We start from the raw sequence: 55,646 nt of genomic DNA on the forward strand, positions 1-55,646 counted from the left end.
CCTGGTCCCCGAGCACGGGCCAGTCGGTGAAGGCGGCGTGGCCCGCCCCCGCGACGGTCAGCCAGCGCTTCCAGCCGTCCAGCCGGGGCCAGTTGTCCTCCCAGGAGGTGTCGGGGAAGTCGGGCGGCAGCAGGGCCGGGTCGCCGGCCAGCATCAGGAAGGGCCGCCCGCCGAGGCCCCCTTCGGGTACCGGCGTGAAGAAGGTGCCGTCCATGTTGACCCCGGCGTCCACGCGCGGGTCCGCGGCCATGGCGGCGGAGGCCGCCGCACCGCCGATGGAATGGCCGGCCATGCCGATGTGCCGGGCGTCGATCAGCCAGGAGTAGCGCCACGCGGGACGCGGGCCGGTGAGCCGGTCCAGTACGAACGGGACGTCCCGGGCCCGGGCGTCGGACACCCGGTGCAGCGATTCGTCGGGGAACACCTGCTCGCAGGCCTTGCAGGTGAGCAGCCGGCCGCCCGGGAAGAGCGTGCCGTCCGACTCGTACGCGTGGTCCACCGCGGCCACCACGTAGCCGCGGCTGGCGAGTTCCTCGGCGAGGGTGGTCAGCGAGGCGCGCGGCTGGGTGAATCCGGGGGAGAGCACGATCAGCGGGTAGCGGTGGGCCGAGGGCCGGGGCAGCGCGCCCGACCGGGAATGCGTACGGGTGGCCGCCACGCGCTCGGGGGTCGCGTACTGGCCGAGCTGCCCCCGGTCGGTGAGCAGCGCAGTGGCCTCCGGTACGGCCATGTAGGGGGCGGGAGTTCCGGTCCGGGCGAGTGCCGGGTAGTACAGCGACAGCAGCAACTCCCGGTCGGCGGTGGGCACCCAGGGGTCCTTGCGCTCCCGGTCCACCAGGTGGAGGGTGTCGCGCCCCACCGGGAAGGCGCCGGTGGGGCGGGGGAGTTCCAGCCCGGCGGGGTCACCGGCCGGGGCGGGCGAGGCCGCGGCGGGGGACGCGAGGGTGCCGGGTAAGGCGAGGGCCAGTCCGACGGCCGCGGCCGTCAGCACGCGCATGATCTTCTTCATGCCCACACCCTAAAGGATCTTAGGCAAGGCTTACCTAAGATAACGGCGGCTGCCTACCGCTTGGGCGCGCCGGGCTTCTCGGTGTCGAAGGTGTAGAACTTGCGGTGGTCGAGCAGGTCGGCCGGGGTGATGTTGTTCCAGGGCCGCATGACGCCGTGCAGGTCCACCACGTCCGGGGTCCGGCCGGCGGGCAGGTAGGTGGACTTCGGGTTCCGCATCTGCCACTCCGCCCAGAGCATGTCGACGAACGCGTGGTGCATCCAGAACACCGGGTCGTTGGGAGAGGCCGCGCTGGCCATCTGGCCGCCGATCCACACGTGGACCCGGTTGTGCAGACTGGAGCCGCGCCAGCCCTCCAGGTGGTTGCGGAAGCCGTCGGAGGTGCTGTTCCAGGGAGCCGCGTCGTACACCGGCATGGCGAGGACGGCGTTCACCTCGGCCTTGGTCGGCAGCTGGACCCCGCCGGCGCCCAGGGTGCGGCGCAGGTACGGCCGCGAGTCCACCCCCACGGTCACCGCCCACCTGCCCGCCGCGTGCGCGAAGGGCCCGTCGAGCACCTGCCCGTCACGGGCCCGGGAGATGCCGCCGAGGAAGTCGGCGGCCCACAGGGAGGAGGTGGGAGTGCGGTCGGCGGTCCAGTCCCAGTACGGGAGCGACACCTTCTGGTCGACCTTCTGCAACTCCGCCTCGAACTCGAGCAGATAGCGCCGGTGCCAGGGCAGGAAGGAGGGTCCGCGGTGCCCGACCCGCGGCCCGAAGTCGCTGTCGCTCGTCAGGAAGGAGTTGTGCGTGGCGACGAACCGGTCGTAGACGCCGGTGCGCTTGAGTTCGAGCACCGCGTTGGTGAAGGCCCGCTTCTCGTCGGGCGTGAGCGTGGCCTGGTTCTTGCGGACGATCACGACGTGCCTCCCGAGGGGCCGAAGGGGATGAGGGCGGCGCCCTGGAGGTCGCGGACCGCGGCGCGGGCGGCCGAGATGGGGTCCGGGAAGGTCTCGTAGTGGTTGACGACGGTGAGCCAGCTGCCGTCGGCATTGCGCATCAGGTGCAGCTCCTTGCCGTCGATCTTGATCGTCGGCAGGCCGGGGGAGTGGTGACCCCCCTCACCCAGGGAGATCTGGATGCGGCGGCCCTCGTAGACCTCGTCGATGGCGGCCACGGGCAGGGAGCCGGCCGGGGTCGACGCCTTGGCCTCGGGCTTGGCGTCGGACGGGGCACCGGGCGACTTGTCGGAGCTCCGCACGACGACGACGGCCGCGGCGGCCCCGATGGCGGTGACTGCGCCGGCCGTTATGCCCAGGGCGCGGCGGCGGGTGATCATGTTCATGACCTGAAGAGGTACCAGAAAGGCGTGAACGCGAGATCATTGGCCTGCGCAACCATCGGTGAAGTGCGAGGTGCCCGGGTCCTGCGCTATAGTCGATCTTGTTCCTGCGGCCGTGTTCCACGGTGGTGGGGCCCGCGTTGGTGGTCCAAGGAAAGACACCCCACTTCCCGTGGGGGAATGCAGGTGCAAGGCCTGCCCAGCGCTCGACCGAAGGCCCCGCCCTCCTCCTGGAGGGCGGGGCCTTCGCGTGTTCGGCATGCGGTGTTCGGCGTGCCGTGATCAGCGCGCCGCGCCGAAGTCCTGCGTCCAGTACTGGCCCGGCTGCGCGAGACCGATGCCGATCTCCTTGTAGGAGCAGTCGAGGATGTTCCGCTTGTGGCCGGGGCTGTTCATCCAGCCCTCCATGACCTTCTCGGGCGAGCTGTAGCCGTAGGCCACGTTCTCGCCGTACGTGCGCCACTCGTATCCCGCGCGGGTGATGCGCTGGCCCGGGTCGGAGCCGTCGGAGCCGGTGTGCGACATGTTCGCGTGGGCGGCCATGTCCGCGCTGTGGTCCTGCGCGGCCTTCGTGAGCTTCGCGTTGACCGTGAGCGCCGGGCACCCGGCGGCGGCGCGCTCCTGGTTGACGAGCGCGAGGACCGCGGCCGCGGCATCGGAGGGCGCCGCGGAGGCCTCCGGGGCGGCGGGCGTGGCGGGTGCGGCGGGCGCGGCCGCCTCGGCGGGCGGTTCCACCGGCTGCGGCCGCTGCGGCCGCTGCTGCCGCACGGGCGGCGCGGGCTGCACGGGCGCCTCGGCGGACTCCTTGGGAGCGTCGGCCACCGGCTGTGCGGCGGGCTGCGCGGGCTCGGCCGGGGCGGCTTCGGGGGTCGCGGGGACCGCGTCCTGGACCGGGGGCTGTACGGGCTGCTGCGCGCCCGGGCCGCCGTCCCACGGGCGGCTCGCCCGGTAGGCGGCCGGCGCGGAGTCGGAGTCCTGCGTGTCCAGGCACGCCATGGCGGCGGTGGGGACGGCCACGACGGCCAGCGCCCCGACCGCGACGACTATTTTCCTGTGGTGGGTTTTCTTGCGGTGCTTCTTCATGCGTGACCTCACTCGGTGATCGCGAAGATCCCGGTGCCGGACCACGGGGCGCCGGGGGTGCCGCCATTCTTAAAACCCCGGCAACGGCCTGGCAAGCCGCCGCTACTAAGGCGCGTAGGAGAGCGGGGGCACGGCTTGAAACGGCCGGAAGATCGTGCATGCCCCGCCCGCGGCCCCGCCGGCGGGTACCTGATGCGGTGCCAGAACCCCTCCCCGCCAGCCATGTCGGCGCGGGTGAACCGAGAAGCGCTGATTCCGTTTCCGGCGGAGAGGGGCATGTCAACGCCAAACAGGTACATAGAGCGATATGTCGCCGCGCAGACGATCGCCGTGGAGCTGCCGGACCGGCGCGTACGCCGTGACGCATGTCACGGTTTGCGGGACGAACCGAAACGCCGCCGCCCGCGTCCCGGAGCGGTCTTCGTATCGGGTGTGTATCGGCGGGCGCTTGGTTTCCCATCGAGCCGGCGCACCCCGCCACGGCGCAGGGCGCCGCGCCCGGCCCCTGCCATATCGTTGCTTCCGGGTCACCCCCGACGCCCGCGCGCACGGGGCCCGCACCTCGAAACCCTCCGGTCAGGAGCCGTCCGCCCATGTCCTCGCCCGCCCCGGCTCCGGCCACCACGCGCCCCGTCCGGGTGCTGCTGGTGGAGGACGACGACCTGATGCGCCGGTCCTTCACCCTCGCCCTCGAACGCTACGGCTACCGGATGACGGCAGCGGCCGACGGGCTGACGGGCCTGGAACTCTTCCGCGACCACGACTTCGACCTGCTGATCCTCGACGTGATGCTGCCGGGCCTGGACGGGATCGGCCTGTGCCGCAGGGTCCGGGAGAGCAGCCTGGTGCCCGTCCTGATGATGTCCGCGCGCGGCGACGGGCTCGACGTCGTCGCCGGCCTGGAGGCCGGGGCCGACGACTACGTGGTCAAACCCGTCGACACCTACGTCCTCGTGGCCCGCATCCGTTCCCTGCTGCGGCGGGCGACCTACGTGCCCGCCTCCGCACCGGCCGCGGGCGGGGAGCCTTCGCCGTCCGCCGGTTCCGCCGGTTCCGGGGGAGAGGTGCTCGTCTTCGGGGACCTGGCCATCGACACCGGCGGCCTGGAGGTGTCCGTCTCCGGCAGCCCGGTGGCACTGACCCCGACCGAACTCAAGCTGCTGCTGGTGTTCGCCGCCAGCCCGGGCATCGTGCTGGAACGGCACACCCTCCTGCGCGACGTCTGGGACTACGGCTGGGACGGCGACAGCAGGGTCGTCGACCTGTGCGTGCAGCGGCTGCGCAGGAAGCTGGGCCGGGACCGGATCGAAACCGTCCGCGGCTTCGGCTACAAGCTCAGGCGCTGAGGCCGGTGCGCCCCTTCCCCCTGCCCCGGCCGGCCCGCGTACCGCTGCGCTGGAAGATCGCCGCGCTGGCCGCGGCCACGGCATGCCTGGTCGTGACGGCCGTCGGCGTCCTCGTACACGTATGGACCGCGCGGGACATCCGCTCCCGGGCCGAGGCGCAGGCCTTCAACGGCGTGTACTCGGCCATGGACGTCTACCGCCGGACCGGAGCGCTGGCCGACGGCGCCGAACTCGATCCGGCCGCGCTGCCCCCCGTACTGCGCCACCCGGCCGACGGCGACCGGCACACCGCCGACGACGGGCACGTCGACGGGAACGTCGGGCCGAGCGTCTGGGCGGCCCAGCGCACCGGCGGCCCGGGCAGCCCGGTGCTGGCCGTCCGCGTCAACCTGAGCTCGGAGCTCCACGAGCTGCGCCGGCTGGACCTGACCATGGCGGTCGCCTCGGCGGCCGCACTCGCGGCGGCCGCGCCCCTGGCGGTCTACGGCGCCGGACTCCTCGCCCGCCGGCTGCGCCGGGTCTCCGAGACCGCGGCCCGGATCTCGGCCGGTGACCTCGACGCCAGGTCCGGGCCCACCGACGGCGGCGACGAGGTCGCCGACATCGCCGCCACCGTCGACCTCATGGCCGACAGCCTCAGCCGTCGCCTGCGCACCGAACGCCAGTTCACCGCCGACGTCGCCCACGAGCTGCGCACCCCCGTCGGCGGCCTGCTCGCCGCCGCCGACCTGCTGCCGCCCGGCGAGACCGAGGACCTGCTCCGGGCCCGCGTACGCGACCTGCGCGCACTCGTCGAGGACCTGCTGGAGATCTCCCGGCTGGACGCCGGCGCGGAACAGCCGGTGCGCGCCCCCGTCCCGCTCGGCGCGGTTGTCTCCGAGGCCGTGGCACGCACCGGCTTCGGCGCACGGCTCACCGCCACCGACACCCGGCACGCCGAGACCGTGGAGACCGACCCGCGCCGCCTCGAACGGATCGTCGCCAACCTCGTCGTCAACGCCCACCGGCACGGGGACACCCCGGTCCGGGTCACCGTCGAGGGCCGCACCGTCGTCGTACGCGACCACGGCCCCGGTTTCCCCGCCGACCTGCTGCGGAGCGGCCCCCGCCGCTTCCACACGGGCGCCGCCGAACGCGGCTCCGGCCACGGCCTGGGCCTGACCATCGCCCTGGGCCAGGCCCGGCTGCTCGGCGCCGAACTGCGCCTGGACAACGCCCCGGACGGCGGCGCCGTCGCCACGCTGCGCCTCCCGGCCTGAGCGCGGCCCCGCTCCGCGGAACCGATACACAGCGGCGCGTACGCCGATACACGGCGGACCGGGCCCCGATACCTTCCCCGGACACCCTTCGAGTGCACCGCCCCGCACCCGAAGAGGAGCCCCCTGTGACAGCCCACCCGATCGCCCCGTACGCACCGCACCCGACGGCGGGGACCGCGGCCGCCGCCACCACCGACCTGTCGAAGGTCTACGGCAGCGGCGACACCCGCGTCGTCGCCCTCGACCGGGTCAGCATCTCCTTCCGCGAGGGCGAGTTCACCGCGATCATGGGCCCCTCCGGCTGCGGCAAGTCCACCTTGATGCACTGCGCCGCCGGACTCGACTCGTTCACCTCCGGCTCCGTCCGCATCGGCACCACCGAACTGGGCACGCTCGACGACCGGGGGCTCACCGAGCTGCGCCGCGACCGGATCGGCTTCGTCTTCCAGGCGTTCAACCTGCTGCCGACCCTGACCGCGCTGGAGAACATCACGCTGCCCCTGACCGTCGCCGGCCGCCGGCCCGACCCGGGGTGGCTGGACCACGTGGTCGCCATGGTCGGCCTCTCCCAGCGCCTCGGCCACCGGCCCGGGCAGCTGTCGGGCGGGCAGCAGCAGCGCGTCGCGGTGGCCCGCGCCCTGGTCTCCCGCCCCGCGATCGTCTTCGGCGACGAGCCCACCGGGAACCTCGACTCCCGCGCGGGTGCCGAGGTCCTCGGCTTCCTGCGCGACTCGGTGCGCGAGCTGGGCCAGACCGTCGTCATGGTCACGCACGACCCCGTCGCCGCCGGCTACGCCGACCGCGTGGTCTTCCTTTCCGACGGCCGTCTGGTCGACGAGATGACCCGGCCCACCCCGGAACGGGTCCTGGACCGGATGAAGGCCTTCGACACGGGCCCCCGTACCCGCTGACCGGCCCCCGCCCCTGCGGCCCCCGCCCCCACCCCGGCCCGCCGTACCGGCAGCCGGCCGCCCGCTCGCAGCAGCCGAGCCCGCCTCCTCCCAGGACCCGCATCCCCATGTTCCGTACCGCCCTGCGCAACGTGCTCGCGCACAAGGCCCGCCTGCTGATGACCGCGTTCGCGGTCATGCTCGGCGTCACCTTCATCTCCGGCAGCCTCGTCTACGGCGACAGCCTGCACCGGGCCGCCGCCGCCCGGGCGACCGACGGCTACGAGCGCATCGCCGTCAGCGTCTTCCCCGACGACTCCCGCACCCCCGCGGGCGCCGGCGGCGGACCGGCCGGCCTCGACGCCGCCACCGTCACCGCCCTCGCCAGGATCCCCGGCGTCGCCGTTGCCGCGGGCCGGGTCGACGGCTTCGCCGCCGTAGCCGACCGCGACGGCCGGCTCCTCGGCGACGGCCCCTCCCACCAGGGCGCCAACTTCGCCCCGGGAGCCGACGGCACGGACCCCGCCTACCGCTTCACCCGAGGCTCCGGCCCCACCGGTGACCACACGGTCGCCCTCGACGAGCGCACCGCCGCGAAGGGCGGCCACCGGGTCGGGGACACCGTCCGCGTGGGCACCGCCCAGGGCGCCGCCTCCTACACCGTCAGCGGGATCTTCCGTACCGACGGGACGAAGCTCCCCGCCGGGGGCACCTTGACCCTGTTCGCCGACGCCACCGCCCAGCGCCTCTTCCTCCAGCCCGGCCGCTACAAGAACGCCGAGCTCACGGCCGCACCCGGCACGAACGCCCCGCAGCTCCTCGGCCGCGTCGAAGCGGCGCTGCCCCCCGGCACCGGCGCGGCCACCGGGGACCAGCTCGCCCGGATCCAGGCGAACCTCGCCACCACCGACAGTGACACCATGAGCCAGATCCTGGTGGGCTTCGCCGCCGTCGCCCTCTTCGTGGCCACCTTCCTCATCTCCAACACCTTCACCATGCTCGTCGCCCGACGCACCAGGGAACTGGCCCTGATGCGGGCCGTCGGCGCCTCCCGCAAGCAGGTGCGCCGCATCCTGCTGACCGAGTCCCTCCTCGTCGGCGTGCTCGCCTCCGTCGCCGGCCTCGCCGCCGGAACCGGGACCGCCGCCCTGCTGGGGACGCTCTTCGCCCCGGCCGACGCCGCGCCCGCCCCGCTCGTCCTCACCCCGGGCACCGTGCTCACGTCCCTGCTGGCCGGCATCGCCCTGCCCGTGGCCGCCGCCTGGCTTCCGGTCCGCCGCGCCATGGCCATCCCGCCCGTCGCCGCCCTCAGCGCCGCCGAGCCCCCGGCGCCCGCCCGCACCGCCTCCGCCCGCACCGGCCTCGGCGCCGCGCTGCTGCTCACCGGCACCACCGCCACCGTGTACGGGGCCCTCACCACGGGGAAGGACGCCCGGACCGTCATCGGCCTGGGCGCGGCCCTCACCCTGACCGGGACGATCGTCCTCGTCCCGCTGCTGGCCAGGCCCTTCGTCGCCCTGCTCCGGCCGCTGCTGACCCGCCTCCACCCGGTGCACGGCCACCTCGCCGCCCTCAACACCGTGCGCGACCCCCGCCGTACCGGCGCCACCGCCGCCGCGCTCGCCATCGCCCTCACCCTCGCCTCGGGTCTGTCCGTCCTCGGGGCCTCGGCCGCGCAGTACCTCGACCGGGCGACCACCCACGACTTCACCGCCGACTACCTGGTCAAGCCCGCAGAGGGCGGCATGCGGATGACCCCCGCCACCGCGCGGGCCCTCAAGGAACTGCCCGGCGCCTCCTCCAGCCCGCTCGACCAGTCGACCGGGTACCACCTGGCCGGCGTCCCCTCCGTACTGACCGGCGTCGACCCCGCCACCATCGGCCGGCTGCTGCGGTACGAGGTGGTCGAGGGCTCCCTCGACCGGCTCGCCCAGGGGCAGATCGCCGTGGCCGACTTCAAGGCGGAGCAGGCCGGCTGGCACGTGGGCCAGACCCTGGCGCTGCAACGCCCGGACGGTCAGCGCGGCAGCGTGACCATCGGCGCCGTCTACCGCGCGGACGAGCAGAGCAACCTGCTGCCCAGCATCACCGCCCCCGCCTCCCTCGTCGCCCGCTACGACCCCGCCCCGCACACCGCCGGGATCCTCGTCGCCACGCACGACGGCCCCGGCCGGGCCGCGCTCGCCGCCGTCACCCACGCCCTCGGCGACAACCCGGCCCTGGCCGTCCTCGACGAGGAGACCATCCGGGCCCGGGACAGCGGGGACATCGGCGAACAGCTCGACGTCTTCCACGCCCTGCTCAGCATGGCCCTGGCCATCGCCGCACTGGGCATCGCCAACACCCTCGCGATGTCCGTCCTCGAACGCCGCAAGGAGATCGGCACCCTGCGCGCCCTCGGCGTGGACCGCGCCGGCGTGGCCCGGATGATCCGGCTGGAGGCCCTGCTCCTCGGCGCGCTCGGCGCGACCCTCGGGACGGGCCTGGGCATCTTCCTGGGCTGGGCGCTGGGGCGCACCCTCCAGCAGAACGTCGCCGGCTACACGCTGGTCCTGCCGTGGGGACGCCTGGCCCTCGGCGTGCTCATCGCCCTGGCCGGCGCGGTGCTCGCCTCGCTCTGGCCGGCCCGCAGGGCCGCCCGCGTCGACATCGCCGCGGCGACGACGGCGCGGTGACGGCCCGTCCCGGCCCGCGCCTCACACCGGCCCCGCCCCGCCCTCCCCGCACGGCAGGAGCCCGGAGATGATCTCGGTACCGAGCGCGTAGGCGGGCACCCCCGAGGTGATCAGCGCGGTCTCGGCGACCCCGATGAGGTCCGTGACGCGGGCGCCGGCGTGGAGCGCGCCCCGCGCGTGCAGGCGCGCGGGTTCCGCCCGGCCGAGGGACAGCAGCTGCCCGAAGTGGACGAGCTGCTGCACCCGGGCTCCCAGCGGGCTGTCGGCCAGCACGATGTGGCGCAGCGCCGCGAGGGCCTCCTCGGTGGGGAGCCGGCCGAATTCCCCGGCCAGGCGCAGCCGTTCCTCCACACCGCCCGGGACGGCCCCGAGCGTGGAGCGGTAGCGCTCCCGTACGGCCTCGGCGCGGGGGGCGAGGGTGTCGTCCGTCATGACGCGACCCGCGCGGCCGAGGCGCGTACGGCCTCCAGGGCGCCCTCCGGGAAGTCCACGGCCCCGCCGACGGCCGCCGCGGCGAGCTCCGCCTCGGCGCTCTCCTCGATCGCCACCACCAGCTGGGCGGTGGCCGCCGGGTCCGGGCCGAAGACCAGCAGCCCGTGGTTGGCCAGCAGGGCGGCGGCCGTCGTGGGGCGCCGTTCCAGGACCTCGGCGATGCCGCGCACCGACACGTCCGACCCGCGCGGCCCCCAGGGCACTACGGGGACGTCCTCGGCCTGTCCGAAGCGCAGCATCGGTTCGGTGCGGCACGGCAGCGGCCGGTGGGCCACGGCGAAGGCCGTCGCCGCGGGCGAGTGGGTGTGGATGACCGTGCCCACCCGCGGGCGGGCCCGGTAGACGGCGCTGTGCATGGAGATGATCTCGGCGCTGACGGAGGACAGTTCACCGTCCACGACCCGCCCGTCCAGGCTGACGGTGGCCAGCTGGCCGGGACGCAGTCCGCGGACGAACCCCGGGGTGAGCAGGAAGTGCCCGTCGTCGATCCGGGCGCTCAGGTTGGCGTGCCCGGAACGGGACATCACCCCCGCCGTGAAGAGTGCCTCGCAGGCTGCGACGAGCTGCGCCGCCCGCTCGCTCGCCGTTGTCGTGTCTGTCATCGGTGTCTCCGAACTCTTCCGCCGACGGCCGCTGTTCGGCCGCCGTCCAGGTGCCCCCACTCTTCAACTTGAACTAAGGTTCAAGTCAAATGCCGCTGCGCGGCGACGAGGAGGAGGTGCGGGGCATGCTCATGACGATCGGCAGGCTCTCCGAGATGACCGGTGTGCCCGCGTCCGCCATCCGGTTCTGGGAGCGCCACGGCCTGCTGCCGGAGCCCGAGCGCCGCAGCGGGCAGCGGCGCTATCCACCGGAGGCCGCCCGGCGGATCGTGCTGCTGCGCAAGTGCCAGCAGGCCGGACTGACCCTGGGGGAGATCCGCGAGTTCCAGCGGGAGCGGTCCCTGCGGCAGGAGATGATCCGCGGCAAGGTCGCCGAGATCGAGCGGCGGATGGTCGACCTCGACCACGCCCACCAGCTGTTGACCCATGCCCTCCAGTGCGGCGAGGAGGACATCGTCGAGTGCCCCAAGTTCCGTGAACAGATGGCGCGTTGGCGGACACCGGACGCCTGACGCACACCCTTGACGGATGGTCTGGACCAAATCTACGTTGTGGCGCATCACCTCGGCCCGCCCTCCCGCCCCGGCGCGAGCGGCACGAACGGCACGAAGGGAGCACCCATGATCCGTCGGACCATCCGCCTGCTCGGCCTCGGCCTCGGACTTGCGGCAGCGCTGCTCACCCCGTTACCCGCCACGGCGGTGGCCGCACCGCCCGGGCCCCACGCGCCCGACACCTGCGCGGTGAAGCCCAAGCCCACCGGCAAGGTCCTCCAGGGCTACTGGGAGAACTGGGACGGCGCCGCCAACGGAGTCCACCCGCCGCTCGGCTGGATCCCCCTCACCGACAGCCGCATCCGCGGCCACGGCTACAACGTGATCAACGCGGCCTTCCCCGTGATCCGTTCGGACGGCACCGTCCTGTGGGAGGACGGGATGGACAGCACCGTGAAGGTGCCGACCCCCGCCGAGATGTGCCAGGCCAAACAGGACGGCCTGACCCTGCTGATGTCCGTCGGCGGCGCGGCCGCCGGCATCGACCTCAGCTCCAGCGCCGTGGCGGACCGGTTCGTGGCGACGATCGTGCCCCTGCTGAAGAAGTACAACTTCGACGGGATCGACATCGACATCGAGACCGGCCTCGTCGGCTCCGGCAGCATCACCCGGCTCTCCGCGTCACAGTCCAACCTGATCCGCATCATCGACGGAGTGCTCGCCCGGATGCCGGACGGCTTCGGCCTGACGATGGCCCCCGAGACGGCCTACGTCACCGGCGGCAGCGTGGCGTACGGATCGATCTGGGGCGCGTACCTGCCCGTCGTCAAGAAGTACGCGGACAACGGCCGGCTGTGGTGGCTGAACATGCAGTACTACAACGGCAGCATGTACGGCTGCTCGGGAGACTCCTACTCCGCCGGGACCGTCGCCGGCTTCAAGGCGCAGACCGACTGCCTCGACCGGGGCCTGGTCGTCCAGAACACCACGATCAAGGTGCCCTACGACAAGCAGGTCCCCGGACTCCCGGCCCAGCAGGGCGCGGGCGGCGGCTACATGACACCGGCGCAGGTCGCCCAGGCGTGGAACTCCTACGGGGGCCGCCTCAAGGGGCTGATGACCTGGTCGCTGAACTGGGACGGATCCCGGAACTGGACCTTCGGCGACAACGTCATGACCCTCCAGGGCCGTTGAGGTTCAGCTGCCAGGACACACCGAAGCGGTCGTTCACCCAGCCGAAGCGGGCGCTGAACCCGTACGAACCGACCGGCATCAGCTCCGCGCCGCCTTCGGCGAGCGCCCCGTAGAGCCGGTCGAGCTCGGCGGCGGTGTCGCACTCCACGAAGAGCGACACCGCCGGGGTGAAGGTGAAGGCGTGCTTGACGTAGCTGTCGATGCACATGAACCGCTGCCCCGCGAGCGAGAACGTGGCCTTCTGCACCGTGCCCGCCTCCCCGGGTCCGTCGGCGTCGTAGCGGGAGATGTCGACGACCTCCGCGTCCTCGAACAGGGAGGTGTAGAAGCTCATCGCCTCCTCCGCCCTGCCCTCGAACATCAGGAACGTGGTGATCTTCTGCGGCATCGAAGCCATGGCGCTCGCCCTCCGGGTGATGGTGCGGGTCCCCCTGCGGGACCGAGGCTAGGACACCGGTCCGGCAACGGCGCGACACGCGGCCGCGACAACCCTGCGCGGCGGCCCGTCCCGCTGCGCCACCTCGGCGAGGCCGCGGCCGGCCTCGCGGCCGCCTGCCGGCCCCGCACCGCCCGACCGGCCCGTTGATCCGCCGACGCGTGGTCAGGGGGTGGGGGCGCCGAACCAGGTGGGGAGGTGGCGGAGCAGGTCCTGCTGGTCTTCTCCGGCCCAGGCGACGTGGCCGTCCGGGCGGAGCAGGACCGCGGGTGCGTCGAGTTCTTCGCTGATGTCGACGACGTGGTCGACCCGGTCGGCCCAGCCCTCGACGGAGAGCCGGCCGCTCTGGTCGAGGAGCAGGCCGCGGCCGCCGTGCATCAGCTCGTAGAGCCGGCCGCCCTGCTTGAGCCGTACGTCCCGCAGCCGTCGGCCGAGCAGTTCGTGGCCCTCGCCGAGGTCGTAGCGGACCCCGACGGCGGTGATCTCCCCGGTCACGTAGCGGTTCACCTCCTCGAAGTCGAGCAGCTTCGTGAACAGCTCGCGCAACGCCTTGGCGCCCGCGGTGTCCTCCAGCAGTACGCCCTGCGCGAGCGCGCTGGCCATCACCCGGGCGCCCTCCGGGTGCCGTTCGGCGTGGTAGCTGTCCAGCAGCCCGGCCGGGGCCCAGCCGTCGACGGCGGCGGCCAGCTTCCAGCCGAGGTTGTGCGCGTCCTGCACACCGAGGTTGAGGCCCTGCCCGGCGGTCGGCGGGTGGATGTGCGCGGCGTCCCCGGCCAGCAGGACCCGGCCGACCCGGTAGCGCTCGGCCTGCCGGGTCGCGTCGGTGACCCGGGAGATCCAACGCGGCGAGTGCGCGCCGAAGTCGGTGCCCGCGACCGCCCGCAGCCGCTCCTTGAGCTCCTCCAGCGTCGGCGCGGTCGTACGGTCCTCGGCGACCCCCTCGGCGGGAACGATCAGGCGGTAGCTCCCGTCGGCGTTGGGGATGGTGCCGAACCGCACCTGTGTCGTGCGGATCTCGGCGGTCACGGCGGCGACCGTCGCCGGATCCTCGGTCACCTCCACCTCCCCGAGCAGGGTCTCGGTCTTCGCGGGTTCGCCGGGGAAGGCGACGCCGAGGAGCTTGCGCACCGTGCTGCGGCCGCCGTCGCAGCCCACGAGGTAGCGCGAGCGCAGCCGCGTACCGTCCGCCAGCTCGACGTCCACCCCGTCCTCGTCCTGGCTCAGCCCGACCACCTCGTGCCCGCGCCGGATGTCGGTACCGAGCTCGACGGCGCGCTCGGTGAGCAGCCGCTCGGTGACCGTCTGCTGGATGGCAAGGCCGTACGGGTGCGCCGTGTCCAGCTGCTCCGGCCACGGCTTGACGATCGCGGCGAAGAACCCGCCGACGCTGAACTTCTCGCCGGCCTCGAGGAACCGCTCCAGCAGGCCGCGCTGGTCCATCACCTCGACCGTGCGGACGTGCAGACCGCGCGCCCGGGACTGCCCGGTCGGCTCGGCCAGCTTCTCCAGCACGACCACGTCCACACCGTGCAGCCGCAGTTCGGCGGCGAGCATCAGTCCGGTCGGTCCGCCGCCGGCCACGATCACGTCGATCACTAAAAATCCCCCATTGGTGCAGGTCCTGGCTTTGATCGCTGATTCTGCAGCATGCCCGGGGCCTTGCCGCAAGCCCCCCGGCGCGCTATAACTTGACAGTGGCAAGGAGCAGTTGACCTCCTTGCCCTTTCCTTTTCCCCCTCCTCCCGCTCGGTTGTCGAGCAGCCGCCACGCGGCGCAGACTGCGGTACTAGACGCGCGGGACGTCCTTGACGAACACGACCCCGTCGCTGTCCGCGAGATGGGCCGGGTCCAGCGGGGCGTAGCCGAACCAGGGGGACACGCGGGGCGCGGGCAGCGCGTCCCCCAGGGCGGCGGCCAGTCGCCGGGCGTCGACGAGGCAGCGGTCTTCCGGGAGCGCGTACAGGAGCCCTTCCACGCTGTCCGGCGGCGGCGCGTCCACTCCCTGGTGCCGGATCGTGCCGAGGGCCGTCGCCACGAAGGCGTACTCCCCGCCGAGCCGGGCGCCGACCAGCGCCCCGGCGCTCCACCACTCCAGCGGCGCCCCGCCCATCCGCATCGAGCTCTTCTCCCGCTGGAGGTGCGCGTTGTGGGCGTGGACGAGTGCCGGGCCCCGCGCGGCGACCGCGAGGAGGTTCTCGGCCATGATCAGGTCCCGCAGGCCCACCAGCCGGGCGAGCCGGGCCGGGGACGCGGAGGCCATCCAGGAGTGGTAGCGCAGCAGGCCGGTCGCGGTGCGCCCGTACAGGTGCGCCAGGTACCGGTCGTCCGGCGAGGCCGTCGCGCTCAGGTACGGGGCCTGCGCGTCGAGCAGCGCCACCAGGTCGTCGGCGATCAGCCGCAGCTCCCCGGCCTCGGCCGACCGCCCCACGGACCGGGCCGGGTCCCTCATCGCGGCGGGTTCGGTCCACCGGTCGTCGGGGCCGAGCAGCCCCTCGAGCGTGTCCGCGGTGCAGGGGAGCAGGTCCGCGTCCAGGCGGGCCGCGAGGAAGCCGTGGAGCCCGGTGAGGGCCTGCCGGGGGCTCGCGGCGCCGGTGATCTCCAGCGGGCCGTCGAAACCGGCGAAGCGGAGCCGGTCGCGGGCGGGCCGGCCCTCGTTGAAGGCGCGCATCCAGCGGACGAGTGCGCGGTTGGCCGCGGAGGCGCCCCAGCCGTGGCTGAACCCGTGCTCCATGACCTCGTCGAGGGTGCCCGTGCCCGAGGTGACGTACGCGTCCACGGTCAGCCCCGCCAGGCAGTCGGTCTCGATCGCGATCGTCCGGTAGCCCTCCTCCTCGACCAGCCGGCGGAAGAGCGCGTTGCGCAGGTCGAGGAGGGTGTCCTCGCCGTGCGTGGGCTCGCCCAGGGCGAGCAGCCGGGGCCGGGCCGCGAGCAGCCCCATGACGGCCGCGGCCTCGACGGGACGGGTGGTGTCCTTGATCTCGGTAGTCATGGCTTCAACGGTATCGTTGAAGCCTCGGTTGAAACTTTTCCGCGATATCGTCGCGATCGTGGTACGAAACCTTCAAAGCGGTGGTCAGCTCCGGCCGGTCGACCTGGCACGCGGGCACGGTCTGTCCACCCAGGCCGTCAGGAACTACGAGGAGGCCGGCATCCTCCCGGCCGCCGGCCGCAGCGACCACGGCTACCGCGCCTACACCCCGCTGCACGCCCGGGCCCTGGACGCCTTCCTCGCCCTGGTGCCCGGCCACGGCCACCGCACGGCGGCGTCGATCATGCGGGCCGTGAACCGGGGCGCCATCGAGGAGGCGCTGCGCCTCGTCGACGAGAGCCACGCGCAGCTGCTCGACGACCGGCGGACGCTCCGGGCCGTGGAGAGCGCCCTGAGCGACCTCACCCGCCTCGCGGACCAGGCGTCCCCCACACCGCCCGGCCCCGGCGGCACCTTCATCGGACCGCTCGCGGCCGAGCTGGGGATCCGGCCCGCGACGCTGCGCGCGTGGGAGCGCGCCGGGCTGGTGCGTCCGCGCCGCGACCGGGTCACCGGGTACCGGGTCTACGACGGGGCCGACGTACGGGACGCCCGGCTGGCCCACCAGCTCAGGCGCGGCGGCTACCCGCTGGAACGGATCGCGCCGCTCCTCGACCGGGTGCGGACGGCCGGCGGGCTGGAGCCACTGGCGGCAACCCTGGACGACTGGCACGGCCGGCTCTCCGCCCGCGGCCGGGCGATGCTGACCGGCGCCGCCGAGCTGGACGCGTACCTCCGCGCGCGCGGTTGAACACCGCCCCGCGGCCGGTCACCGCGGCGCGGGTCGCCGTCCCCGGACCGCCCAGGCGCGGGCGGTGAGCGCGATCGACCCGTCCCGCCGCACCGGTACCGCCCGGCCGAGCGCGTCCCGCAACCGGTCCCGCGCGGCGGGCGCGAGGGTGGCGACGTAGCCGGGGGCGGGGCCCTGCCCGGTCAGGAACGGCTCCCACAGGTCAGCGAAGGCGGCGAAGACGGTGGGCACCTCGATCGGGGCGACCGCCACGTCGGCCAGCCCCGCCCGCGTCCACAGGGCGCGCAGCGGATCGGGGCGGCACCCCGGGAACCGGCGGCCCTCGTCCAGCTCCGCGGCCGCCGGATCCAGCGCCACCGCGGCGGCCCAGAAGTGCCGGAGCAACTCCATCCCCCCGGCGTAGTCCCACACGTACGCGGCGACCAGCCCGCCCGGCCGCACCACCCGGGCCCACTCGGCCACCGCCGCGTCCGGGTCGGCGAGGAAGTTGAGCGCCAGCCCGCTGACGGCCGCGTCGCACGCCCCGTCGCGCACGGGCAGCGACAGCGCGTCGGCCACCACGAAGCAGGCCGGCGCGGGAGCGGCGCCCCGGGCCGCGTCCACGAACCCGGCGGACCGGTCCAGTCCGACCACGGCACGCGGCCGGCACCGCGCGGCCACCGCCGCGGCCAGCGCTCCCGTCCCGCACCCCACGTCCAGCCACCGGGCGCCGTCCCCGCAGCCGGTCCACGTCGCGAACGCGTCGGCGACCGGACGGCTCCACCGGCCCATGTACCGCTCGTAGGCGCCCCCGGCCGCCCACGTCTCCCGCCGCTCCTCCATACCCCCACGATCCCCGACCACGACCACCCCGGCGACCGGCACGCGGACGGGCACGGCGCTGCGCCGGCTCCTGGCGGCGGCGGCCGACACGCCGTGATCCGGCCCCGATCCGGCCCCATCACGGACACGGGCACCGCAGGCCGGAAGACGACGGGTCGGCCGGGAACACCCGCACCCCGCAGGGCCCGGAAGGGCAGACCCGCCCCGCCCCTTACGTCACGTGCGCGCCAAAGGGCCGCAGCGTCCTCCACCGGCCGGGCACCACGGCCCGGCCCCGTGGACACGGCCCGTGCAGGCCCGTGTACTGCCCGTACACAGTGTGCGATCTTCCTTCACGGGCTCCCCGCAGACCGTTCACAGGAGGAACACTTCCGGCCGATCCGCGGGGGCGCCGCTCCCCACGGGGCAGACGGCGCACAGGTGTTCTGCCTAGCCTCCCGGGCCATGAGATCACCTCTGACGGGCCGCCTGGGCCTCGCCGCCGTCCTCGCCATCGTCCTCGCCGTCTTCGGCCTCGCCCCCGCGGCGAGCGCCGACCCGGCGCCGGCCGCGCTGACGTTCAGCACCAGCAGTGCCACCACCACGCCCGGTGGCACGGTGCAACTGTCGATGACGCTCACCAACAACAAGAGCTACGACATCTGGTTCGTCTACCAGACGATCGACCCGACCTGGCTGACCAACCAGCGCCCCGACCTGAAGTACGGCTTCACCGGCTGCTCCCTGGCCACCGCCTCCGGCGCCACGGCCTGTTCCGGCACCGGCCCGGCCAACCTCGGCGGCAACTACGGCGCCACCGTCCCGCCCGGCCAGAGCCGTACCGTCACGCTGACCCTCCAGGTCGCCGCCGACTCCGGCTGCAACGGCAACATCGGCTTCTACAGCTACTACTACGCGGAGTTCAGCGACAGCAGCAACGCGACCGGCGGCCCGGTGTACACCCCCGAGACGCGCGTCCTCTGCGCCTGACGAACCCTCCGGCCACCACGTCGAACGTGATGGCCTGAAACAGCCGGAGACCGGGAGTCCGGATGGTCTCGACCACCGGAGCCCGACCCGCGGACGTTCCGGTCCGCCGGGTGGCACCGTTCGGGGCCCGGACCAGCGCGCATGCCCTGCGCGCGGCCGGGCCCCCCGCGCGTGGACCACACCGAATCCGCTCCGGCTCCCCTTCACCCCCACTGTGCGCCCCAGTTGTGCGCCCGCAGTTTCTCGCCGGTTTTTTCGAGACCATCACAAACGCTACACAGAGCCATCACGATGTGACCCGACGGATGCGTCGACGACTGGCTTCTGAGGGGGCGCCGGCGTCACGCAAGGGGGTGGGTCCGCTCCGTGCGAGCCGCGCCCACCCCTGCCTGGGAGGGGACTTCACCGCATGAAGCGGACCATTCGCACTGCCGTGCTCACGGCGGGCGCGCTCATAGCCGCGCTCGGCCTGCCGGCGGGGCCGGCGCAGGCCGACACCCCCGCACCCCGCACCGACCTGCGGGTGCTGGTGGTGACGGACGGCGGGCCGACGACCGCGGCCATCGCGGCCGAACTGGACTCGGCCGGAACGCCGTACACCACGATCGACCTCACCCGCGGGGGCCGGCCCACCATCGACGCCGCCTTCCTGGCCGACACCGTGGACGGCCGCCCCCGAGCCAAGTACCAGGCCGTCGTCCTGCCCAACGACAACCCCTTTCCGGCCGGCTCGGCCGAGATGGCGGCCCTGACCGCCTACGAGCGGACGTACGACGTCCCGCAGGTCGACGCGTACACCTACTCCCGGCCCCAGGTCGGCCTCCAGTACTTCGCCACCGGCGGCTACGCCGGCAGCCTCGACGGGGTCCGCGCCGGCGTCACCCCGGCCGGCCTCACCGGCCCCTTCGCCTACCTCGACGGCGCCGTCCCCTTCGAGGACAACTCGCCCACCGTCGGCGAGAGTTACGCCTACCTCGCCCAGCCCGCGCCCGGCGCCGACTTCACCACCTACCTCGACGCCCCCATACCCGGCACGCCCCGAAGAGGCTCGCTGGTCGGCGAGTACCGGCACGACGGGCGGCGCGAACTCGTCGTCACCTTCGTCTACAACCAGTACCAGCAGCAGTTCCGGCTGCTGGCCCGCGGCATCGTCGAGTGGATGACCGGCGGGGTCCACCTGGGCGCCTCCCGCAACTACTTCGCCGTGCACGTCGACGACGTGTTCGCCGCCGACGACCGCTGGGACAGCACGCTCAACTGCACGCCCGGAGACGTGGACTGCGCGGGCGGCGCCGGCACCCCGAGCCCGATCCGCATGTCGGGCGCGGACGCCACGTACGCCGCCGACTGGCAGGACAGCAAGGGCTTCACCCTCGACATGGTCTACAACGGGGCCGGCAGCCTGGACCAGCGCGAGGACAACAACGGCGCCGACGAGCTCGCCGACGTCCTCCTGGCCCAGCGCGACCGCTTCCGGTGGGTCAACCACACCTACACGCACGCCTACCTCGGCTGCGAACAGGACGTCAGCGTGGTCCCCTGGAAGTGCGCCACGCTCCCCGGCGGCGCCGTCAAGTGGGTCGGCCGGACCGTCATCAGCGACGAGATCGCCCTCAACCGCGTCTGGGGCCACACCTCCGGACTGCCCCTGCACGACGACGAACTGGTCACCGGCGAGCACTCGGGCATGAAGCTGCTCCCGCAGCAGCCGCAGGACAACCCCAACCTGGCGCTCGCCCTCGCCGACAACGGCATCAAGTGGCTCGCCTCGGACAACTCCCGCGACCCCGAGCAGCGACGCATCGGCCCGGCCGCCACCGTCGCCCGCTACCCGATCAACGTCTTCTACAACGCGGGCAAGGCCGTCGAGCAGGCCGACGAGTACAACTGGATCTACACCCGCCGCTCCCAGGGCGGCAGCGGCATCTGCGAGGACCACGCCGACACCACCACCTGCCTGCCCGCCCCCCTGGACGCGGCCACCGGCTACGCCGGCCACATCGTGCCGCAGGAGGTCCGCACCGCCCTCGGCCACGTCCTGTCCAACGACCCGAAGCCGCACTTCATCCACCAGTCCAACCTCGCCGAGGAACGCATCGCCTACCCCGTCCTCAACGGGGTCCTCGACGGCTACACCGCGCTCTACGGCGACAACACGCCCGTGGTGAACCTCCGGATGAAGGACATCGGCACCGAACTCCAGCGCCGCGCCGCCTGGAAGGACGCCGTACGGGCCGGCCAGGTCACCGCGTACCGCATCGGCGACACCGTCACCGTCCAGGCCCCGAACGGCGTCGCCGTGCCCGCCACCCTGCTCCCCGGCAGCCGCCAGGGCGCCGCCGCCTTCGGCAGCCCCTACGCCGGCCGGCTCTCCGGCTGGACCGACTCGGCCGGCACGTCGCTCGCCTTCACCCTGCCCGCAGGCACCCCGGCGGCCCCCGCCGCCGTCACCGGTACGCGGAGCGGCGCGCCCACCCTGCCCGCCCCGCGCACCCACGTCCCCGAAGCCGTGCGCGAGCCCAGCTCCCCCGCCCCCCGGGGCTGACCGGCGTACGAGAGTCCCGGCCGCCCCTGCGCGGCCGGGACGGCCAGGCCGACCGGCCTCGGCCACCCCCACATCCCGGCCGTGGAGCACACCGATGCACGTTCACCACGGCGCGCGACGCTCCGGCGCGACGCGCGTCACCCTGCTCACCGAAGGCACCTACCCGCACAGTCACGGCGGCGTCAGCGTCTGGTGCGACCAGCTCGTCCAGGGCATGCCCGACCTCGACTTCGACGTCATCGCGGTCACCGGCACCGGCCGCGAATCCCTGGCCTGGGACCTCCCGGGGCACGTCCACAGCGTCCGCTCGGTCCCCATGTGGGGCGCCCCGCCGGAGGGCCGACGGCCCTGCGGGCGCGCCGCGCGCCGGCTCGCCGCCGCGTACGAGCGGTTCCTGACCGCCCTGGTCGACCCGCGAGCCGAGGCCGCCTTCGCCCCCGCGCTCTACACGATGGCGCGGGCCGCCGGGGACGGACACCTGAGCCCGTTCCTGCGCGACAACCGCGCGATCTCCATCCTCGCCGCGGTGTGGAACCGCCCCGGACTGGCCATCCGCGAGTCCCGCCCGACCCTGCGCGACGCGCTCACCGCGACCTCCCTGCTGGAACACGCCCTGCGCCCGCTCGCCGCACCGCCCCCGACGCACGGCGTCGCACACGCGGTCAGCGGCGGCGTCGCCGTCCTGCCGGGACTCGCCGGACTCGAACGCCACGACGTCCCGCTGCTGCTCACCGAACACGGCGTCTACCTGCGCGAACGCTACCTGGGCTACCGCACCGCGCCCTACCGCTGGCCCGTGAAGGCCGTCGTCCTGGGCTTCTTCCGGCTGCTGGCCGAGGAGAGCTACCGCAGGGCCGCCCTGATCACCCCCGGCAACCGCTACAACCGGCTGTGGGAGGAGGAGGGAGGCGCCGCCCCGGAGTCCATACGCACCGTCTACAACGGCGTCGACCCCGCCGCGTTCCCGCCCGCCGGCCCCGAGCCGGACGCACCCACCCTCAGCTGGGCCGGCCGGGTCGACCCGATCAAGGACCTGGAGACCCTGATCCGCGCCTTCGACCTGGTCAGGCGTCAGGTCCCGGAAGCCCGCCTGCGCCTGTTCGGCGGCACCCCCCGCGGCGGCGAGGCCTACCGCGAGCGGTGCGAAGCCCTGGCCCGCGAACTCGGACACGCCGACGCCGTCGTCTTCGAGGGCCGCGTCGACGACATCAAGGACGCCTACGCGGCGGGCAACGTCGTGATGCTCTCCAGCATCAGCGAAGGCTTCCCGTTCACCCTCATCGAAGCCATGTCCTGCGGCCGGGTGACCGTCTCCACCGACGTCGGCGGCGTACGGGAGGCCGTCGGCGACACCGGACTGGTGGTCCCCCCGAGGGACCCGGCCGCCATGGCCGCCGCCGCCCTGGAACTGCTGGCCGACGCCCCGCGCCGCGCGGCGATGGGCGAGGCGGCCCGGCTGCGGGTGGTCGAACAGTTCACACTGCGCCAGACCATCGACACCTTCCGGTCCATCTACCTGGACCTGCCCGACCTCGCCCGCAGCGCCGCCCGCCCGCCCCGCATCGTGCCCGTCCCCTCCACCGCCGCCGCTCCCGCCGCGCCGGCACCCGCCCCGGCGGGTGCCGGCCCGCGCCGCCCCGTACCGTCCTGGGCCGCCTCGGACGGTACGCCGCCCGGGGAAGCCGGCGCCCCGGCGGTCACCGGCACGGGGAGCCTGACCGGATGAGCGGACCCATGCACCTCGAACCCCACGGCACGCAGGACGACACCCTGATGCTGCGGCTCGCCGTACCCAAGCTGCCGGCCGCACCCCGCCACGGCGCCGACCCCGTCACCCTCGGACTGCGGCTGCCCGGCCCCGGCCACCACGACGCGGCCGTGAACGAGCTCGCCGCCGAACTGGCCGACCGCGTCGGACCCGCCGTCCACCCCTACGAGGTCGCCGCACTCCTGGAGGCGGACGGCCTGTCCGCCGACACCATCCGCCGGCGCTACGGCCACCCCGACATCTTCTCCCTCGCCGCCGCCCTGTACGCACGCGTACCCCGGGTCTTCCCCGAACCGGCCGCGGCGCCCGACCCCTGGCGGCCCGACCACCTGCGCTGCCTGCTGCGCGGGGTGCTGTTCGCCCTGCCCGCCCTCGCCTACCTGCTCACCGCACCCCTGTGGCGGCCCGGCGGCCACGCCGCGGCCCTCGTCGCGGCGGGCATCCTCTCCTGGGCGTGGGGCCAGGCCCTCGGCCACCGCGCCTACGCGTGGATGGCCGTGGGCCGGCGCGAAGCCGCCCGCGCCCTGCTGCGCGGAGCGCCGCTCGGCGCCGCCCTCGCCACCGCGGCCGCCGCGGCGGCCTCCCAGGGCTCCCCGATCACCTGGGCGGCGGCCGCCCAGTCGCTCTACCTCGCGGCCGCCGGCGTACTCCTCGTCCTGGGCCGGGAGCTGCTCCTGCTCGCCGCCCTCAGCCCGCTCGTCGCCGGCGCCGCCGTTCTGCCCTGGTGGGAACCCGGCGCACCGCTGCGCGCCGGACTGACCTTCCTGGCCCTGGCCGCCACCCTCGCCGCCGCCGGCCGGACCCTGCGCACCGAGTACGCCACCCCGGCCGCACCCGGCGAGGGCGCCGGCCCGCCGCTGCGACGCTCCCTGCCCTACGGCCTGTTCGGCCTGGCCGCCGCCCTGCTGGTGCTGCTCGCCGGCCGCCGCGAACCGTACGCGGTCATCGTGCTGACCCTCAGCATGGGACCCGCCGAATGGCTGCTCTACCGCTACCGGGGCCTGTCGGCCGCCGCACTCGGCGCCTCCGCCACCCCCGCCGCCTTCCTGCTGCGCTCGGCCGGCGTACTCGCCCTGTGCCTGCTCGCCTACACCCTTCCGCTGCTGCCCGCCGCCCTGCTGACCGGCGCCGGACCGGCCACCCTGCCCCTGCTCGCCGCCACCCTGTGGAGCGCCCTGCTGCTCCAGGCCTTCGGAGTGGCCTGGCCCCCGGCCCTGATCTGCCTCGCCGCCGCGGCCACCGCCGGAGCGGTCACCCTGCTCGGCCTGCCCCCGGGCCCGGCCGCCCTGCCGCTGTGCTGCGCCGCCGCCGCGCTGTGCCTGATCGGCTGCACGCTGCGGCTCCTGGGCCGGCCCGCACCCCACGCCTGACGACCCCGCCGCGCCCCGCGGCCCACCGAGCCGCCCTCACCGGGCGGACCGAACCGCCCCTCACCGGGCGGACCGAACCGTCACCGCACGCACCGCACCCGCACCACCCACCGAAAGGAGAGGTCGGTTGACCTCCGCCCCGCTCGCCGCCGTCACCGGAGCCGAAGGCTTCATCGGCTCCCACCTCACCGAGTCCCTGGTCGCCCGCGGCTACCGCGTCAGGGCCATGGCCCAGTACAACTCCTTCTCCTCGTACGGCTGGCTGGAGACCCTGGCCCCCGACGTCCTCGACCAGGTCGAGATCGTCCTCGGCGACGTCCGTGACCCCGGCTCGGTCCGCGGCCTGCTCGAAGGCGCCGACTGCGCCTACCACCTGGCCGCCCTCATCGCGATCCCGTACTCCTACCGGGCCCCGCACAGCTACGTCGACACCAACGTCACCGGCACCCTCAACGTGCTCGAGGCGGTCCGCGCACTCGGCACGCCCCGCCTCGTCCACACCTCCACGAGCGAGACCTACGGCACCGCGCAGACCGTCCCGATCACCGAGGACCACCCCATCAACACGCAGTCCCCGTACGCCGCTTCGAAGGCGGGCGGCGACCGTCTCGCCGACAGCTACCACGCGAGCTTCGCCACCCCGGTCGTCACCCTGCGGCCCTTCAACACCTTCGGCCCGCGCCAGTCGATGCGCGCGGTCATCCCCACCGTCATCGGCCAGGTGGCCGCAGGGGAACGCGTCATCACCCTCGGCGACCTGCGCCCCACCCGCGACTTCAGCTACGTCAAGGACACCGCCGCCGCCTTCCTCGCCGTCGGCACCGCACCCGCCGAGCAGGTCGTCGGCCGCACCTTCAACTCCGGTACCGGGACGGAGATCTCCGTCGGCGACCTCGTCGCCCTGATCGGCAAGGTGATGGACGCCCCCATCGACGTCCGCGAGGACGCCGAACGGCTGCGGCCGGCCGCCTCCGAGGTGATGCGGCTCGTCGCGGACGCGAGCAGGCTCACCGCCGCCACCGGCTGGGAACCCGCCCACAGCCTGGAACAGGGCCTGGCGCACACCGTCGAGTTCTTCCGCGACCCCGCCAACCTGGCCCGCTACAAGACCGGCATCTACAACGTCTGAGCGCGCCCCTCCACCGCGCCCCCACCAGGCATCTCCCTCCCCCCACGCCCCCACGCATCCCCACCGACGGCTCATCACACGACAGATGGAGGAATCCCCGTGTACGCAGTGATCCTGGCGGGCGGCAAGGGCGTCCGGTTGCGCCCCTACACCACTGCCCTCCCCAAGCCCCTCGTCCCCATCGGCGACCAGCACGCCATCCTGGAGATCGTGCTGCGCCAGCTGTCGGCGGCCGGCTTCACCCGCTGCACCATCGCCATAGGCCACCTGGGGGAGATCATCCGCGCCTACGTCGGCGACGGCTCCCAGTGGGGGATGAGCATCGACTACGCCACCGAGGAGAGCCCGCTGGGCACCATCGGCCCGCTGCTGAACCTCAAGGACCGGCTCCCGGAAAGATTCCTCGTCATGAACGGAGACATCCTCACCGACCTCGACTACGCCGACGTGCTCCGCCGGCACGAGGCCTCGCGCGCCCCGCTGACCATCGCCACCTACGCGCGCAAGGTGCACATCGACTTCGGGGTGCTGACCACCGACGACAGCCGGGTGGTCGCCTTCACCGAGAAGCCCAGCATGGACTACCGCGTGTCCATGGGCGTGTACGGTCTCAGCCGAGACACCCTCGACGGCTACACCCCCGGCCTGCCGCTCGGCTTCGACGAACTCGTCCTCGACCTGCTGAAGACCCAGGACCCGCCCCACGCCTACGATTTCGACGGGTACTGGCTCGACATCGGACGCCCCGACGACTACGACCGGGCCAACGCCGAGTTCACCAGCCGCAAGTCCCTGCTGCTCAAGGGAGCCTGAGCACCTCATGCGCATCCTCGTCCTGGGAGCCACCGGCTACCTCGGAGCCCACGTCACGGACCGGCTCCGCGCGCTGGCGGACGTACGGGTCATCGGCGCCGGGCGCTCGCCCGGCGCCGAGTTCGCCGTCGACCTGGCCGCCGACCGGACCGAACGGCTGGCCAAGACCCTGGCGGCGGCGGCCCCCGACGCCGTGGTGAACTGCGCGGGCGCGACCGGCGGCGACCCGGTCACGCTCGCCGAGGTCAACGCCCGCGGGCCCGCCGTCCTGTGCGCGGCCCTGCGGGAGGCCGCCCCGGCGGCCCGCCTGGTCCACCTGGGCTCGGCCGCCGAGTACGGGCCGGGCGAGCCCGGCGTCCGGGTGGCGGAGTCGGCGGCCACCCGCCCGGTCACCCCGTACGGGGCCACCAAACTGGCCGGCACCGTCGCGGTCGCCGCCTCCGGCGTGGACGCGGTGGTACTGCGCGTGGGCAACCCGGTGGGACCCGGCGCGCCCGCCACCGGCCTGCCCGGCAGGATCGCCGCCCTGCTGGCCCGGGCCGGCCAGGACCCGGAAGCCGTGCTGCGGCTGGGCGACCTGTCCGCGTACCGCGACTTCGTGGACGTACGGGACGTGGCCCGCGCCGTGGAACTCGCGGTCACCGCCCCCGGGCCGCTGTCGCCGGTGCTGAACATCAGCAGCGGCGACGCCGTCCCGGTCCGTGAGCTGGTGCACGGACTGGCCCGCAGGGCGGGCTTCCAGGGGCGCATCGAGGAGGACACCAGCGGCGCGGCCGGCTCGGCCCGGTCGGCCGAGGTGTCATGGCAGTGCTCCGACGTCGGCGCGGCGTACCGGGCCCTGCGCTGGCGCCCCTCCCTGGGACTGGACGACATGCTCGACGCGTTGTGGGACGCGGCCACCCGCGAGGGCGGCCGCGCCGCATGACCCTGCTGGTCCCCCTGTACGTCCACCCCGCGGAGGACCCGGGCGCCTGGGCGCGGCTGATCGGGGCGGCGCCCCGGACCTGGGCGGTGGTGCTCAACCCCGCGAGCGGTCCGGGCCCGCGCCCCGATCCCGCGTTCACGGCGGCGGCCGCCGCCCTGCGCGCGGCCGGCGCCCGGCTCCTCGGCTACGTCGACACCGCGTACGGGTCCCGGGAAGCGGCGGAGGCCCACTACGAGATGCTCCGCTACCGGGAGTGGTACGGGGTCGACGGCTGCTTCCTGGACCAGGTGACGGCGGACCGGCAGGGGCTGCGCGCCTGCCGCCGCCTGGTCCGCTCGCTGCGCCGGCTCGGCGCGGCCACCGTCGTCCTCAACCCGGGCGTCCACCCGGACCCCGGCTACCTCCGACTCGCGGACCTGGTCGTCACCTTCGAGGGCGACTGGGCCACGTACGCGGCCCGGTTCAGCCGCCCCGAGTGGACCGCCCGGCACCCGCCCGAGCGGTTCTGCCACCTCGTCCACTCCACCCCGGAGGCCCTCGTCCCGCTCGCCGTACGCACCGCCCGCGACCGGGGAGCCGGGGTCTGCGGCCCGGTCACCGGCCACCTCCCCAACCCCTGGACGCAGCCGACCCCGGCCCTCACCACCCCGGACCCCTGAGGGCCTAGTGCTGTGGCCGGAAAGGTTCACCGTGTCACGGCGCCCGGCACGGCACCTCGCCGCGTTGTCGGACCACCCGAGTACGTCCCGTACAAGCGGTGGCCCTCCGCCTTGCGAGGCACCGCACCGGACACCGCGACCCGGCAAACCTTCCCGGCCACAGCACTAGGGCCTGTCAGGAGCTCGTCAGGACCACGAGCCGCTGGGTGGCCCGGGTCATGGCGACGTAGCGGTCCACCGCCCCCTCGACGCCCTCGCCGAAGTTGTCCGGGTCGACGAGGACGACCAGGTCGAACTCCAGCCCCTTCGACAGCCCCGGCGTCAGCGACCGGACCCGGGACGTCTCGCGGAACGCCGGGTCACCGATGACGCAGGCGACGCCTTCCGCGTGCGCGGCGAGCCAGGTCTCGAGGACCGCGTCCAGGTCCGCGGTGGAACCGTGGACGACGGGGATGCCGCTGCTGCGGACGGAGGTCGGCACGTTGGCGTCGGGCAGCGCGGCCCGGATGACCGGCTCGGCCTCCTTCATGACCTCCTCCGGCGTGCGGTAGTTGACGCTCAGGGACGCCAGCTCGATCCGGTCCAGGCCGATCCGCTCCAGCCGCTCCCGCCACGACTCGGTGAACCCGCCGCGGGCCTGGGCGCGGTCCCCGACGATGGTGAAGCTCCGCGACGGGCAGCGCAGCAGCAGCATCTGCCACTCGGCGTCGGTCAGTTCCTGCGCCTCGTCCACGACGATGTGCGCGAACGGGCCGTCGAGGGGCTCCCGGTCCGCGCCGGGCAGGGCGCTCCCGTCGATCAGGCTGTCCTGGATGTCCCGTCCGCGCAGCATGGTCACCGCGCCCTCGCCGTCGTCGTCGGCCGCGAGGACGTTGTCGATGACCCCGGCCAGGCGCTCGCGTTCGGCGGCGACGCCGGCGTCGTGCCGGCGCTTGCGGACGGAGGCCTCCGCGTCACCGAGCCGGTGCCGCGCCGCGTCCAGGAGCGGCAGGTCGGACACCGTCCAGGCCCGGGCGTCGGCGCGCTGGAGCCTTCGCACCTCGTCGGGGGCGAGCCAGGGGGCGCACATCCGCAGGTAGGCACGCACCGACCACAGGTCCCCGACGAGGTCGGCCGCGTCCAGCATCGGCCACGCCCGGTGCAGGGCCCCGACCAGCTCCTCGTCCTGCGCCAGCGACGCGCTCATCGCCTCGTGCGGGACGTTGCCGCCGAGCTTGTCCAGCAGGATCGTGACCAGTTCCTCCCAGATCAGCTCCCGGGCCTCGTTGTGCGGGGTACCGCGTCCCGCGTCGAACGCGTCGGCCCAGTCGTCGGCGCTCAGCCGGATGTCGGCCCAGTCGGTCGAGACCGTCATCGCCTCGGCGGGCGGCTCCTCGTAGAACCGGACGGCGCTCTCGACCGCCTTCACCATGTCGGCGGACGACTTCAGCCGGGCCACCTCCGGGTCGGCCTCGGCCGCCGCCCCGGCGCCCTCCTCGACGAGGTCCCGCACGGTGCAGGTCCGTACGCCCTCCTCACCGAGGCTGGGCAGCACGTCCTCGACGTAGGCCAGGTAGGGCCGGTGCGGGCCGACGAACAGCACGCCGCCCCGACGGTGGCCCAGGCGCGGGTCGGAGTAGAGGAGGTGCGCGGTGCGGTGCAGGGCGACGACGGTCTTGCCCGTGCCCGGGCCGCCGTCGACGACGAGGGCGCCCCGGGACCCCGCCCGGATGATGGCGTCCTGATCGGCCTGGATGGTGCCGAGCACGTCCCGCATCCGGGCCGACCGGTTGCCGCCCAGGCTGGCGATGAAGGCGGACTGGTCGTCGAGCGCGGCGTGCCCTTCGAGCCCGTCGGCGGTGAACACCTCGTCCCAGTAGTCGCTGATCCGGCCCCGGGTCCAGCGGTACCTGCGGCGGCTCACCAGCCCCATCGGGTCGGCGTGGGTCGCCGCGAAGAACGGCTCGGCGGCGGGCGAACGCCAGTCGAGCAGCAGCCGGCGGCCCTCGCTGTCGGTCAGGCCGAGCCGTCCGATGTACACGGGCTCGGGGCTGTCCGCGACGACGATGTGCCCCAGGCACAGGTCCAGCCCGAAGCGCCGCAGGCCGCGCAGACGGCCCGTCAGCCGGTGGACCTCCAGGTCCCGCTCCATCGCCTCCCGGCCCGCCCCGCCGGGCGCCTTGCGCACGACGTCCAGGCGCGCGGACAGCTCGGCGATGGACTCCTCCAGGCTCCGCGCGACGGCGGCGAAGTGCTCCTCGTCGGCGGCGATCAACGCCGGGGCGGCCTTGGGGGAGAGGTGCTCGGGAAGTGCGAACGCGCTGGTGGTCGCGGCGATGCTCAGGGGGTTCATGTTCTCCGGTTTCCGCAGGTTGTGGCCTTGATCGGAGATTCTGCGGTACGACCGGGGCCTTGCCGCAAGCCCCCCTCCGCGCTATAACTTAAGAGTGGCGAGGGGTGGTTGTTCCCCCTTCGGTCCCACCTTCCCCCACCTTTCCCCCAGGTCTCACCTGCGCGACCGGTCCACGACGAGGCGGACCGCGGCGATCGTGAGGTCCGGGTCGTGCAGCTGGACGTAGTGGTCGCTGCCGGTCGCCAGCAGGTGCGGGGTCTGCGGCCGCAGCCCCACCAGCGCCTGCTGGGCCTTCGGCCAGGCCCGCTCCAGCTTCGCCAGCAGCCCCTTGTCCATGGTGGGCGGCGCGGCGAACGGCTCGGTCTTGCTGAGCACCGCGACCGGGACCGGCGGGAGCGGGCCGCCGCGGTCGAGGGCCGTGACACCGTCGTCGATGTCGACCTGCTCGAAGTCCGGGTCGGCGTCGAAGGGCGTACCCGGATGCCGCAGCGCCTCCACGTACGCCGCCCAGTCCGCCCCCATCGCGGGCTTCAGGGCGGGCCCCAACGCGTCGACCAGGACCAGGCCGCGGGTCCGCTCCGGGTGCACCTGTGCGTAGCGCAGGGCGAGCATCCCGCCGAAGGAGTGCCCCACCAGCAGGTACGGGCCCGGCACCTGCCCGGCGGTCAGCACCCGGTCCAGGTCCTGGACCATGGCCGGCAGAGCCCGGGTGCCCCGTACGGGCGTGCTGCGCGTGGTCAGCGTCGGCGGCTGGGTGTAGCGGACGGTGCCCGGCCGGTCGTACGTACAGACGCGGGTGAACGCGGCCACGCCCGGCAGCACCGCCGGAGCCTTCGGTACGGGCGGCGCGGTGTCGGTCAGTGACCAGGGGTCGGAGGCCTCGTGCAGCCCGGACACCAGCACCACGGTCGGGCTCCCGGAGCCGGAGCAGTGCAGGTACAGGCTCCGGCCGCCGCCTATGTCCACCCGCTGCCCGGTGTCCCCGCCGCCCGGGGCGGCCGTGGCCGTGCCCGTCACCAGCAGCGTGACGGCCACCGCGGCCGCCACCGCGCCCGGCACACGCCATCGCATACCCCCCAGCCTCCCCCGCCCCCCACCGCCGCGCCATCCGAGCCTGCGGGGGACCGGGGGACGGATGGCGCCGACCGGGCGGCCCAGGCGTTAGCGTGGGCGCGTGATGACTTGCGCGGAATGCGACTTCGAGTACGACCTTGCCCTCGCTCCCACGGTGTCGGAGCGCGCCGTCGACCACGCGGGCGCCTACGCGGAGGTGCTGTCGGGCGAACCGGCCGTGCTGCGGCTGCGCCCGGCGCCGGAGGTGTGGTCACCGGTCGAGTACGCCTGCCACATGCGCGACGTCCTGCTCGTCCAGCGGGAGCGGGTGCTCGCCGCACGGCGTCTCGACCGGCCGGTCGCCGAGCCCATGGGCCGCGACGAACGCGTCGACCACGACGGATACGCCGAGCAGGCGCCGGCCGACGTCGCCCGCCAACTCCATGACGCGGCGCTGCTGTTCGCCCACGTCCTCGACCGCCTGTCCGCCGCCGACTGGGACCGCACCCTGACGTACAGCTACCCCGAGCCCGAGGAACGCTCCTTGCGCTGGGTCGCCGTCCACACCCTGCACGAGCTGCGCCATCACTTGCTCGACATGCGTCGCCCGCCGGGGCACGGCAGCTGAACCGCGCAGGAAACGGCTGAGCTCCCCGACCGGCGGAAGCCGTTCGGGGAGCTCAGCCGCGGACCGGGCGGCGCCGGCCGGTCAGTCCTTGCTCGCGCTGCTCCAGCTCATGCCCCAGCCGTACTCGATGTCCACGGCCTGCTGCTTGAAGATGCCGGGCGCCAGCACGAGGTACTTCGCCTCGCGCCGGACGATCAGTTCCCCGCCGACGTTCTCGATCAGCGCGATCGCGGCGACCGGCGAAGGAACCGTGCACTCGTCGAGGCTGACCTCGATCGGGGGCCCGACGGGCGGATACAGCGTGGCGACCCCGTGCAGACCCGCGAAGCTGGACGCGCCGTCGTAGATGACCACGAACACCAGGAGCCGCTTGATCTCGGACGTGTGATCGAGGTTGATGGTGAGGTTCTCACCGTCCTCGCTCCCGCCGGTCCGGTCGTCATGGTCGAGCTGGACGTAGGGCGGCTGGTCGAACGAGCCGAACTGGTTGTTGATGGGGTGGACGATCCCCATCGCTCCGCTCTGCAGCTCCCACAGGCAGGACAGGTCCAGGTCGACGTCCTCCAGCCGGACGGCGTCCTTGCCCTTGCGCATCCAGCCGCGCGGCGGCTTGGGGGCGCTCCAGGTGAGATTGACCCGCATCGCCCCCGAGGTGGCCCCTTGTTTGGTCAACGACACGGTCGGCGCGGCCTTGGTCAGCGTGATCTTCGACAGCCGCACCGGCGGGGCCTGCGGGACGGGCACGGGCGCCGCCGCCGGCACGGCTACGGGCGGTGGCACCGGAGCCGGCGCCGGGCCGGGATCGTCGACGGTGATGCCGAAATCCGTCGCGAGCCCCGCCAGGCCGGCGGCGTAACCCTGCCCCACCGCCCGGAACTTCCACGCGCCGGCCCGCCGGTACAGCTCCCCGAGCACCAGCGCCGTCTCCGACGTGGCGTCCGTGGCATCGAAGCGCGCGGTCTCGGCGCCGCTCTCCGCGTCCAGCACGCGCACGTACAGGCCCGACACCTGGCCGAACGTGCCGTCCGTGGAGGCCGCGACCACCACGGTCCCGATCTCCTCCTCGACGCCGGACAGCGCCACCGTGATCGTCTCGAACGCGCTGCCCGTGCCGTCCTCACGCCTGCCCTCGTGACGCACGGCACCACTGCGGTGCACGGGCTGGTTGTAGAACACGAAGTCGTCGTCCGACCGCACCCTGCCGGTGGCCGTCAGCAGCAGAGCCGACACGTCCACATCAGGCGCTCCGGGACCTCCCCGCCAGCCCAGCTCAACCCGGACCCTGCTGCTGGCCACAGGTACGTTGGCACCCTTCTGCAAGGACATGTGGGTCCTCCTTCCGGGACTCTCCCCACTGCCGCCGAGCGTACGAGGTTTTGGCGCGCCGCCCTCCCCGAAGGCCGGTATTGCCTCTGCTTCGGGGCAAGTTGCCGCGGCGAAGCCGTCACTGCGCCCCGGTGTACTCCTTGACGAGCTCGTACGAGCGGACGCGGTCGCGGAGGTCGTAGACGGGGGTGGTCAGCATCAGCTCGTCCGCCCCGGTCTCGTCGGCGAGCTGCGCCAGCCGGTCGGCGACGGCTTTGGGCGTCCCGACGGCCTGCTGCGCGCGGAACCCGGCCAGGCCCTGCCGTTCCTCCTCGGTGAAGGGGTGGACGGCGGCCTCGGCGGGGGTGGGGAAGGGGATGTCGCTCAGCCCCTTGAGGAGCCCGGCCTTGACGACGTTCATCGGCCCGCCCCGCCACTGGGCCTCCTCCTCCGTCTCCGCGCACACCGTCTCCACGCACAGCAGCACGCGGGGCCGCTCGCACCAGCGGGACGGGGTGAAGGCCGCCCGGTAACCCTCCAGGACCGCACGGGTGTTGTCGGGCCGGATGTGGTGCGCGACGGCGACCGGCAGGCCGAGTTCCGCAGCGAGCGCGGCACCCGCCGTGCTGGAGGCCAGCAGCCACGGCTCGGGCAGCGCGCCGAGCGCGACCTCGTCGACCAGGAAGGACAGGATCGCGGCCACGTCGTCCCGGTACTCCGCGTCGGTCGCCGGGCCCGCGCCGCGCCGCAGCGCCCGCGCGGTGGCCTCGTCGAAGGTACCGGGACCGCGGCCGATGCCCACGTCGATCCGGTCCGGGTGCAGGGCGGCCAGCGTGCCGAACTGCTCCGCCACCGTGATGGGCGCGTGGTTGGGGGCGAGCACACCGCCCGAGCCGAGCCGGATCGCCGAGGTCGAGGCCGCGCCGTGCGCGGTCAGGACGACGGGTGGGAACGCACCGATCGCCGGTGAGTGGTGGTGCTCCGCGTACCAGAGCCGGTGGTAGCCGAGCCGCTCCATCTCCTGGGCGAAGGCCGTGGTGTCCCGCAGGGTGTCCACGGCCTTCGTGCCCGTCTGGACCATCGCGACTTCGAGTGCTGAAAGAGGTATGCCGACCATGCCGCCAGCATAGGGATCATGCACGCCGCCGACCGCCCCGGTGATCGATTTCCCGCCACCCCTCGGCCTCAGTCCGGGAGCTGTTCGACCACGCTGGTGCCGCTTCCGTCCTGGGACTCCCACGTCCAGGTCTCCTCCAGCCGGAGGCGGCCGTCGGGGAGCTGCGCCACGTGCGAGACGCAGTGCCCGGACGCGGTCGTCCCGTCCGTCCGCAGCTGGACGTACCGGAAATCGACGGTGTCGCCCGCCCGGGTACCGACCAGGCTGCCCCTGACCACGTCCCCGCCGCGGTACTCCGCCCACACCCGGCCGTCCTGCTCGTGGTAGTCGAACCGGGTCAGCCGTCCGACCTGGCCGGCGGCCTGGTCGGCGACGGGGACGAACACGAGACCGTCGAGCGAGCGCGCCATCGCGGAACTCCTTCCTCAGTAGGTGTGTCCCACATGTGCGAGTGCCTGCTTCAGCAGGACCCCCTGCCCGCCCGGCATCTCGTTCTGCACGGCCGGGGAGGCCGCCTCCCGGGGGCTGAACCAGACCAGGTCCAGGGCGTCCTGCCGGGGACGGCAGTCGCCGGACACGGGCACGATGTAGGCGAGGGACACGGCGTGCTGGCGGGGGTCGTGGTAGGAGGTGACACCCGCCGTGGGGAAGTACTCGGCGACCGTGAAGGGCTGGAGGGAGGCGGGGACACGGGGCAGGGCCACCGCGCCGAGGTCCTTCTCCAGGTTGCGCAGCAGCGCGTCCCGGACCCGCTCGTGGTGCAGGACGCGGCCGGACACCAGGGTCCGGCTGACCGTACCGTCCGGACCGATGCGCAGCAGCAGCCCGATGCTGGTGACTTCACCGCTGTCGTCCACCCGTACGGGCACGGCCTCCACGTACAGGATCGGCATCCGGGCCCGGGCCGACTCCAACTCATCCGTGGTCAGCCAGCCGGGCGTGGTCTCGGTCGTATCAGACATTGCGTGATCATACTTTCCGGGCGGGGTGCCCGGGAAGGATCCGTGGGCCGTTCGTGTCAGCATGCCCGTCCGGAACCGGGGGGCCGGACCAGGACGTCATGGAGGCCGGGGGCACCTGGACAGAAGCCCCCAGAGCGAACCGACGTACGACAGCTCCAACGGACGAATGAGGAACCACCCTTGAAGGTACTGATCGCGGGCGGCGCCGGCTTCATCGGATCCACCATCGCCTCGGCGTGCATCGACAGCGGCATCACCCCCGTCATCCTCGACAACCTCGCCACCGGACGACGCGAGTTCACCGCGGGCCGGACCTTCTACGAGGGCGACATCTGCGACGGCGCCCTCGTCGACCGGGTCTTCACCGAGCACCCCGAGATCGTCACGGCCGTCGACTGCGCCGCCCTCATCGTCGTCCCGGACTCCGTCGCCGACCCGCTCGGCTACTACCGCGAGAACGTCTCCAAGGGCATCCAGTTCCTGGAACACCTCGTCCGCAACGGTTGCCGCAACCTCCTCTTCAGCAGCTCCGCCTCCATCTACCGGGCCGACCCCGAGGACTTCTCCGTCGACGAGGACTCCCCGCTCGAAACCCTCAGCCCCTACGCCCGCACCAAGGCCCTCTTCGAGACGGTCCTGCACGACGTCGCCGCCGCCGGCACCCTCGACGTCATCTCCCTGCGCTACTTCAACCCCATCGGCGCCGACCCCGAGCTGCGCACCGGACTCCAGATCCGCACCCCGACCCACGCCCTCGGCAAGATGATCGACGTCCACCACGCGGGGACCGCCTTCCCGCTGACCGGCACCGACTACCCCACCCGGGACGGCTCCGGCATCCGGGACTACGTCCACGTCTGGGACCTCGCCGCCGCCCACGTGAAGGCCCTCGAGAACTTCGAGGCCGTCACCCGCGAGGAGCCGTACCGGGTCGTCAACCTGGGCACCGGCCGCGGCACCACCGTCCGCGAGCTGGTCACCGCCTTCGAGAACGTCACCGGCACCCCGCTCGCCACCACCGAGACCGACCGCCGCCCCGGCGACTCCGCCGGTGCCTACGCGCGGGTCGGCCTCGCCGCGGAACTCCTCGGCTGGAAGGCCGAGCACTCCCTCGAGGACGGCATCCGCGACTCCCTGCGCTGGTACGCCGAGCGCGACACCGCCATCGGCGCCTCCGACTGACCCGTAGGAGGCGCCGCGCGGTCCCGGGCGGCCGGGGGAGGCCCGTCCGGGACCGCGGTTCCGGACGGGCGTCGGTCAGGCGAGGTCGAACCGGTCGAGGTTCATCACCTTGTCCCAGGCCGCCACGAAGTCGCGTACGAACTTCTGCCCCGCGTCCTTGGCCGCGTAGACCTCCGAGACGGCCCGGAGCTGGGAGTGCGAACCGAAGACGAGGTCGACGGCGGTGGCCGTCCACCTCACCTTGCCCGTGGCGCGGTCCCGGCCCTCGAACACGTTCTCGGCGGCGGTCGACGGCTTCCACTCCGTACCCATGTCCAGCAGGTTGACGAAGAAGTCGTTGGTCAACGTCTGCGGCCGGTCCGTGAGGGCACCGTGCGGGGACCCCGCGAAGCCCGTGTCCAGGGCCCGCATGCCGCCGGCCAGTACCGTCATCTCGGGTGCGGTCAGCGTCAGCAGGTTCGCGCGGTCCAGCAGCAGGGTCTCCGGCGGCAGCTTCTCGCCCGCCCGGAGGTAGTTGCGGAACCCGTCCGCCCGCGGTTCCAGTACGGCGAACGTCTCGACGTCGGTCTGCTCCTGCGAGGCGTCCGTACGCCCGGGAGCGAAGGGCACCGTGATGTCGTACCCGGCTTCCTTCGCGGCCCGCTCGACGGCCGCGCACCCGCCCAGGACGATCAGGTCGGCGAGCGAGACCTTCGTACCGCCGGACTGCGCGTCGTTGAACTCCTGCTGGATCCGCGTGAGGGTCCGCACCACCTCGGCCACCTCGGGCCGGTCGTTGACCTCCCAGTCCTTCTGCGGGGCGAGCCGGATCCGGGCCCCGTTGGCCCCGCCGCGCTTGTCCGTGCCGCGGAAGCTCGCCGCGGCCGCCCAGGCGGTGGTGACCAGCTGGGAGACGGACAGTCCGGAGGCGAGGATCCGGGCCTTGAGGTCGGCGGTCTCCGCCTCCCCGACCAGGCCGTGGTCGACCGCGGGGACGGGGTCCTGCCACAGTTGCGGCTCGGGAACCCACGGGCCGAGATAACGCGAGAGCGGGCCCATGTCGCGGTGCAGCAGCTTGTACCAGGCCCTGGCGAAGGCGTCCGCGAGCCGGTCCGGGTTCTCGTGGAAGCTCTTGGCGATCGGCCCGTAGACGGGATCCAGCTTCAGCGCGAGGTCCGTCGTCAGCATCATCGGGGCGTGCCGCTTCGCCGGATCGTGCGCGTCGGGCACGGTGCCCTGGGCGGCGGGATCCGTGGGGGTCCACTGCTGCGCGCCGGCCGGACTGGTCGTCAGCTCCCAGTCGTACCGGAACAGGTTGTCCAGGTACCCGTTGTCCCACTTCGTCGGCTCGGTGGTCCAGGCGCCCTCCAGCCCGCTGGTGAGGGTGTCCACGCCCCTTCCGGTGCCGTGCGAATTCCGCCACCCGAGACCCTGCTGCTCGACCGGGCAGGCCTCGGGTTCCGGACCGATGTACTCGGCGCCGACCGCGCCGTGGCATTTGCCGAAGGTGTGGCCGCCGATGATGAGCGCGGCGGTCTCCTCGTCGTCCATCGCCATGCGGGCGAACGTCTCGCGAATGTCCCTGGCGGCGGCCAGCGGATCCGGATTTCCGTTCGGGCCTTCGGGATTGACGTAGATGAGTCCCATCTGCACGGCGCCGAAAGGATTGGCGAGTTCCCGGTCGCCGCTGTAGCGCTCGTCTCCGAGCCACGTCTCCTCGGGTCCCCAGAAGATCTCCTCCGGTTCCCAGATGTCCTCCCGCCCGAATCCGAATCCGAACGTCTTGAACCCCATGGATTCCATGGCGCAGTTACCGGTGAACACCAGCAGGTCGGCCCACGAGATCTTCGGGCCGTACTTCTGCTTGACCGGCCACAGCAGACGGCGCGCCTTGTCGAGGCTCGCGTTGTCCGGCCAGCTGTTGAGGGGCGCGAAGCGCTGGGCACCGGAGCCGCCGCCGCCCCGGCCGTCGGCGATGCGGTACGTCCCCGCGGCGTGCCAGCTCATCCGGATGAAGAGGGGGCCGTAGTGGCCGTAGTCGGCGGGCCACCAGTCCTGGGACGCCGTCATCATGGCGATGACGTCCCGCTTCAGCGCGTCGAGGTCGAGGGTCGCGAATTCCTTCGCGTAGTCGAAGTCCTCACCCATCGGATCGGACCGAGGCGAGTGCTGGTGGAGAACCTGAAGGTCCAGCTGGTCGGGCCACCAGTCCCGGTTCGACCTGGGGCGGGTCGGCGCGGGGGCCGGAGCCGGAATGACCGGGTTCTCGCTTTCGCTGCCGGACACGTCAATCCTTCTTCCTGTCGCGGTGTTTTCCCTCTGCGGCCGTATGGTCGCGTACCGCGGACCGCACCGCTGAAAGAACACGCAGAGCCGTTAAACTTCTGTACTCCCACCGAGCCGGAACAGGTGAGCCGCCCATGAACGACCTGCTGGAGCGACTACGAGGGCGTGGCTGGCGGATGACCTCGCAACGGCGCGTCGTCGCCGAGGTCCTCGACGGCGAGCACGTGCACCTCACGGCCGAGGAGGTGCACGCCCGTGCGGTGGAGCGGCTGCCCGAGATCGCCCGGGCGACCGTCTACAACACCCTGGGCGAGCTGGTGTCCCTCGGCGAGGTCGCGGAGGTCTCCACCGACGGCCGGGCCAAGCGCTACGACCCCAACGTGCACCACCCGCACCAGCACCTGGTGTGCTCCGGCTGCGGCATCATCCGCGACGTCCACATGAGCGGCGATCCGCTGGCCGACCTCCCCGTGGCGGAGCGGTTCGGCTTCGCGGTGTCCGGGGCCGAGGTCACGTACCGCGGGCTGTGCCCCGCCTGCGCTTCCGGCCTGCCGCAGGGGTGATCGCGCCGCCGAACGGGCCCCGCCGAGCGGTATGTCCGGTTTTCGCATAATTTGGCTTGCGTTGGATCGTCCCACGCGTCAAGGAGTTCACGATGGCCGACAAGGGCAAGATGGATCAGGCGAAGGGCAAGGCCAAGGAAGCCGCCGGGAAGCTCACCGGCGACAACCGGATGAAGGCCGAAGGCAAGATGGACCAGGCCAAGGGCAAGGCGAAGGAAGCCATGTCCGAGGCGGAGGAGCAGGCTCGTCGCGCCGCGGAGAACCTCCGGGGCAAGAAGGGCTAGCCGGCCCGGCCGCACGCGACGGCGCCGGACCGGCCCTGGAACACGGGCCGGCCCGGCGCCGAGCGGGTGACCTCGGTGCTTACCCCGCGCGGGGGAGGGTAGGCGCCCCGCGCAGGGGCCGGTTCCAGCAGCGGGAGGATCCATGACCCGTCGAGTGCACGAGGTGATGACCCGGAATCCGGTGACCGTCGAGCAGCTGACGTCACTGTCCGAGGCCGCCCGGGTGATGCGGGACGCCGGCATCGGGGACGTACTGGTCGTCGAAGAGGGCCGGCTGCGAGGCATCGTCACGGACCGCGACATCGTCGTCCGGGCGCTCGCGGAGGACCGGGACCCCGCCGAGACGACGGTACGGGCGGTGTGCAGCACCGAGCCGGTCACGGTCGGGCCCGATGACCAGGTGGACCAGGCCGTCGACGTCATGCGGCGGCACGCGCTCCGGCGGCTGCCCGTGGTGGGCGAGGACGGCGGGCTCGTCGGCATCGTCACCCTGGGTGACCTGGAGGTCGAACGGGACCCGGGTTCACCCCTCGCGTCCATCGCGGCGGCGGAACCCGAGGCCTGACGACCGCCCCGGGCGGGGCCCAAGGCCCCCGCTCGCGGCCGTGGCGCTCAGGCGGTGGTGAGCGCCTGGCGTTCCTGCTCGGTCAGGCCGCCCCATACGCCGTACGGCTCCCGTACGCGCAGGGCGTGCCGCAGGCACTGGGCGCGGACCGGGCATTCCTCGCAGACCCGCTTCGCCGCGCGGTCACGGGCGGCGCGGTCGTCGCCGCGTTCACCCTCGGGGTGGAAGAACCGCTCGGGTCCCTGCCCCCGGCAGGCCGCCCGCGATTGCCACTGCCAGAGGTGCTCGGCACGCCCCGGCAGGCGTGACAGGTTCGTCATGTCCTTTCTCCTCCTCCTGGTCTCCTCCGTGAGCCGGGCGGGATCGGCCCGGGCCGCCGGACTTCACGCGTATGACCGGCATCCCGGGCGTCAAACGGGTTCCGCGCAGACCTGCCGTCTGCACGGGCCGCCGCGACCCTCACGCTCGCCGTCCAGGGCCTGTCGTCAAACTCGCGTCGTCGCCGGCGCGGCAGACTGTCCACCACCACGTTCTTCCTCACCGGCCTGTTCGCCGGCGGGGCCTCCTGCGCCGCCGTCCAGGTCGGCCTCCGCGCCACCGACCTGCGCACCGAGCGCACCGTCGTCCACCTCGACCGGCCCGTCCCGGCCGAGCGGATCACCGAAGCGATCGCCAGGGCCGGCTACACCGCCACCCTGACGAGCTGACGCGCCCCACCACAGCGCGGTTGCGACCCGGATCAGCGGGGCGGGAAGGGGGCCAGTGCGAGATCCCACTGGTCGGCGGCGTGCAGGAGTGCGGCTCTGTCCAGCCGCACCCGCACGGCGTACTGGTGGATCTCCGGTGCGTCGTCGCCCTGCTGCCACGGAGGTGCCGCCTCCAAGAACAGGTGGAGGCGGATCACCGCTCCGGCCGCCTCCTGACCAGCCAGTTGTCGTCGTACGGGTCGCTGCCGGCCTGGGAGAACTGGTAGCGGAGCGGGAGGAGCTCGACGCTGCTTGCGGGATCACTCAGGAGCACGGTCACAGGATGTCACGGGCCCTCCCGGCGTCGTCCTGCGGCCCGGCCGCCTCGTAGCAGGCCTCGATGAGGGTGCGGAGCGCGGCCCGGGGCGGACCGGGGCGGACCGCGAGACAGGTCCGCAGGGCGGGCGTCGGGTCGCTCAGCGGGCGGAACGCCACTCCGGGCACGGGGAGCTGATCGGCCTGCGGGGCGTAGAAGACCGTCCAGGAGGGTGCGCCGTGGCCGATGGCGGCAAGGGTGTCCTGGTCGTTGGTGAACTCCGGGCCGGGGACGGGCGTGTAGCCGGCGGTCCGGCAGGAACGCATCACCAGGTCGTGGAGCGCGGGGTTGCGGGAGCGGGTGCAGAGCCGCAGCGGCAGCTCCGCCAGCCGGGCCAGCGCGACGGTCCGCGACGCGGCGAGCTGGTGCCCGGCCGGCAGTGCCACCACCAGCGCGTCCTGCCACAGGGGCAGGAACTCCAGCCCGGGGTCGGTCCGTTCACCCCGCAGCAGCGCGCCGTCGAGGTCGCCGGACCGCACCTGGGCCAGACGTTCCGCGGTGCTGCCGGTGACGAGTTCCAGCCGGGCGTGTCCGGTGCGCCGGCCGTACGCGGTGAGTACGGCGTCCAGCCGGGCGCCCAGCCCGGAGCTGGTGCCGAGGCGCACCGTCGCCGCTTGTTCGGTGCGCAGTCCGTCGATGTCCTGCCGGGCGCGTGCCGTGAGGGCGAGGACCTCCCTGGCGTACGGGAGGAGCAGGTTGCCGGCCTCGGTGAGGCGGACGACGCGGGTGGTGCGGGTGAACAGCTCGGCACCCAGCTCGCGTTCGAGCCGGCGGAGCTGCTGGCTGACCGCGGACTGCACGATGTGCAGCCGCTCGGCGGCGCGGCCGAAGTGCAGTTCCTCCGCCACGGTGACGAAGTAGCGCAGCTGACGCAGCTCCATGGCCCCCGGTCTCCCTGTGCACGGGCGATCAGCATTGATCACCGATCGCGATCAGTGTAGGCGCGGATCGCCCCTTGGCCGGCGGAGGCGATCAGGGTTGGCTGGGGGCACATCACGCACCACGAAGCGGAGAAGAACCATGCCCAGCCTGGACGTCAACGGCACCACGCTCCACTACGAGGACGAGGGGACCGGCCCCGCGCTGCTCCTCCTGCACGGCTGGGGCACCAGCGGCCGGACCTGGGGCGCCCAGCTGCCCGGGTTCACCCGGGACCACCGGGTCGTCACGGTCGACTGGCGGGGCTGCGGACGTTCGGCCCGCCCCGTGCGGGGCAACACCACCGCCGGGGTGGTCGGGGACCTGGTGGAGCTGATCGGCGCGCTGCGGCTGGACCGGCCGGTGGTCGTCGGCTCGTCGATCGGCGGGACCTTCGCCACCGAACTGGGCCTGTCACGGCCCGAGTTGATCGCGGGAGTGGTTCCGGTGGGTGCGCCCGGGTACTGGCCGTCGACGCGGCCCCGGGCCCAGGCGGAACTGGTGGCCGCTCTGCGCCGCGACCGGGCCGGTACGGTCGCCGGCTGGGTGCCGGGATGGTACGCGCCGGGCACCGCGCCCGCTCTCGTCGACCGGACGGTCCGTCAGATCCTGGACTCCGGGGTCCACATCGACGAGCACCAGGCCACCGCCGACGGCTACGACCAGCGCCCCGCACTGCCGGAGCTGCGGGTGCCGATCCACTACCTCCACGGCGAGCTGGACACCGCGATCCCGCCGGAGGTGGCCCGGACCTGCGCGGCCCGCACCCCCGGCGCCGGGGTCACGGTCATCGCCGGCGCCGCCCACATGCCGCACCAGGAGCGCCCCGACGGGTTCGACACCGCCCTGCGCTCCGCACTCGCCCGGATGGCCCGGACTGCCGGGTAGCCCGGCCGCCGTCCGTTCCGCCGCGCCGGTCCGGGCGGGCGGATCTACGGTGGATGGGTGCGCTACCGCCTCGCAGCCGTGGCCCTCAGCGCCGCGCTCTGCGTGTCCATGTCGTCCTGCGCAGTGCCGGAGGCATCCGCACCGGTGTTCCGGGCGGTGCCCGGGGACCTGACGGCCGAGCTTGCCGTCCGGGTTTCGGCCGTTCCGGCCGGGAAGCTGGGCGCGGGGCACGGGCCGGGCTGCCCCGTACCCGCCGGACTGCTCCGGCTGGTCCGGATGAACCACTGGGGCTTCGACGGCAAGGTCCACCAGGGCGAGCTGATCGTCCACCGCGACGCGGTCGACCCGCTGCTCCACGTCTTCGCGGAGGCCTTCGAGGCCCGCTTCCCGATCCGCCGGATGCGCGTCACGGCCGAGTACGGCGGCAGCGACGCGCGCGCCATGGCCCACGACAACACCTCCGCCTTCAACTGCCGTCAGGTCACCGGCGACCCGCGCCGGCAGTCGCGGCACGCCTGGGGTGACGCGGTGGACATCAACCCCGTCGAGAACCCCTACGTCGACCGCTACGGAGTGATCCACCCCCCGGACGGGCGGGCCCACCTCGACCGGGACCGGTCCGGCCCCGGGGTGATCCGCCCGGGGGACGTCGTGACCAGGGCTTTCGAGGAGGTCGGCTGGTCCTGGGGCGGAGAGTGGTCCCCGCCGGACTACCAGCACTTCTCCGCGAACGGCGCCTGACGGCCCGCCCCGGGATCAGGGGACGAGGACGACCTTGCCCCGGATGCGGCCGGTCTCGCTGAGGTGGTGGACGTGCGCGAGGCCGGCCAGCGGGTGCGACCCGCTGATGTCGAGGGTGAGCGTGCCCGCGTCGAGGAGTTCCACGAGCGCCGTCAGGTGCGCCACGTCGTTGCGGGCGACCATGTGCGTCGCCGTGACCCCGCTGCCGGGAGGCGGCTCGACCGGGGTCGCGATCGAGACGATCCGTCCGCCCGGCCGCACCAGGGGCACCAGGGCCGCGGCGTCGGGCGGGCTGAGCGGGACCAGGTTGAGCAGGGTGTCCACCGGGCCGTCGAGCGCCGTGTCCAGCGGCGTGGCGGTGTAGTCGACCACCTGGTCCGCCCCCTGTCGCCGGACCGCGTCGGCGCTCCGGGCGCCGGCCGTGGCGATCACCTGGGCTCCGGCGTACTTCGCGAGCTGCGTCACGAATCCGCCGACGCCTCCGCCCGCGCCGTTGACCAGCACCCGCTGTCCGGCGGCCACCTTCCCGTGCTCGAACACCGCCTGCCACGCGGTCAGACCGGCCACGGGAAGGGCCGCGGCGTGCGCCAGCGGTACGGAGGCCGGCGCCGGGACCAGCAGGGCGGCGGGTGCCCGTACGTACTCGGCGGCCGCGCCGCCGCCGTCCAGCCGGGCGACCACCCGGTCGCCGACAGTGAACCCCTCCGTCCCCGGGCCGGTCCCGGCGACCGTGCCGGCGACGTCCCAGCCGAGGGTGTAGGGCAGCTCCAAGGGGAAGAACCGCTGCGCCTGCCCGGAGCGCAGGGCGGCTTCGGTGGGGTTGAACGAGGTCGCGGCGACCCGGACGAGCACCTCGCCGGAGGCGGGCCGGGGGAGCGGAACGTCTTCGTGACGGATGACGGACGGGCCGCCGTACTCGTGGAAACGCGCCGCCTTCATCTGTGTGATCTCCATGCCCTGAAATCTAGGGCCGGCAGTGGAGACGATCCATGCGCCAGAGCGCCCTGTTCATACGTCTGCGTCTCGCCCGCGTACGCTCGCGGCATGGACGTACTCAGCGACGTGATCGCGGTGACCCGGACCGGCCGGCCCCGGTCGGCGCACGTGCGCTGGCATGCCCCGTGGGGACAGGAATTCGTGTCCGTGCCGGGATCGGCGGGATTCCAGATCGTCCTGGAGGGGTCCTGCTGGCTGCTGCCCCGGGACGCGGAACCCGTCCGCCTGGGCGCGGGCGACGTGGTGTTCCTGCCCCACGGGGCGGGGCACACCCTGGCCGACGACCCGGGTACCCCCGTGACGGCCCCCGCCTGCGGCCCCGACGGCGCCCGGCCGTACGCGCCGTACGCGTCGGACAGCGTCGACCGGAGCGGGGGCGGCGGCCCCGTCACCGTGGTGCTCTGCGGCGCGTACCAGCTCGACCCGTCCCGTACCCATCCGCTGCTGCTGACCCTGCCGGACCTGATCCACCTGCCCGCCCACGCCGGCCGCCCCGCCGAACTGCACGCGGCGGTGCGGCTCCTCGCCGCCGAGGTGGGCAACCCGCGCCTGGGCGCGGACGCGCTCGTCCCCGCGCTGCTGGACACGCTCCTCCTCTACGTCCTGCGCATCTGGTTCGACGGACAGCCCGCGCGGGGTGATGCCACCGGCTGGTCCGCGGCGCTCAACGACCCCGTGGTCACCGCGGCCCTCCACGCCATCCACCGCGCTCCGGCCGCGCCGTGGACCGTGGCGAAGCTCGCCGCGGAAGCGGGGCTCTCCCGGGCGCCGTTCGCCAGGCGCTTCGCCCTGCTGACCGGCCAGCCGCCGCTGCGCTACCTGACCTGGTGGCGGATGTCCACGGCGGCACGCCTGCTGCGGGCCTCCGACGCGCCGCTCAGGACGATCGCCGCCCAGGTGGGCTACACCTCCGAGTTCGCCTTCGCCAACGCCTTCAAGCGCACGCACGGCTCGGCGCCCGGCGCCTATCGGCGGACACCCCTCGTAGATATTTAGCTCATGTGCTAAATATCTAACATGACAGGAACTCAGGACGAGGCCGGAGCCTTCCGGGCACTCGCCGATCCGACGAGGCGTCAGATCCTCGAGGACCTCCGCGGCGGCGAGCTCGCGGCGGGCGAGATCGCGAGCAGGTTCTCGATCAGCGGCCCCTCCATCTCGCGGCACCTCGGCGTGCTCAAGGGAGCCGGACTGGTCACCGAGCGCCGGGACGGCAACCGGATCCTCTACACCCTGGCCGAGGAACGCCTCGCGACCTGCGTCGGCCGGTTCCTCAGCGCCGTCTGCCCCGAGCAGATCGTCCTGCGGCACACCAAGTGGCGCCCCGGGGCGCAGAGCGAGGGATCATGATCCAGCCACGCCTGTCGAGCGTCGTCGAACGACGGCTCCTGGTGAACTACCGGGTCGCACCGGAGGTCGCGGCACGCCTGCTCCCCGGCCCGCTGCGCCCCCAACTGGTGCACGGCCACGCGGTCGCGGGCATCTGCCTGCTGCGACTGGGCAGTGTCCGGCCGGCCTGGGCGCCCAAGGCGTTCGGGCTGCGGAGCGAGAACGCGGCGCACCGGATCTCCGTCGAATGGGACGGCCCGGACGGCGTCGAGACCGGCGTCTACATCCCGCGCCGCGACTCCGCGTCGCTGGTCAACGTCCTGGCCGGGGGCCGCGTCTTCCCCGGCGAGCACGGCCGCGCCGACTTCGAGGTGCACGAGACGCCCGACCGGGTGCGGGTCGCCTTCGCCACGCGGGACGGCGACACCCGGGTGGACGTCACCGTCGAACCCTGCGACGAGCTGAAGGGCAGCGAGCTGTTCTCCGGTCTCGCCGAGGCCTCCCGCTTCTTCCAGGAAGGAGCGAAGGGCTACTCGCAGACCAGCTCCGGCAGCCGGCTGGACGGCATGCAACTGCACACGGACGCCTGGCACGTGGAAGCCGGCCGGGTCCGCTCCGCCACCTCGTCCTTCTTCGAGGACCCGGACCGCTTCCCGCCGGGGAGCGCGGTCCTGGACTGCGCCCTGGTCATGCGCGATGTACCCGTGAACTGGCGGCCGCTCCCGGCCGTCCCCGCCGGCCGGGACGCCCGACCCGCCGGCTGAGGCGCCCCCGCTGAACCCCGGGCCCGGGATCCCGTCCCCGGCCCGGGACAGGCGAAGCCGAAGGCGGTGCCGGACGCCCGACGGCGTACCCCCGTGCGCCCCCATGTGCCCCTTCGACGGCACCGGCGGCTCCGCTTAGGTTCCGGGCCATGAGCGGATACGCGAAGGAACCGGCCACGCCGACGGAAATCAGCACCCGGCACCTGCCTCCCACCGACCGGTGGTCCACCTCTGCGGTGATACCGGTGCCGGTCTGCCGCTTCGAGAACTTCCTCGGTGCGCAGCGCGCCGCGAGCCTGCTGTCGTACGTGGTCTCCCGGCAGAGCGACTTCAACGCGGGAACGGTCCTGGACCCCCTGTCGGGCCAGATCTCCCACAAGGGCCGCAGCTCCCTCGTCCTCCCCGTGACCAGCTCCGTCTTCAGCGGGCACCTCGCCGACTGCCTGCCGCTCGTCCAGGAGGTCCTCGGCCACCAGGCCGCGCTGACACAGACCCTGACGGTCCTGACGGCGCACGGCGAGGGCGGCCACTACGGCATCCACACCGACGCCTCACGCGTCCGCGACGTCGGCACCGCCCTGTCGGCCGTGTACTACCTCCACCACAAGCCCCGCGGCTTCGAAGGCGGTCAACTGCGGCTGTACGACACCCTGCTCCACGAGGGCGAGGCCCGGCCGGCGGAGACCTACCGCACCGTCGAACCCGAGCACGACACCATCGCGTTCTTCCCGTCGAGCGCCTTCCACGAGGTCGTCCCGTCGACCTGCCCCAGCGGGAGGTTCGCCGACCACCGGTTCACCCTCACGACCTGGATCAGCGGGAGCGGGTCCGCCGCGCCGGAGGTACCCGGCACCCCCTTCCGGATCTGGCCGTGGATGGCCCGCGCGGCCGAGCACACCCGGCCCCTCACGGACGTCACGCACGACCACGACGGCGCCAGCCCCATCGGCCTCCCCGCCGCCGACCCCGCGACCCGGCTCACCTTCCCCGCGCCCCGCACCGCGTAGGCGCGGGGCGTCAGGCCCGCAGGAAGGCCAGGACCGCCAGGACCCGCCGGTGGCCGTCGGTGTCGACGGGCAGGTCCAGCTTGGCGAAGATGTTGCCGATGTGCTTGTTCACCGCCGCCTCGCTGATGAACAGGTGCGCGGCCAGACCGGCGTTGGTACGGCCCTGCGCCACGAGGCCGAGCACTTCGCGCTCCCGGGGACTGAGCCGCTCCAAGGGGTCCGGACGCAGCCGTACGAGCTGGTGGATGACCTCCGGGTCCACCACCGTCCCGCCGGCGGCGACCCGCTCGATCGCCGCCGTGAAATCGGCTACGGCGCTCACCCGTTCCTTGAGCAGGTAGCCCACCCCGGCGCCGCCGCCGGAGTCCAGCAGGCCCAGCGCGTAGGAGCGTTCCACGTACTGGCTGAGGACGAGCACGGGCAGCCCGGGGAACTCCTCGCGCAGGCCCACCGCCGCCCGCAGGCCGTCGTCGCCCATCGACGGCGGCATCCGCACATCGGTGACGATCAGGTCCGGCCGGTGCCCGCGTACGGCCGTGACCAGGGCGTCGGCGTCCCCGACCGCCGCCACCACCTCGTGGCCGACCCGTTGCAGCAGCCCGACCAGGCCTTCGCGCAACAGCACGGCGTCTTCCGCCACGATCAGGCGAAGCGACACGGAACCTCCACATGCAGCAGGGTGGGACCACCCACCGGGCTCGACACCCGCATCCGGCCGTCGAGCGCCCTGACCCGGTCGGCGAGCCCGGTCACCCCGCTGCCCGCCCCCGGATCGACACCGCCGCGGCCGTCGTCCGTGATGTCGAAGATCAACAGATCCGCATGGTAGCGACCGCGGACCGCCGCCGTCGTGGCCCCGCTGTGCCGGGCGATGTTCGTCATGGCCTCGTTGATCACGTAGTACATGGTCGTCTCCAGCTTCCTGGGCAGCCGCTCCGGCAGCCGCAGGTCCACCGTGACCGGGATCGGGAACCGCCCCGCGTAGTCCTCGACCGCCGCGACCAGCCCGTGATCGGCCAGCACCGGCGGATTCAGACCCCGGATCAGGGCCCGCAACTCCTGGTGGGCACTGGAGAGCTGGCCCTCCGCCTGGGTGAGCAGCTCGGACTGGGGGGTGCCCTCCGGGGTGTCCAGCCGCAGCATCGCGAGGGTCAGCCCCAAGGAGACCAGCCGCTGCTGCGCCCCGTCGTGCAGATCGCGTTCGATCCGCACCCGCTCGGCGTCGAAGGAGTCCAGCAGACGGGACTGGGAGGCGCGCACCTCCCGCAGCTCCGCCCCCAGTTCCCGGTCGCGCGGGGCGAGGAAGGTGCGGGCCATGGCGGCCCGCGCCCCCGCCCACGAGGTCACCGTGTAGGGGGAGGCGAGCAGCACGAGAGCGCCGAAGACCGTCCAGGGCCAGGTCTCGCCGTCCAGCGAGGCGAAGGTCACGGCCGGCAGCCCGAACGAGAAGCCCAGGACCAGCAGGTCCAGCCACCACAGGGCGGCCGCCGAGACGAGCGTGAACAGCAGCTCGCGCCAGGTCACCGGCTCCTTCAGCCGGGTGGCCACCCAGGACTTGGGGCCGGGCGCGTCCGGGCGGCCGTGCGGATCGGGCAGGTGGTCGAGGTCCACCAGCCGCAGCCGCCGGCGTTCCACCGAGGCCACCACCGTGGAGGCCAGCACCAGCCCCACCAGCGGCGCGACACCGATCAGCACCACCAGCAGCGCGAGCCCCGCCGCCAGACCGGCGGCGAAGACCAGGACGGCCGCCGCGCCGACCACGACACCCCCCGTCAGATAGGCCAGGGACCGCCACGGCCAGCTCGACGTGAGGAAGCTCAAGGGCCGCTGAGCCATGGCCTGCCAGGCCGTCGTGGGACGCATGGGCCCCACCGCAACCGGCCCTCCGGGCCCGCGCGGTAGAGCTGCCTCTACCTCAGGAGTAGAGAGCGGACCAGTGCCGGGCCCACCCCTCGTGCCGTGGAATCGACCCATGACGACAACGAGGCAGACACCGCTGCGGGCCGCGGTACAGGACGCGGTCGAACTCCAGGCCGTACGCAAGGTCCACGGCTGCGACGACCGTGCCGTGACCGCGCTGGACGGCGTCTCCATCGGCTTCCCGCGCGGCACCTTCACCGCCATCATGGGCCCCTCCGGCTCCGGGAAGTCCACCCTGCTGCAGTGCGCGGCCGGACTGGACCGGCCGACCGACGGGCGGATCGTCCTCGCGGGCGTCGACATCGGCCGGCAGAGCGAGAAGGAACGGACCCGGCTGCGCCGTGACCACGTCGGATTCGTCTTCCAGGCCTTCAACCTCGTCGAGTCGCTGACGGCGGCCCAGAACGTGGAGCTGCCGTCCCGGTTCGCCGGCCGCCGGGTCGGCCGCGAGCAGGTCGCCGACGCGCTCGCCGCGGTCGGTCTGGCCGACCGCGCCGGACACCGCCCCAGCGAGCTCTCCGGCGGCCAGCAGCAGCGCGTCGCCCTCGCCCGCGCCCTGGTCACCCGCCCCGACGTGCTCTTCGCGGACGAACCCACCGGCGCCCTGGACACCGTCACCTCCCGCGAGGTGCTGCGCATGATGCGGATGCTCGTCGACCAGGAGGGCCAGACCACCCTGATGGTCACCCACGACCCGGTCGCGGCGGCCGTCGCCGACGTCGTCGTCTTCCTCAAGGACGGCCGGATCGCCGACCGCGTCCCGCTGGGCCGGACACCCGACGGCGGCGACGCCGCCGAGATCGCCGCCCGCATGACCCGGCTGGAGGCGTGATGCTGATCCTCGCGAACGTCCGCGAACGCTGGTCCGCGTTCCTCGGGGCCTTCATCGCCGTCCTGGCCGGCGTGGCCCTCATCACCACCACCCTCGTCATCCACGACTCCACCCGCCCCACCGTCCAGCCCCGGTACGCCGGCACCGCCGCCCTGGCCCTGCCCGGACAGGCCGTCGACGCGGACGGCAGCCCCGCGGACCGCATCCCGTGGAGCCGGGCCGAGGCCGCACCCCTCCTGGCCGGACTCGACGCACTCCCCGGCGTGGCCGCCGCCGTGGTGGACCGCTCCTTCTACGCCCAGGCGGTCGTCGGCGGCGAGCCCGTCGCCGACGAGGGCGCCCTCGAAGCCGGCCACGGCTGGGACAGTGTCCGGACGGCCCCCTACGAACTGGTCTCCGGCCGGGCCCCCGGCGGCGACCGCGAGGTCGTGGTCGACCGCGCCCTGGGCGTCGCCCCGGGCAGCGAGCTCACCGTCAACATCACCGCCGGCCGGGAGCGGTTCACCGTCGTCGGCACCGTGGACGGCCCCGGCTACTACTTCAGCGAGGCCTTCGCCGCCCGCCAGCAGCCCGGTGTCCGCGCCGTCGCCCTGATCGCCGACGAGGGCGCCTCCGCCACCGCGATCGCCTCCGGCGCCCGGAAGGTCCTCGGCGGCAAGGGCACCGTGGTCTCCGGCGACGGACGCTCCGCACTCCAGCCCGCGTACATCGAGCACAAACGCTTCCTCGGTATCCAGCTCATCAGCGCCATGGCGGTCCTCGGCCTGTTCACCACGGTCTTCGTCGTCGCCTCCATGCTGGTCCTGGCGACCGGGATGCGCCGCCGCGAGATCGGCCTGCTGCGCACCATCGGTGCCTCACCCGAGCAGATCCGTCGCATGATCCTCGGCGAGGCCGCCGTGGTCGGCGTCCTGGGATCGATCGCCGGCTGCCTGGCCGGTGTCGCCGCCACCCCACTGCTGCGCGGCGTCCTGCGCGGCCTGGACGTGGTCCCGCCGGACCTGGAGATCACCGTCGCCGCCTGGCCGCTGCTCACGGCCTCCGCGATCGGCGCCGGCGTCAGCGTCATCGGCGCCTGGGCCGCCGGACGCAAGGCCGCACGGGTCGCCCCGATCGAGGCCCTGCTCGACAGCGGGTCCGTCGACAAGGGCATGGGGCGCGGCCGTCGGATCGCGGGCCTGGCCGCCCTCGGTACCGGTGCCGTCCTCGCCGTCGCCACCGCCACCACCGGCGCCGACGACCGGATCAACACGGCGATCCTCGCCACCCTCAGCCTCATCGTCGCGGCGGCCCTGCTGACCCCCGTCCTCGTGGGCCCCGTCGGGCGCGCCCTGACCGCCCCGTTCCAACGGCACGGCTCGGCCGCACCGGTCCTGATCCGGGCCGAACTCGTCGCGAACTCCCACCGCACGGCCTCCCTGGTGGCCCCCGTGATCGCCGCCGTGGGCTTCGCGGTCCTGCTCAGCGGCATCGTGGAGACGATGCGGGTGGCCTACCCGGCGGGCGAGGCCCTCAAGACCGCCGGCCAGACGATCGTCACCCCGGCCGGCATCCCCGGAAACACCGACGAGGCCGTCGCCGCCAACCCGGTGGGCAAGGCCGCCCTGCCGACCCGCGCCTTCGTCACCGAGGGCGGCGAGCCGACCGTCCTGGACGTCCTGGGCACCCGCGACCAGCGGTGGAACAAGCCGGGCGAGGCCGTACTCGGCGAACGGACCGCCAGGGCCCTGGGCGTGCGGCAGGGCCAGAGCGTCCCGGTCCGGTTCGCCGACGGCGAGAGCGTCGCCCTGCGGATCGGCGCGGTCCTGCCCGACGACCCGGAACGCGGCGACTTCGTGGTCCCGCGCGACCTGGTCCGCGCCCACGACCCGGCCGCCCTCACCGACGACATCTTCGTCCCGGCCGGCGCCGAGGCGTCCGCGGCCGTCCCGGGCACCGCCCTGCACGACGCCGCGCAGTACGCCCTGGCGGACTACGACACCGACGCCAGGCTCACCGACAGCCTGGCCACCATGCTCATCGTCATCGCGGTCGGCTACAGCGCGATCGCCGTCGTCAACAGCACCGCCATGGCCGCGCACGGCCGCCGCCGCGACCTCGCGGTGATGAAGTCCGCGGGCGGCACCGTACGCCAACTGCTGCTCCTCGCGGCCGGGGAGAGCGCGGTGGTGGTCGTCGTCGGAGCCGCCCTCGGTGTCCTGGTGACGCTGCCCCCGCTGGCCGGCATGGCCTCCGGCCTCTCCCAGGCCACCTCGGCCGACGTGGGCCTGCACCTGGACACCGCGGCGGTCGCGACGGCGGTCACCGGCACCCTGCTGGCGGCGGTCGCGGCCGGGGTCACGGTCACCTGGCGGACGATGCGCGGGCGGGCGGCGTAGGTCGCGCATCGGCTCGCGGCCCGCCCGCCTTGCGCGGCACCACGATGAACGCGGCCCCGTTGGCCAGGTCGATGCTGGAGCGGGGCGGCGCACCGTCGCTCTCGTCGTCCCGCCGCAGCAGCTCCACCCGCCGCTGCTCCAGCTCCGCCGTCTTGTTCCCGTTCACCGTCGCCGTGAACTCGTCGAAGGCGATGCTCGACAACGACCGCCCCGTGCGCCTGCGCACCCACGGGATCAAGCCCAGCCCCGTGAACCACCGCCACGCACTCTCCACCAGGGCGAAGACGGCCAGCAGACACACGAACGCCGGCAACGACATGAGCCACATCGTCATGAACGGTTCCCCGTCCCGCTGATTGCCATGGGGCCACTGTGGTGGACCTGTGGCGCGCAGGGATCAGACCGGGGCATGATCCGCCTCCCCCACGCGGGGGAGGCGCCGCCATGGAGATCCAGGGCGGGAGAAATACGTTTCGAGGGGTGCCGTGGTGCCTCTACGGTGGCGCGGTGAAGACTCAGGTGATCGTGGTCAACGGTGGTTCCAGCTCGGGGAAATCCGGGATCGTCCGGTGTCTGCAGGCCGTGCTGCCGGATCCGTGGCTCGCCCTCGGGACGGACACGCTGGTCGAGGCGATGCCGGCGTCCATGCAGGTGTCGGACGGCGGGATCGGGTTCGCGGCCGACGGGGAGGTGACCGTCGGCCCCGAGTTCCGGACACTGGAGGCGGCGTGGATCGAGGGGGTCGCCGCGATGGCCCGTGCGGGCGCACGGGTCATCGTCGACGAGGTCTTCCTCGGCGGAGCGTCCTCACAGCAGCGCTGGCGGAGCGCCCTGGGCGAACTGCAGGTGCTGTGGGTCGGCGTCAGGTGTGAGGCGGTCGTGGCCGCGGGCCGTGAGGTCGCACGGGGCGACCGGACCGTCGGGATGGCCGCGTCCCAGGCGGAAACGGTTCACCAGGGCGTGACCTACGACCTGGAGGTGGACACCGCCCGCGCGGAGGCGATGGAGTGCGCGCGGGCCATCGCCGCGCACGTCGGGTGACCGCCGGAGACCGGCCTTCAGCGCGGGGAATTGCCGCCGCTCCGGGGGATTTCGGAGTCAGGGCTCCCCGGTGCAACAGAGGTCTTGTGGAGTTTGCCGCGGGACGCCGCTCCGGCGCGAAACACGTCCCGTACGGATGAACCCGCGCGCTCCGGTCAGGAATCGGCCGGTGTCGCGGCGGCGGCGCTCCAGTCCGGTGCCGCGAGGAAATGGGTGTGGAGCGTGAGGCCGGGGCCGGCGAGCGGTGGCAATTCGAGGGCCAGGGCCGCCGCGTGCCGCGGTCCGACCGGCAGGTCCCGCACCGTCCAGCCGGGCGGGCGGGCAGGGGCACCGGGGGCGGGGTCGCCGAGGTAGTCCAGGTCCGGGCTGCGGCCGAGACCGGTGCCGAGGCCCTTCAGGTACGCCTCCTTGCGCGCCCACAGCCGGGCGAAGACCGCGGGGCGCGCGGACGCCGGCGCGCCGCGAAGCTGCCGCCGCTCGGCCGGGTGCAGCGCCTCGCCGACGGTGGTCACCCTGTCCGGCGACGGGACCCCCTCCACATCGACGCCGACGGGCCGCCCGGCCACCGCGATCAGCACCAGGTCACCGCTGTGGGACAGCGAGAAGTCCGGCGCACCGGGCCCGGCCAGGGCGGGCCGGCCGTGCGGCGCGCCGCAGCACGGGCAGGGCTCGCGCCGGAACCTCAGCGCCGCCGGGGAGACACCCCGGTAGGCGGACAGCACCCGGCGCAGCGCGAGGTGCGCGGCCGTGTACCGGTCCCGGTCGACGGGCTGGACGAAGCCGGCGGCCCGGGCGCGTTCCGCCTCGTCCAGCGGTGACCGGTCCAGGGCCACGGAACGCGGCCCGGCGTCGGGGACCTGGAGCAGCCACAGATCCGCGGAGCCGTCGGCCGGCCGGGGCCGCACCGCCGGCCAGGCCGAGGAGGTCCAGCCCGGCGGCGGACCGGCGAGCTCCAGGGGGGACTGCACGGGCGCTCCGGTCTGTCGGCTTCGGTGGACGGCTGTCCCGACACGGTAGCGCAGCGGATATGCGGGGAATTGATGGCCGGATATCGGCCCACCGGACGGCCCGCAGTGACGATACTCCCGCTGTTTCTCGGGGAGTACGGGAATTCGGCGGAAGGGAACGGCCGAAATGGGGGTGCGCTTTCCGGACGGTCGGGCCGAAGTGCGCCGCGGGGCTTGGCCAAGGATGTGCGTCTTCTGGCTCAAATCCGTTGGATCTGCCCCGACTTCCTCCTTGGTGTCGCTTACGCTCTCGTTTCACGGGGAGGATTGCGGCGTTTGGTGCACCGGGCGCCAGGAGTGCTTTCACGGAAGAAGAGGGAAATACTGTGGCGGTCACCGGAGGCACTGTCGGGGCCCACGGCCCGACCCGGAGCCTGGACGTCCACACAGCCGAACTCGACGCCCTGCTGCGCCACGCCGCCGACGCCCGGGCGGGCGCCGCGCGCGCCGTCCTCGTCAGGGGGCCGGCCGGGATCGGCAGGAGCCACCTGCTGGCCGTCGCGGGCGAGCGACTGGCGGCCGAGGGCACGGCCGTACGGCGTGCCACCGGTCTCCCCGAGGGTACGTCCATGGTCCGAGCGGTCGACACCCTCCTCGGACCACCGCCCGGGCCGCGCGATACGCACGGCGACCGGCACCGCTTCCACCGGCGCACCCTGGACCTCCTCGCCGGCGGCCCCACCGCACTGGTCGTCGACGACGCCCAGTGGTGCGACGAAACTTCCCTGCGCTGCGTCGACTTCATCCTGCGCCGCTCCGCCGGCCGGCCCCTGCTCGTCGTCCTCGCCCAGCGCACCGGCGCCCCGGGCCCCGGCACCCGGGTGCTCACCGAGATCCTCGCCCAGGACCGCTGCGCCCTGCTGGAACTCGGCCCGCTGGACGAAGGCGGCACCCAGCGCATGGTCACCCGGATCTTCGGCGCCCCGG

At 73.6% G+C, this 55,646-nt stretch carries 55 protein-coding genes (2 of these 55 only partly in view); 30 read left to right on the forward strand and 25 right to left on the reverse strand.

The features are described 5' to 3' along the window. The 4 genes from OOK31_RS16790 to OOK31_RS16805 all read right to left on the reverse strand — a co-directional run. Window positions 1-1,009, reverse strand: partial view of an alpha/beta hydrolase gene (locus OOK31_RS16790; RefSeq protein ID WP_267088038.1) — the 5' portion only. It extends 164 nt beyond the left edge of the window; the window shows 1,009 of its 1,173 coding nt (coding positions 1-1,009); the start codon lies at window positions 1,007-1,009; its stop codon lies beyond the left edge, outside the window. A gap of 53 nt (window positions 1,010-1,062) precedes the next feature. Then, a complete protein-coding gene (locus tag OOK31_RS16795; protein WP_267088039.1) occupies window positions 1,063-1,908 on the reverse strand; it encodes a tyrosinase family protein in 846 nt (281 codons plus the stop codon). Continuing rightward, a complete protein-coding gene (locus OOK31_RS16800; RefSeq protein ID WP_267088040.1) occupies window positions 1,905-2,333 on the reverse strand; it encodes a tyrosinase cofactor in 429 nt (142 codons plus the stop codon). Before OOK31_RS16800 ends, OOK31_RS16795 begins: the two co-directional genes overlap by 4 nt. 279 nt (window positions 2,334-2,612) lie before the next feature. Further along, window positions 2,613-3,413, reverse strand: coding sequence for a CAP domain-containing protein (locus OOK31_RS16805; protein ID WP_267088041.1), 801 nt, complete (start codon window positions 3,411-3,413; stop codon window positions 2,613-2,615). Between the two features lie 593 nt (window positions 3,414-4,006). On the opposite strand from OOK31_RS16805, the gene cseB reads away from it, so the two are divergent. The 4 genes from cseB to OOK31_RS16825 all read left to right on the forward strand — a co-directional run bounded on the left by cseB (window position 4,007) and on the right by OOK31_RS16825 (window position 9,583). After that, entirely contained in the window at window positions 4,007-4,759 is a 753-nt protein-coding gene (gene cseB, locus OOK31_RS16810) for a two-component system response regulator CseB (protein WP_267088042.1), read from the forward strand. 5 nt (window positions 4,760-4,764) lie between these two features. Continuing rightward, a complete protein-coding gene (locus OOK31_RS16815; RefSeq protein ID WP_267088043.1) occupies window positions 4,765-6,018 on the forward strand; it encodes a HAMP domain-containing sensor histidine kinase in 1,254 nt (417 codons plus the stop codon). 140 nt (window positions 6,019-6,158) lie between these two features. Beyond that, window positions 6,159-6,929, forward strand: coding sequence for an ABC transporter ATP-binding protein (locus OOK31_RS16820; protein WP_267088303.1), 771 nt, complete (start codon window positions 6,159-6,161; stop codon window positions 6,927-6,929). 107 nt (window positions 6,930-7,036) lie between these two features. Beyond that, window positions 7,037-9,583 (forward strand): ABC transporter permease, encoded by a 2,547-nt coding sequence (locus OOK31_RS16825; protein ID WP_267088044.1) that lies wholly within the window; start codon window positions 7,037-7,039, stop codon window positions 9,581-9,583. 21 nt (window positions 9,584-9,604) lie between these two features. On the opposite strand, the gene OOK31_RS16830 is transcribed toward OOK31_RS16825, so the two are convergent. After that, the gene (locus OOK31_RS16830) at window positions 9,605-10,015 is read right to left on the reverse strand and encodes a carboxymuconolactone decarboxylase family protein (protein WP_267088045.1); all 411 of its coding nucleotides are present in this window, start codon (window positions 10,013-10,015) and stop codon (window positions 9,605-9,607) included. Then, entirely contained in the window at window positions 10,012-10,677 is a 666-nt protein-coding gene (locus OOK31_RS16835) for a class II aldolase/adducin family protein (RefSeq protein WP_267088046.1), read from the reverse strand. Before OOK31_RS16835 ends, OOK31_RS16830 begins: the two co-directional genes overlap by 4 nt. An 89-nt stretch (window positions 10,678-10,766) precedes the next feature. Here OOK31_RS16835 and OOK31_RS16840 point away from each other — a divergent pair, with 89 nt between their 5' ends. Together OOK31_RS16840 and OOK31_RS16845 are read left to right on the forward strand one after the other, a co-directional pair. Then, on the forward strand, window positions 10,767-11,189 hold the full coding sequence (locus OOK31_RS16840) for a MerR family transcriptional regulator (protein WP_267088047.1): 423 nt from the start codon (window positions 10,767-10,769) through the stop codon (window positions 11,187-11,189). A 111-nt stretch (window positions 11,190-11,300) separates the two neighbouring features. Beyond that, window positions 11,301-12,365, forward strand: coding sequence for a chitinase (locus OOK31_RS16845; RefSeq protein ID WP_267088304.1), 1,065 nt, complete (start codon window positions 11,301-11,303; stop codon window positions 12,363-12,365). On the opposite strand, the gene OOK31_RS16850 is transcribed toward OOK31_RS16845, so the two are convergent. The 3 genes from OOK31_RS16850 to OOK31_RS16860 form a co-directional block, all read right to left on the reverse strand. After that, entirely contained in the window at window positions 12,343-12,762 is a 420-nt protein-coding gene (locus OOK31_RS16850) for a VOC family protein (protein WP_267088048.1), read from the reverse strand. The genes OOK31_RS16845 and OOK31_RS16850 overlap by 23 nt on opposite strands. 204 nt (window positions 12,763-12,966) lie before the next feature. Beyond that, entirely contained in the window at window positions 12,967-14,397 is a 1,431-nt protein-coding gene (gene rox / locus OOK31_RS16855) for a rifampin monooxygenase (RefSeq protein WP_267088049.1), read from the reverse strand. A gap of 190 nt (window positions 14,398-14,587) precedes the next feature. Then, on the reverse strand, window positions 14,588-15,790 hold the full coding sequence (locus tag OOK31_RS16860; RefSeq protein WP_267088050.1) for an erythromycin esterase family protein: 1,203 nt from the start codon (window positions 15,788-15,790) through the stop codon (window positions 14,588-14,590). A 58-nt stretch (window positions 15,791-15,848) separates the two neighbouring features. Here OOK31_RS16860 and OOK31_RS16865 point away from each other — a divergent pair, with 58 nt between their 5' ends. After that, on the forward strand, window positions 15,849-16,580 hold the full coding sequence (locus tag OOK31_RS16865; protein ID WP_267088051.1) for a TioE family transcriptional regulator: 732 nt from the start codon (window positions 15,849-15,851) through the stop codon (window positions 16,578-16,580). A gap of 18 nt (window positions 16,581-16,598) precedes the next feature. On the opposite strand, the gene OOK31_RS16870 is transcribed toward OOK31_RS16865, so the two are convergent. Continuing rightward, a complete protein-coding gene (locus OOK31_RS16870; protein WP_323188219.1) occupies window positions 16,599-17,492 on the reverse strand; it encodes a class I SAM-dependent methyltransferase in 894 nt (297 codons plus the stop codon). Between the two features lie 354 nt (window positions 17,493-17,846). Between OOK31_RS16870 and OOK31_RS16875 the strand changes: the two genes are divergently transcribed. From OOK31_RS16875 to OOK31_RS16910, 8 genes are all read left to right on the forward strand, one after another. Further along, a complete protein-coding gene (locus OOK31_RS16875) occupies window positions 17,847-18,371 on the forward strand; it encodes a hypothetical protein (protein ID WP_267088052.1) in 525 nt (174 codons plus the stop codon). 409 nt (window positions 18,372-18,780) lie between these two features. Next, window positions 18,781-20,916 carry a hypothetical protein gene (locus OOK31_RS16880; protein ID WP_267088053.1) on the forward strand — a complete coding sequence of 712 codons (2,136 nt, stop codon included), beginning with the start codon at window positions 18,781-18,783 and terminating at the stop codon, window positions 20,914-20,916. Window positions 20,917-21,010: 94 nt separating this feature from the next. Next, complete coding sequence (gene pelF, locus OOK31_RS16885; protein WP_267088054.1) at window positions 21,011-22,642, forward strand: GT4 family glycosyltransferase PelF; 1,632 nt, start codon at window positions 21,011-21,013, stop codon at window positions 22,640-22,642. Beyond that, window positions 22,639-24,054 (forward strand): hypothetical protein, encoded by a 1,416-nt coding sequence (locus OOK31_RS16890; RefSeq protein ID WP_267088055.1) that lies wholly within the window; start codon window positions 22,639-22,641, stop codon window positions 24,052-24,054. Before pelF ends, OOK31_RS16890 begins: the two co-directional genes overlap by 4 nt. Window positions 24,055-24,181: 127 nt before the next feature. Next, a complete protein-coding gene (locus tag OOK31_RS16895) occupies window positions 24,182-25,183 on the forward strand; it encodes a GDP-mannose 4,6-dehydratase (protein ID WP_267088056.1) in 1,002 nt (333 codons plus the stop codon). 99 nt (window positions 25,184-25,282) lie between these two features. Next, complete coding sequence (locus tag OOK31_RS16900; RefSeq protein WP_267088057.1) at window positions 25,283-25,996, forward strand: sugar phosphate nucleotidyltransferase; 714 nt, start codon at window positions 25,283-25,285, stop codon at window positions 25,994-25,996. A 7-nt stretch (window positions 25,997-26,003) separates the two neighbouring features. Next, a complete protein-coding gene (locus OOK31_RS16905; RefSeq protein WP_267088058.1) occupies window positions 26,004-26,921 on the forward strand; it encodes an NAD(P)-dependent oxidoreductase in 918 nt (305 codons plus the stop codon). Next, window positions 26,918-27,580, forward strand: coding sequence for a spherulation-specific family 4 protein (locus tag OOK31_RS16910; RefSeq protein ID WP_267088059.1), 663 nt, complete (start codon window positions 26,918-26,920; stop codon window positions 27,578-27,580). The genes OOK31_RS16905 and OOK31_RS16910 overlap by 4 nt, the downstream gene beginning before the upstream one ends. A 175-nt stretch (window positions 27,581-27,755) precedes the next feature. Here OOK31_RS16910 and helR read toward each other — a convergent pair whose 3' ends face one another. After that, window positions 27,756-29,912, reverse strand: a complete 2,157-nt coding sequence (gene helR / locus OOK31_RS16915) for an RNA polymerase recycling motor ATPase HelR (protein WP_267088060.1) — start codon at window positions 29,910-29,912, stop codon at window positions 27,756-27,758. Between the two features lie 153 nt (window positions 29,913-30,065). Then, complete coding sequence (locus OOK31_RS16920) at window positions 30,066-30,983, reverse strand: alpha/beta fold hydrolase (RefSeq protein ID WP_267088061.1); 918 nt, start codon at window positions 30,981-30,983, stop codon at window positions 30,066-30,068. 106 nt (window positions 30,984-31,089) lie between these two features. On the opposite strand from OOK31_RS16920, the gene OOK31_RS16925 reads away from it, so the two are divergent. Then, window positions 31,090-31,593 carry a DinB family protein gene (locus OOK31_RS16925; RefSeq protein WP_267088062.1) on the forward strand — a complete coding sequence of 168 codons (504 nt, stop codon included), beginning with the start codon at window positions 31,090-31,092 and terminating at the stop codon, window positions 31,591-31,593. A gap of 81 nt (window positions 31,594-31,674) precedes the next feature. Here OOK31_RS16925 and OOK31_RS16930 read toward each other — a convergent pair whose 3' ends face one another. The 4 genes from OOK31_RS16930 to OOK31_RS16945 all read right to left on the reverse strand — a co-directional run bounded on the left by OOK31_RS16930 (window position 31,675) and on the right by OOK31_RS16945 (window position 34,977). After that, a complete protein-coding gene (locus OOK31_RS16930; RefSeq protein WP_267088063.1) occupies window positions 31,675-32,919 on the reverse strand; it encodes a TerD family protein in 1,245 nt (414 codons plus the stop codon). Window positions 32,920-33,037: 118 nt separating this feature from the next. Further along, a complete protein-coding gene (locus OOK31_RS16935) occupies window positions 33,038-34,015 on the reverse strand; it encodes an LLM class flavin-dependent oxidoreductase (protein ID WP_267088064.1) in 978 nt (325 codons plus the stop codon). A 68-nt stretch (window positions 34,016-34,083) separates the two neighbouring features. After that, on the reverse strand, window positions 34,084-34,425 hold the full coding sequence (locus OOK31_RS16940) for a hypothetical protein (RefSeq protein WP_267088065.1): 342 nt from the start codon (window positions 34,423-34,425) through the stop codon (window positions 34,084-34,086). 15 nt (window positions 34,426-34,440) lie between these two features. Further along, entirely contained in the window at window positions 34,441-34,977 is a 537-nt protein-coding gene (locus OOK31_RS16945) for an NUDIX hydrolase family protein (RefSeq protein WP_267088066.1), read from the reverse strand. Window positions 34,978-35,157: 180 nt separating this feature from the next. Between OOK31_RS16945 and galE the strand changes: the two genes are divergently transcribed. After that, window positions 35,158-36,159 carry a UDP-glucose 4-epimerase GalE gene (gene galE / locus OOK31_RS16950; protein ID WP_267088067.1) on the forward strand — a complete coding sequence of 334 codons (1,002 nt, stop codon included), beginning with the start codon at window positions 35,158-35,160 and terminating at the stop codon, window positions 36,157-36,159. A gap of 75 nt (window positions 36,160-36,234) precedes the next feature. Here the strand turns inward: galE and katG are convergent, their stop codons facing one another. Further along, on the reverse strand, window positions 36,235-38,424 hold the full coding sequence (katG, locus tag OOK31_RS16955) for a catalase/peroxidase HPI (RefSeq protein ID WP_267088068.1): 2,190 nt from the start codon (window positions 38,422-38,424) through the stop codon (window positions 36,235-36,237). A gap of 134 nt (window positions 38,425-38,558) precedes the next feature. On the opposite strand from katG, the gene OOK31_RS16960 reads away from it, so the two are divergent. The 3 genes from OOK31_RS16960 (at window position 38,559) to OOK31_RS16970 (ending at window position 39,836) form a co-directional block, all read left to right on the forward strand. Continuing rightward, window positions 38,559-38,987, forward strand: coding sequence for a Fur family transcriptional regulator (locus tag OOK31_RS16960; protein ID WP_267088069.1), 429 nt, complete (start codon window positions 38,559-38,561; stop codon window positions 38,985-38,987). Window positions 38,988-39,079: 92 nt separating this feature from the next. Next, window positions 39,080-39,271, forward strand: coding sequence for a CsbD family protein (locus tag OOK31_RS16965; protein WP_267088070.1), 192 nt, complete (start codon window positions 39,080-39,082; stop codon window positions 39,269-39,271). A gap of 142 nt (window positions 39,272-39,413) precedes the next feature. Continuing rightward, window positions 39,414-39,836: a CBS domain-containing protein gene (locus OOK31_RS16970; protein ID WP_267088071.1), complete on the forward strand. Its 423-nt coding sequence runs from the start codon at window positions 39,414-39,416 to the stop codon at window positions 39,834-39,836. Between the two features lie 47 nt (window positions 39,837-39,883). Here OOK31_RS16970 and OOK31_RS16975 read toward each other — a convergent pair whose 3' ends face one another. The 3 genes from OOK31_RS16975 to OOK31_RS16985 all read right to left on the reverse strand — a co-directional run bounded on the left by OOK31_RS16975 (window position 39,884) and on the right by OOK31_RS16985 (window position 41,779). Next, entirely contained in the window at window positions 39,884-40,156 is a 273-nt protein-coding gene (locus tag OOK31_RS16975) for a WhiB family transcriptional regulator (protein WP_267088072.1), read from the reverse strand. Between the two features lie 419 nt (window positions 40,157-40,575). Then, window positions 40,576-40,740 (reverse strand): hypothetical protein, encoded by a 165-nt coding sequence (locus OOK31_RS16980; protein ID WP_267088073.1) that lies wholly within the window; start codon window positions 40,738-40,740, stop codon window positions 40,576-40,578. Between the two features lie 118 nt (window positions 40,741-40,858). Beyond that, a complete protein-coding gene (locus tag OOK31_RS16985) occupies window positions 40,859-41,779 on the reverse strand; it encodes a LysR family transcriptional regulator (protein ID WP_267088074.1) in 921 nt (306 codons plus the stop codon). 139 nt (window positions 41,780-41,918) lie between these two features. Here OOK31_RS16985 and OOK31_RS16990 point away from each other — a divergent pair, with 139 nt between their 5' ends. Continuing rightward, complete coding sequence (locus OOK31_RS16990; protein ID WP_267088075.1) at window positions 41,919-42,704, forward strand: alpha/beta fold hydrolase; 786 nt, start codon at window positions 41,919-41,921, stop codon at window positions 42,702-42,704. A gap of 57 nt (window positions 42,705-42,761) precedes the next feature. After that, on the forward strand, window positions 42,762-43,445 hold the full coding sequence (locus OOK31_RS16995; protein ID WP_267088076.1) for a M15 family metallopeptidase: 684 nt from the start codon (window positions 42,762-42,764) through the stop codon (window positions 43,443-43,445). Between the two features lie 15 nt (window positions 43,446-43,460). Here OOK31_RS16995 and OOK31_RS17000 read toward each other — a convergent pair whose 3' ends face one another. Beyond that, complete coding sequence (locus OOK31_RS17000) at window positions 43,461-44,399, reverse strand: NADP-dependent oxidoreductase (protein ID WP_267088077.1); 939 nt, start codon at window positions 44,397-44,399, stop codon at window positions 43,461-43,463. 90 nt (window positions 44,400-44,489) lie between these two features. On the opposite strand from OOK31_RS17000, the gene OOK31_RS17005 reads away from it, so the two are divergent. From OOK31_RS17005 to OOK31_RS17020, 4 genes are all read left to right on the forward strand, one after another. Beyond that, window positions 44,490-45,437, forward strand: a complete 948-nt coding sequence (locus tag OOK31_RS17005; protein ID WP_267088078.1) for an AraC family transcriptional regulator — start codon at window positions 44,490-44,492, stop codon at window positions 45,435-45,437. A 21-nt stretch (window positions 45,438-45,458) separates the two neighbouring features. After that, on the forward strand, window positions 45,459-45,791 hold the full coding sequence (locus tag OOK31_RS17010; RefSeq protein ID WP_267088079.1) for a metalloregulator ArsR/SmtB family transcription factor: 333 nt from the start codon (window positions 45,459-45,461) through the stop codon (window positions 45,789-45,791). Further along, window positions 45,788-46,534 carry a DUF2071 domain-containing protein gene (locus tag OOK31_RS17015; RefSeq protein ID WP_267088080.1) on the forward strand — a complete coding sequence of 249 codons (747 nt, stop codon included), beginning with the start codon at window positions 45,788-45,790 and terminating at the stop codon, window positions 46,532-46,534. The genes OOK31_RS17010 and OOK31_RS17015 overlap by 4 nt, the downstream gene beginning before the upstream one ends. Window positions 46,535-46,683: 149 nt before the next feature. Beyond that, window positions 46,684-47,541, forward strand: a complete 858-nt coding sequence (locus OOK31_RS17020; RefSeq protein WP_267088081.1) for a 2OG-Fe(II) oxygenase — start codon at window positions 46,684-46,686, stop codon at window positions 47,539-47,541. A gap of 10 nt (window positions 47,542-47,551) precedes the next feature. Here the strand turns inward: OOK31_RS17020 and OOK31_RS17025 are convergent, their stop codons facing one another. Beyond that, complete coding sequence (locus OOK31_RS17025; protein WP_267088082.1) at window positions 47,552-48,199, reverse strand: response regulator transcription factor; 648 nt, start codon at window positions 48,197-48,199, stop codon at window positions 47,552-47,554. Continuing rightward, window positions 48,184-49,404, reverse strand: coding sequence for a sensor histidine kinase (locus tag OOK31_RS17030; RefSeq protein ID WP_267088083.1), 1,221 nt, complete (start codon window positions 49,402-49,404; stop codon window positions 48,184-48,186). Before OOK31_RS17030 ends, OOK31_RS17025 begins: the two co-directional genes overlap by 16 nt. Before the next feature lie 109 nt (window positions 49,405-49,513). On the opposite strand from OOK31_RS17030, the gene OOK31_RS17035 reads away from it, so the two are divergent. Then, window positions 49,514-50,293 carry an ABC transporter ATP-binding protein gene (locus OOK31_RS17035; RefSeq protein ID WP_267088084.1) on the forward strand — a complete coding sequence of 260 codons (780 nt, stop codon included), beginning with the start codon at window positions 49,514-49,516 and terminating at the stop codon, window positions 50,291-50,293. Then, window positions 50,293-52,671 (forward strand): ABC transporter permease, encoded by a 2,379-nt coding sequence (locus OOK31_RS17040; protein ID WP_267088085.1) that lies wholly within the window; start codon window positions 50,293-50,295, stop codon window positions 52,669-52,671. The genes OOK31_RS17035 and OOK31_RS17040 overlap by 1 nt, the downstream gene beginning before the upstream one ends. Here OOK31_RS17040 and OOK31_RS17045 read toward each other — a convergent pair. Next, entirely contained in the window at window positions 52,637-53,005 is a 369-nt protein-coding gene (locus OOK31_RS17045; protein WP_267088086.1) for a DUF6191 domain-containing protein, read from the reverse strand. The genes OOK31_RS17040 and OOK31_RS17045 overlap by 35 nt on opposite strands. 173 nt (window positions 53,006-53,178) lie before the next feature. Between OOK31_RS17045 and cpt the strand changes: the two genes are divergently transcribed. Next, window positions 53,179-53,712, forward strand: coding sequence for a chloramphenicol phosphotransferase CPT (gene cpt / locus OOK31_RS17050; protein ID WP_267088087.1), 534 nt, complete (start codon window positions 53,179-53,181; stop codon window positions 53,710-53,712). A 155-nt stretch (window positions 53,713-53,867) separates the two neighbouring features. Here cpt and OOK31_RS17055 read toward each other — a convergent pair whose 3' ends face one another. Beyond that, complete coding sequence (locus tag OOK31_RS17055) at window positions 53,868-54,680, reverse strand: 4'-phosphopantetheinyl transferase superfamily protein (RefSeq protein ID WP_267088088.1); 813 nt, start codon at window positions 54,678-54,680, stop codon at window positions 53,868-53,870. Between the two features lie 365 nt (window positions 54,681-55,045). On the opposite strand from OOK31_RS17055, the gene OOK31_RS17060 reads away from it, so the two are divergent. Beyond that, window positions 55,046-55,646: the 5' portion of a LuxR family transcriptional regulator gene (locus tag OOK31_RS17060; RefSeq protein ID WP_267088089.1), read on the forward strand. Its footprint extends 2,207 nt past the window's final position; only the first 601 of its 2,808 coding nucleotides appear in the window; it begins with the start codon at window positions 55,046-55,048; the stop codon falls past the right edge of the window.

Origin of the sequence: Streptomyces sp. NBC_00249 (genome assembly GCF_026342355.1) — a bacterium.
GTDB lineage: Bacteria > Actinomycetota > Actinomycetes > Streptomycetales > Streptomycetaceae > Streptomyces.

Bases quoted from the DNA above. Each gene is read 5' to 3' on its own strand.
- OOK31_RS16800 (WP_267088040.1), bottom strand. From the start codon at position 2,333: ATGAACATGATCACCCGCCGCCGCGCCCTGGGCATAACGGCCGGCGCA.
- OOK31_RS16805 (WP_267088041.1), bottom strand. From the start codon at position 3,413: ATGAAGAAGCACCGCAAGAAAACCCACCACAGGAAAATAGTCGTCGCG.
- cseB (WP_267088042.1), top strand. From the start codon at position 4,007: ATGTCCTCGCCCGCCCCGGCTCCGGCCACCACGCGCCCCGTCCGGGTG.
- OOK31_RS16825 (WP_267088044.1), top strand. From the start codon at position 7,037: ATGTTCCGTACCGCCCTGCGCAACGTGCTCGCGCACAAGGCCCGCCTG.
- OOK31_RS16830 (WP_267088045.1), bottom strand. From the start codon at position 10,015: ATGACGGACGACACCCTCGCCCCCCGCGCCGAGGCCGTACGGGAGCGC.
- OOK31_RS16835 (WP_267088046.1), bottom strand. From the start codon at position 10,677: ATGACAGACACGACAACGGCGAGCGAGCGGGCGGCGCAGCTCGTCGCA.
- OOK31_RS16840 (WP_267088047.1), top strand. From the start codon at position 10,767: ATGCCGCTGCGCGGCGACGAGGAGGAGGTGCGGGGCATGCTCATGACG.
- OOK31_RS16850 (WP_267088048.1), bottom strand. From the start codon at position 12,762: ATGGCTTCGATGCCGCAGAAGATCACCACGTTCCTGATGTTCGAGGGC.
- OOK31_RS16860 (WP_267088050.1), bottom strand. From the start codon at position 15,790: ATGACTACCGAGATCAAGGACACCACCCGTCCCGTCGAGGCCGCGGCC.
- OOK31_RS16875 (WP_267088052.1), top strand. From the start codon at position 17,847: ATGAGATCACCTCTGACGGGCCGCCTGGGCCTCGCCGCCGTCCTCGCC.
- OOK31_RS16880 (WP_267088053.1), top strand. From the start codon at position 18,781: ATGAAGCGGACCATTCGCACTGCCGTGCTCACGGCGGGCGCGCTCATA.
- pelF (WP_267088054.1), top strand. From the start codon at position 21,011: ATGCACGTTCACCACGGCGCGCGACGCTCCGGCGCGACGCGCGTCACC.
- OOK31_RS16890 (WP_267088055.1), top strand. From the start codon at position 22,639: ATGAGCGGACCCATGCACCTCGAACCCCACGGCACGCAGGACGACACC.
- OOK31_RS16905 (WP_267088058.1), top strand. From the start codon at position 26,004: ATGCGCATCCTCGTCCTGGGAGCCACCGGCTACCTCGGAGCCCACGTC.
- OOK31_RS16910 (WP_267088059.1), top strand. From the start codon at position 26,918: ATGACCCTGCTGGTCCCCCTGTACGTCCACCCCGCGGAGGACCCGGGC.
- helR (WP_267088060.1), bottom strand. From the start codon at position 29,912: ATGAACCCCCTGAGCATCGCCGCGACCACCAGCGCGTTCGCACTTCCC.
- OOK31_RS16920 (WP_267088061.1), bottom strand. From the start codon at position 30,983: ATGCGATGGCGTGTGCCGGGCGCGGTGGCGGCCGCGGTGGCCGTCACG.
- OOK31_RS16925 (WP_267088062.1), top strand. From the start codon at position 31,090: ATGACTTGCGCGGAATGCGACTTCGAGTACGACCTTGCCCTCGCTCCC.
- OOK31_RS16930 (WP_267088063.1), bottom strand. From the start codon at position 32,919: ATGTCCTTGCAGAAGGGTGCCAACGTACCTGTGGCCAGCAGCAGGGTC.
- OOK31_RS16935 (WP_267088064.1), bottom strand. From the start codon at position 34,015: ATGGTCGGCATACCTCTTTCAGCACTCGAAGTCGCGATGGTCCAGACG.
- OOK31_RS16940 (WP_267088065.1), bottom strand. From the start codon at position 34,425: ATGGCGCGCTCGCTCGACGGTCTCGTGTTCGTCCCCGTCGCCGACCAG.
- OOK31_RS16945 (WP_267088066.1), bottom strand. From the start codon at position 34,977: ATGTCTGATACGACCGAGACCACGCCCGGCTGGCTGACCACGGATGAG.
- OOK31_RS16960 (WP_267088069.1), top strand. From the start codon at position 38,559: ATGAACGACCTGCTGGAGCGACTACGAGGGCGTGGCTGGCGGATGACC.
- OOK31_RS16965 (WP_267088070.1), top strand. From the start codon at position 39,080: ATGGCCGACAAGGGCAAGATGGATCAGGCGAAGGGCAAGGCCAAGGAA.
- OOK31_RS16970 (WP_267088071.1), top strand. From the start codon at position 39,414: ATGACCCGTCGAGTGCACGAGGTGATGACCCGGAATCCGGTGACCGTC.
- OOK31_RS16975 (WP_267088072.1), bottom strand. From the start codon at position 40,156: ATGACGAACCTGTCACGCCTGCCGGGGCGTGCCGAGCACCTCTGGCAG.
- OOK31_RS16985 (WP_267088074.1), bottom strand. From the start codon at position 41,779: ATGGAGCTGCGTCAGCTGCGCTACTTCGTCACCGTGGCGGAGGAACTG.
- OOK31_RS16990 (WP_267088075.1), top strand. From the start codon at position 41,919: ATGCCCAGCCTGGACGTCAACGGCACCACGCTCCACTACGAGGACGAG.
- OOK31_RS17000 (WP_267088077.1), bottom strand. From the start codon at position 44,399: ATGGAGATCACACAGATGAAGGCGGCGCGTTTCCACGAGTACGGCGGC.
- OOK31_RS17005 (WP_267088078.1), top strand. From the start codon at position 44,490: ATGGACGTACTCAGCGACGTGATCGCGGTGACCCGGACCGGCCGGCCC.
- OOK31_RS17010 (WP_267088079.1), top strand. From the start codon at position 45,459: ATGACAGGAACTCAGGACGAGGCCGGAGCCTTCCGGGCACTCGCCGAT.
- OOK31_RS17015 (WP_267088080.1), top strand. From the start codon at position 45,788: ATGATCCAGCCACGCCTGTCGAGCGTCGTCGAACGACGGCTCCTGGTG.
- OOK31_RS17020 (WP_267088081.1), top strand. From the start codon at position 46,684: ATGAGCGGATACGCGAAGGAACCGGCCACGCCGACGGAAATCAGCACC.
- OOK31_RS17030 (WP_267088083.1), bottom strand. From the start codon at position 49,404: ATGCGTCCCACGACGGCCTGGCAGGCCATGGCTCAGCGGCCCTTGAGC.
- OOK31_RS17035 (WP_267088084.1), top strand. From the start codon at position 49,514: ATGACGACAACGAGGCAGACACCGCTGCGGGCCGCGGTACAGGACGCG.
- OOK31_RS17040 (WP_267088085.1), top strand. From the start codon at position 50,293: ATGCTGATCCTCGCGAACGTCCGCGAACGCTGGTCCGCGTTCCTCGGG.
- OOK31_RS17045 (WP_267088086.1), bottom strand. From the start codon at position 53,005: ATGACGATGTGGCTCATGTCGTTGCCGGCGTTCGTGTGTCTGCTGGCC.